The following is a 54,763-nucleotide window of genomic DNA, read 5'->3' on the forward strand; positions in this document are numbered from 1 at the left end:
TTTTCTGGATCTACAAACCACTGACGTCTAGCAGTCCGACCGCCAATTACTAGCATGGTTAATAAGCTATCTGAGTGAGACATCACCAGATTTATCTGCCCCTTACGAATTCCATTTTTTGGGCGATCCCAGATAATTGATTGCGCTATTTGCTTGCGAGATTGCAGCTCTTGCGATGGAAAGGTGCGGATTGCTAAAGCAATTTTCTTTGTGCTGAATTTCGGATGAGCATTTACGGTTAGTTTTAATCGATTTGCACTTAGGGAAGTTTCTGAAAACAGGATGTCAGCAGGGGGACCAATGCGAATATTGATTCTGGGCGATTGCCCGTTCACTCGCATATCCGAAAGCTGGAGCATTGACGCCAAGTCGGACAGCCCGTCAAACGGTGTTATTCCACAGCGTAAGGCGTGCTCGTTGGCCAGCGTCTCCTGTATTGTCGGTGGCAGCTGTTTTACGCCTGATATCTGAAGATGGATGTCTGAGTACCACGTTTCTCTGTGGGGCATATCGGAATGGTATTCCGCTGGGGTCGGTAGTGGAAGTTTTAGCTTAAGTCCGTTGGCGTTCAGCTCCCCATTTGCAGCCTTTAGAAGGAGGGAAAGTATTTTGGCCTTGCTTTGCGACGAAATTATTTCGCGACCTGCGACAATCGTTCCCGCCTTAACAGAAAAGTTTTTGATGTTTAGAGGCGGGAGAGGGGTTATATGAAGAATGCTGTCGATAAGTATCAGTTCTTTATCTTTTTGGACAGCAAGATAGCTCAGGCCCCAAGAGTATGAGTCGCATACCCATTGCTTGGCGTGTTCAAAAAAAAGTGCCTTAATTTCTTCGTAGTTCAACTACTTCCCCCAACTGTCCTTCATCCCCGTCACCCGATTGAACACCGCTTTCCCCGCAGCGTGATCCTTCAAGTCAGTGACAAAGTACCCATGCCGCTCAAACTGGAAGCGCTGGCCAGCCCCAACAGCAGCCAGTGAAGGTTCCACATACGCCGTCACCACCGACAGACTGTTCGGGTTCAGGTTCTCCAGAAAATCTTTTCCGTCCGCTTCGGGGTGCGCCTCGGTGAACAAGCGGTCATAGAGCCGCACTTCGGCTTGCACCGCGTCGTTGACGCCGACCCAGGTGATCACGCCCTTGACCTTGATGGCGTCGGAGCCCGGTGTGCCGCTTTTGGTGTCGGGGATCAGGGTGGCTAACACTTCCGTCACTTTGCCATTGGCGTCTTTGGTGGCGCCGGTGCATTCGATCACGTGGCCGTATTTCAGGCGCACCTTGTTGCCCGGGAACAGGCGGAAGAAACCTTTGGGCGGGGTTTCTTCGTAGTCGGTGCGTTCAATCCAGACTTCCTTGCCGATTTTGAATTCGCGCTTGCCCTGCTCGGGGTGGTGCGGGTGCACGGGGGCGCTGCAATCGTCGAGCTTGCCTGCGCCCATGACTTCGTCCCAATTCGTCAGCACCAGCTTGACCGGATCCAGCACGGCCATGGCGCGCGGGGCGACCGGGTCCAGGGTGTCGCGCAGTGCGCCTTCCAGCGTGCTGTAGTCGATCCAGCTGTCGCTTTTGGTCACGCCTATGCGCTCCGCAAACAAATGAATCGCTTCTGGCGTGTAGCCGCGCCGGCGCAGGCCGACGATGGTGGGCATGCGCGGGTCGTCCCAGCCGTTGACGCGCTTTTCGTTGACGAGCTGGGCCAGCTTGCGTTTGCTGGTCAGCACATAGGTCAAATTGAGGCGGGCAAATTCGTACTGGCGCGGGTGCGGGCTGGCGATCAGGCCGCCTTCGGCCAGTTTGTCGAGCAGCCAGTCGTAAAACGGGCGCTGGTCTTCAAACTCAAGTGTGCAGATGCTGTGCGTGATTTGTTCGAGCGCGTCTTCGATCGGGTGCGCATAGGTGTACATCGGGTAGATGCACCAGGTGTCGCCGGTGTTGTGGTGGTGCGCGCGGCGAATGCGGTAAATCGCCGGGTCGCGCATGTTGATGTTGGGCGAGGCCATGTCGATTTTGGCGCGTAACACGGCCGCGCCGTCGGCGAGTTTGCCGTCACGCATTTCACGGAAGCGCGCCAGGTTTTCGGCCGGTGTGCGGCTGCGAAACGGGCTGTTGGTGCCCGGTTTGACAAAGTCGCCGCGGTTGATGCGCATTTCGTCGGCGCTTTGTTCGTCGACGTAGGCGTTGCCGGACTCGATCAGGTACTCGGCGGCGCGGTACATGAAATCGAAGTAGTCGCTGGCCTGGTACAGGTTGACTTCCTGACCAAGAGGGCCGTTGTTGTGCCAGTCAAAGCCCAGCCATTGCACCGCGTCCTTGATCGCGTTCACGTACTCGGTGTCTTCCTTTTCGGGGTTGGTGTCGTCAAAACGCAGGTGGCAGACGCCGTTGTAGTCGCGCGCCAGGCCGAAGTTCAGGCAGATGCTTTTGGCGTGGCCGACGTGCAAATAACCGTTGGGCTCGGGCGGAAAACGCAGGCGCACTTTGGCCGGGTCGGGCTGGCCGGCGGCGTGGTGGGCGGCGTCGCCGGGGCTGCCGCCCCACTGGCGGGCGGCGTAAGTGCCTTCGGCCAGGTCTTTTTCGATGATCTGGCGCAAAAAATTGCTGGTTTTCGGGTGTTCTTTGTCTGCAGGGGGGGTCATGCGCTTGATTCTAGGGGGTGAATCAGCGAAATCGCTGGCAAGCGCCTTGGGGGTGACCGTGTGTAAAGACGGCCCTGGCGTTACTTTTGGCTACGCTCTTCACTGTGCATTGGTAGGCGATTTGCGCCCAGCCGCGTTTAATACCTGCATGGGCAGCGACCGCCCTAACCAGGAGAAAGAATATGTTCAAGTCAATCACCCGTTCTGTTTCGTCCAGCCGTACGCTGCTGATGGCCGGTGCCGCCGCCATGTTGTCGGTGGCTGCGATGGGTTTTTCCAGCGGTGCGCATGCCCGCGATGTGAGTTTTTCTGTCGGGGTGTCCACGCCGGGTGTGGTTGTCGGCGTGAGCAACGCTTACCCGGTCTACACCTCACCGACCTACGGTTATCACCAGCCCGCCTACGGCTACCACCCGCAGCCGGTGTATGTGCAGCCGCAACCGGTCTACCGCCCGCATCCGGTGTACGTGCAGGCACCGGTTTACCTTGCGCCGCCTCCGGTGTATTACCGCGGTGGACACCATTACCGCCACCACGGCCACGGCCACCATGGTCACCGCGGGCATGGCGGGCATGGTAACGGTCACGGCGGCCATGGAAATGGTCACCATCGTTAAAGACGGCTCCGGGCGCTGCCAAACGGCGCCATTCGTCAAAAAGCCCCCAGGCACTGTGCCTGGGGGCTTTTCTTTTAGCGGGCGGAGTTTCGCTCAAGAGGCCATGGGTCGCCAGAACACGTAGTCGGCCTCATAAGGCACGCTGACACGCATGCCGAGTTCGGCCGAACTGCAATTGCGTGTGGACGGCAAACCTCCCAGGGTTCTGATGCGCTGGATGTAACTGATGTTGTGGAGCGCGCCGGGCTGGGTGGCGGGTTCGACCCGGGCCCGCTGCAGCGGCAGGTTGGGCGCGCCATTGTTCACCTCAACAAACTCTTTGATGGACAGCTCGGAGCCGTCGCGGTGCAGCCAGTTGCGCGCGCTGCGTGCCAGCACGATGCTGTTGTTGGCGCTGTCCCGGAGCTCGATGCTGCGGTCTCTGGGCAACCAGGCGTACTCGAAAGGTGCGCGGTTGACAGCCTGGCATTCGTATTGCAATTCGCCGACACCGCGGGCTTCAAGCACCGCCTGGTGGCCGGCAGGCACGCGGATGTCTGCGGGCAGGGCGGGTTGCTGCGTCAGGTACTGGGTCAAATTGAGTGGCCGGGAATTACATCCCGCCAGCAGGGCAGCGGCCAGAAGCAGCGCCAGTACAGGCCGGCCTGGCAGGGCACTGCAGGCGTGTTGAGAGGCGTGTTGAGAGGCGGGGTAGGTTTTCAAGGGGCTTTCCGGTGATGACAGTTAGCTGCGGCCGGGGATCAGATCACCCGGTTGCATGCAATGTCGTAGGCATGGTTGGCCGAACGGTTGCAGTTTTTGATGGCTTTGCTCAGGCCTGGCGGTTTGGGCACCAGTGAATAACTGACGGCTCTGGTTTCGCCTGAATCGCGTGTCACGGTGTTGGGTGCTTCGGTCAGAACCCATTGAATGCGGCCGTTGGCAACAACCACAGGCTCATACAAGACCGTGTCGTGGCCGGTGGCCTGGTGGGTGGCGGGCTCGAAGGAGGTTGTGCTGGCGACACGGCGATAAATGTCCGTCGCGGGCGTGGGTCCGGAGAAAGCAGCCATCATGGCGGCGGTGCCGGAGATCACCAGCAAGGTCAAGCCAATGCCTATGGCCAATGCGCGAATTGTGTTGTGTGTGCTTCTCATCGCAGTCACCTCTTTCCAACTTTTGCTTTGTTGCCCTTGCTGTCTCTTGCCTGTTTTTTTGTCACTGTCGATGCACTAGCTTCATTACACCGCTGATGGCGGCCTGACGCTGTAGGCGCTCATCCCCATGTGATGCAGGTGGGCTTCGTCGCTGGCCGGGACCTGCGGGTTTGCCCTTGGGTCCTGCTTCTTAACCCTGGCGCCAGAAGATGTAGTCCGCCTGGTAGGGCAGGGTCAGTTTTTCGCCGGTATTGAGCGCCGCGCAGGGTTTGGTTTTTTCAACGCCGCCTTTGGTGTTGATGCGCTGGATAAAGCTGATGTTCTGCAAGGCGCCGGTGCCCATGGAGGGTTCTGCGCGCGCCAGTTGCAGCGGCAGCGTGAACTCGCCATTTGGCGCAACTGCAACCTGGGTCCCCACAACGCTGGAGCCGTCAATATGCTTCCAGGTGGCGGGCGGTCCGGAGTAGGCGACCACGTCCTTGCCGGTACGGTCCAGCAGGTTGGCCTGTGGGCTGACCAGCACCCAGCCGTAGGGGCCGGTGGCTGTGGGTTTGCATTCGTAATTGAGGATGCCGGTTGCACGGGTTTCCAGAACGACCTGGTGGCCGGCCGGCACCATCACGGCCTGGGGCAGGCGGTCCTGGCTGTACACCTTGGGCAGCGGCGGCGCGCTGGAACAGGCCGCCATCAGCAGCGCCGTCCCACCCGCCATGAACGTGGTGCAGAGCAGGCTTTTGCCAGCGGTGCGGAATTTTGTGTTGGTGCTTTTCATCTGGTTTCCCCGGTTTTGTTTTTGCTGACCTTCAGTAGAACCAGGGATGATGTAAGCATGTGTAGGACGTTGTACCGGCGCGTTGCAAGGCAAGTGCGCGTCGAGACCGCAGGTGGTGGCAGGTTTGCTGGGCGCGCAAAAAAGCCCACAGGCCGCATGCGTCCTGTGGGCTAAAACCAGCTCCGCCTAACTTCAGAGCTGGTCGCTCACCATCTGCATAGAAAGCGAGCTTCCCAGAGAAAATCAGATCAGCAGGGCTTACATGGCCTTGTAAAAGATGTAGTCAGCCTGGTATTTGACGATTTGTTTGGCGTTCAGGTTACCGGCAGTGCAAGGCATGGCCGGGGCAACGCCGCCGCGGGTGTCCACGCGCTGGATGAAGGTCACGCCCTGCATGGCGCCTGAACCCATGGCGGGGTTGGCCTTGACGAGTTGCAGCGGGATGCTGCCGGCCATGCTGGTGTTGGGCGCCACGGCAAGCTGAACGGCAGTCAGCTTGGAGCCGTCCATCGCTTCCCAGGTGGCCGGTGGGCCGTAGTACTTGCCGACTTGTTTGCCGCTGCGGTCATTGAGCTTGGCGTCGGGGCCGACAAACACCCATTCGAACTGGCCGGCCATGTCTTTCTTGGCGCTGCACTGGTAGGTGATTTCACCCACGCCCACGGTTTCCATGGCGACTTTGTTGCCGGCAGGAACCTGCACGGCGGCAGGCAGTGCGGCCTGCGAGTAGGTCGGCATCATGGGGGACATGCTGCCGCAGGCGGCGATCAGTGAAACGGCGGCGGTAGCGATGGCGGTACGGATCATCATTGGATACTCCTGGTGAAGTGAGAAGTGAGCTGGCGCATGCCAGTTTGTTGTCAGCTCCTCTGCACGACCGTTTTGACGTGGCCATGCATGGTGCCCTGAAAGGCTTACGCAAACGAATCGGCGCTGGATTCAGACCGGAACAAAAAAAGTGAAAAGTCCCGCAGGCGAACAGGGGCGGCTGCGGCCGGGGTGACGGGCTACTGACCGAAGCGTGGGCCGTCTTTGAGGAAGTCGAACTCCAGCGCCGTGTTGGTGCGGCCGAGTGCATTGTTGCGGTAGGGGAAACGGCCCAGGCGGGCGATGATGTCGCGGTGTTGCTCGGCAAAACGCAGGCTGCTGGTCAGGGTGACGCGCAGGTCTTCGGGCACCTCGCCGGCCAGCTCGCGAAAACGCCGCACGCCTTCTTCCTGCAGCGGCAGATCTTCCGCGTGCATCAGCGGCATGTAAAAAAACATGCGGCCAACCCAGGGCAGTTGTGTGTGTATGCCCAGCGCCAGGGCGTCGGTCACCAGTTGCTGGGCGCGCGCGTCGCCGGCAAAGGCCTGGGCCTTGCCGCGGTGGATGTTGCGCGGAAACTGGTCGAGCAGGATCACCAGCGCCAGCCGGTTCAGCGGGTCGGCTTCCCACTCCTGCAGGCCGCCGGCCAGCGCCACTGCCACCTGCGCACCAAAACGGTCAGCGATCTGCCGGTCCAGCTCAGGCGAGCCACCGAACCACTGCTTGCCCATGTCGCGGCTGGGCCAGCCGGAGGCGTGGTTATCTCCGAGCCAGAAATCGAGAACAGATGCAGGAGCGGCGGAATCAGGCATGGCGGCAGTCCGGATGAGGGCGGCTACATCGCCCGGAACTGCTGACTGTACAGCCGGCTGACCGCCAGCTTCTCGGGCCGGCCGTGCAGGCTCAGCGAGAGCTTGCCGGCTTCGTCGCGTTGCACGCTGGCAATGGCCTGGGCCTGCACCACGGTACCGCGGTGGATCTGCCAGAACAGTTGCGGGTCCAGCTGGGGCAGCAGCTCCTTGAGCGGCAGGCGTATCAGGTATTCGTGGCTGGCGGTCAGCACGCGAATGTACTTGTCGGCGGCCTCGAAATAAAGCACCTCGTCAATCGGCACCATGCTGATGCTGCTGCCCACGCTGACCTGGATCAGCTTGAGCGGCCTGCCCTGCGTTTTGTCGAAGGGGCCGGCGGCCAGCAGATGCCGCAACTGGTTCAGCGCCTGGTCCATGGCCGGGTCCCATGCAGCGCTGCCAGTTGCTCCTGAATTCATAGCTGCTTGCGCACGTGCAGCAAGGGCTAGCTGCACTTTTGCCACTGTTTTTTGCAGGCGAACCGGCTGCACGGGTTTGAGCAGGTAGTCGACCGCCTGGGCTTCAAACGCCTGCACCGCGTACTGGTCGTAGGCGGTGACAAACACCAGCGCGGGAAAGGCGACGTTTGCTGGCCATTCGTCGGCCAGCTCGGCGGCGGCCTCCAGCCCGCCCAGACCGGGCATGCGGATGTCAAAGAACAATACCTCGGGCCGCAGCGCCAGCGCCTGCGTCACAGCGGAAGCGCCGTCACCGACGCTGGCCAGGATGCGCAGGCCGGGCCAGGCGCGTGCCAGCTCGGCCTGCAGCGCTGCTGCCAGCAGCGGTTCGTCTTCGGCAATCAGGGCCGTGGCTGGAATCTGGCTCATAGATTCAAGGCAAATCGGGCGGTAGCCCTTGTTCCACCTGCGCTGGCAGCTACCAATTCAATAGCACTTGCGGCGCCGTAAATGCTGGCCAGCCGCTCGCGCACCTGGGCCACACCGAAGCCGGTGCCGCCTGGCGCACTGGCCAGACCGACGCCGTTGTCGATGACGTCCAGCACCAGCCAGTCGCCTTCGCGGTGCGCGCTGACGGCGATGTGTCCGCCTGCAATTTTGGGCTCCAGCCCATGCTTGATGCAGTTTTCCACCAGCGGCTGCAGCAGCAGCGTGGGCACCGGGCAGGCGGCCAGATCATCGGGCAGGGTCAGCGCATACGACAGGCGCGGACCCATGCGCACCGCCATCAGCGCCAGGTAGTCACGCACCCGGTCAAACTCGGCCTGCAGTGTGTGGGTGGGCGCCAGCGACGCGCCCAGCGTGGCGCGCAGGTAGGCAATCATGTGGTCCAGCATCACCTGGGCACGCTGCGGGTCGCTGCCGATCAGCGCGCGCAGGTTGGCCAGGGTGTTGAACAACATGTGCGGTTCAAGCTGGGTTTCCAGCAGCTTGAGCCGCGCTTCGCTCGCATGCTGGCGCGCCTCGGTCATCTTGCGCTGCAGGTAGGCGCTTTTGTTGACCGCGTAGAAGTAAAAGCTGCCGACAATGCCGGCGATCGCGGTGATCAGGATGGAGCTGCGCAACTGGGCCGGGTCCTGCTGACCGGCGTTCGGCGGGTACCAGCCGTAGTACTGGCATAACGCGTCGGCGATGCGGGTGCCGGCCATGTAACCCAGCACAATGGCGCCCAGCACCAGTGCCAGGGCGGCCCAGCCTTTGGGCCAGCCGGTCTCCGCGCTCGAAGGAAAGAACTCGCGCCCCAGGTCGATCACGGCCCAGGTGATGGTGGCGATCAGCAGCGAGTACACCAGCGGCGGGCCAAAGGGCTTGTCCGGCATGAAGGCGTACTGGAGCATGGCAATGCCCAGCGCAAAGGCCATGACCTGCAGCATGTGGCGCAGCTTGGCGATCCAGTCGATCTGCGTCACCGGCTTCTCGGTGGCGTCGGGGCTGCGGGGCGGCGTCATGCGGTTGATTCTAGGGCGGCAGTCAGGGCAGCAGGTGTCTGCGCATGAAGGCGGTGATCTTGCGGTCCACCTCTGGCAACTGGCTGCGGTCGAAACCGGGCGGGTCCAGTAGCAGGTCCTGGGCCAGCGGCGACAGCACATCGGCCGGTGGCGGCGGTGACAGCAGCGCGCCGTGGCCGCCCGTGGGCAGATCGGCCACCCGTTCACAGGTTTTGCAGGCCTGCAGCACGCGGTCGCTGTGAAAACGGGGGATCAGCCATTTGTCCTGTCCGGCGGTGACCAGGCCCAGCGGCACCGCCGGCGCGGCCAGTGAATCCATGTCGAAGTCGGCGGCCAGCGGCACACCGGCCACCACCGCGCGGATGCGTGGGTCGGCATGGACGTGCCAGGTGGCATCGCTGAATTTCTGGCGAATGACGGCCAGCGCCACGGTCTTCTTCAGGCTGTCGAACATGCCGCCGGTCAGCCGCGTCGTGAGCCCGACACAGGTGTGAAAGTCTTACGCGATGTTTGCATCGCAGTGCCGGGCCAGCCTGGCCGGCGACCAGCGCCCGCCGGCCAGGCTCAAGGCCGTGTGGCCGCCGGCCGACATGCCGTACATGCCGACCTTGTCCAGCGCCAGCAGCGGCGCAAAACGCGGGTCGCGCGCCACCGCGTCGATGGCGCGCGACACCTCGGCCGGCCGCTGTTTCCAGCTGTCGGGGCCAGGGCTGGACGGGTCGGTGTAGTTGTCACCACGGTGCCGTGGCAGCGCGACCAAAAAGCCGTCATCGACCAGGCTGCGGGCCAGCTGGGTAGAGGTCCAGGGCGAGCCGCCCGAGCCGTGCGAGATAAGCACCAGCCGGCCGTTGCCGCGCATTGGCGCGCCCTGCATGTCCAGTTGCAGGGCAAACGGCCCCTTCTGGACGCGCTGGCCGTCGCTGGCGGTGGGGTAATAGACGGTGACTGGCCCGTCGTCGGGCAGCCCGGCCAGTTCGGTAAACCCCATGCCCGCGTGGGCCAGGCCGGACAGGGCCAGGCACAGGCTGGCGACGGTGTTTCGCAACAGGTCAATACACATGGCAATTTCCTTGTGGGTTGATGCTCAGGCGGCGACAAACTGGCCATGCAGGCCCAGCGGCAGGCCGTAGGGCAACGTGACGTTGGCGACGGGGCCGGCGTTGACCGCTGCGGCGTCAAACACCGACAGCGCGGTGCGCTCGCTGGGCCAATGGTAGGCCGTGCCGAGCACCCAACCCTTGCCGTCAGGCGCAGTGGGGGTGCGCGGAACATACACATGTTCTTCCGCGATCCAGCCGTCGCCGTAGCGATGCCGTTGTTGCTGCCCGCCGTGCAGCGTGAGTACGCTGTCAAAGCCGTCCACGCGCGCGTTCATCTCGCGACTGCGTGCGAGCAGCGTGGTGAATTGGGTGCGCAGCCCGTTGCGGGCCGGGTGAATGCGCGGGAACTCCACCTGGTCCAGGCCCAGGGCCTGCATCTGCGCCTGGCCGGTCGCCGGGGTCAGCGTGATCTGCGTCCATTGTGTGGCGCGGGTTTTTGCATTGCTGTGGCTGTGGTTCACGTCCATCTTCTGCATGGCGCCCAGAATGTCAGGCTGGGCCACAAAACGCACTTGCACCGTGCCGCCCTGCTCCCAGGCATTGGCCAGGTGAAACACGCCGGTGGCCGGCAGCTCAAAGCGCTGCACCTTGAAGTCGGCCTTGTCCACCAGCAGCACCACCAGCGGTGACTGGCCTTCCCAGCGGTAGTGCGACAGGGGGTTGCCGGTCCCCGGTGTGCCGGAATACTTCAGGGGCATCAGCAAAAATACGAGATGCCTTTCGGTGATGGCAAAGTCGTGCACCATGTCGGCCTGCGGTGCAGGGATCACCTGTTGACGGCGCAACTGGCCATGGGGGCTGATCTCATACAGCAGCAGGCTGCCGGTGCCGGGCATGTAGCCAAAGCTCCACACCGTACCGTCGGGCGCCACGCGCGGGTGGGCCGAAAACGGCGCGCCCTGGGTGTCGGGTGACCAGACCTTGAAGCCTTTGGCTTGCAGGCTGTCGGGATCGACTGCCAGCGCCGAACCGGCGTCCCACAAGGCAAACAACGCGCGGCTGGCCGGCAGCGACAGCAGGTTGATGTTGGCCGGGTTGACGGTGTCCGGCCCGCTCAGCGGCGGCGAGTGGGGCAGGGTCTGCGCAAAGCCCGAGTACAGCAGACGGCCTGCTGCCTCTTCCGCCTGCAGCTTGGGCGTGGCCAGAAGCGCACCGCGATGCGACACCCGCCCACCCTCGAAACGAAAAGCCTGCAGCATGCCGTCGCCGTCGAACCAGTGGTTCATGCTCACGCCGCCCAGTTCGCGTCGCGCCGGACCGACGCGGTACAGCGTGCCCTGCAGGGTAGCGGGCCAGCGGCCTTCGATGCGCAGCGGTCCGCTGTCGAGTGCGGCCTTCAAAGGCCCGTTGTGCGGGGTGTAGCTGCTGCGCCAGGCGTCGGGTGGCTGGGCCGCCTGGCCAAACCCGGTGGCGCCGGCAGCTGCGGCACCCAGTGCGGCCAGGGCCGCGCGGCGGTTCAAAGCAAAGGTCATGAGGGGCTCCGTTTTATTTCAGGTCGAAGTTCTGCTGCAGCGTGCCGTCTTCCACGCGAAAACTTGCGTCTGCAAACGGCGGTGGGCCGGCCATGCCGCGTGCATTGCGGCTGAAACCATACGGCTCGGTCGGCAGGCCGAAGAGGTTGCTGTCGAGTTTGTTGTTGCTGTTTTCGTCGAGGTAGGCGGTGAGCGCGTAGTCGCCCGCAGGCAGGTCGGCGAACTGCAGCGTGGCCTTGCCCTGCCCCGGCTGGCCCGTGGCTGTGCGCAGAGGCGTGCCGCGCGGGAAGCCCTCTGCCTTGTCAAACAGCGCGGCGCGCACGGTGCCTTGCCGTTCTGGGGGAAGCTTGACCTCAACAGTCAGGTCGCCCGCATGGACGGCTGCTGCTGCCAGCATGGCCGCCAGGAAAAGGAAGAGGGGGGACAGGATTCGGGTGTGCATGAAAACCTCGCTGCGGGTTGGTGGAAGGGGTAGATGGATGGGAAAAACTCACCAGGGGTCGCGCTGCAGCGTGAGGCGTTCGCGCTCTTGCTGCACCAGGCGCTCATGCAGGCCGGCGCCGCCAGTGAGCAGAAACACCACGGCGCCGTGCACCGCCAGGCCGATGCCCCAGCCGAGCAGCGGAAACACCGCCCAGTGGCGTCCGCTGGAAACCGACAGGGCGACGAGCAGCAGATTGACTAGCAGGTAAACCGTGGCGTGGAGGTACCAGCCCAGTTTGGCGCCAGCGCGTTTGCGCGCGAGTTGTTCCAGCCGGGTATCGGGCAGGGCAGTGGATGTCTTCATTGTGTTCATGACGAGTCCTTTCAGGTGGTGAGCAATGGGGAAGAAGAAGGGGTGTTAGCGGGCCGCACGGTCAGGCGCCAGAGGCGGGCGGCGCGTCCGGCGAAGGCGCCGCTGAACACGCCATACAGCGCGCCCACCGCCAGGGTGTACGGGGCGTCATGGGCCAGGCCTGGCTGCATGGTGAGGTCCACGCCAACGATGTATTTGGTCAGAAAGATGCCGAGAATCAGCGCCATCGGCAGCCAGCTACCGGGGAGATGAAAGCTGCGACTGGCCGCGTCATGGCGCGTGCCAGCGGGCGCTGAACTCATCGCGACCAGGCCGCCGACCAGCAGCGCACCCATAGCCCAGACCAGCATGACGTAGCCGAACAGCGGTGACTTGCCGAAGGCCGATGCCGTGCCCGACAGCGACAGGCCGGTCATGGCGAAAGGCATGATGGCCATGCGCTGCCGGCTCACCTGGCGGTCGCGTGTCTGGCTCAGACCCAGCGCGAGCAGGCCAGCGAACAGGCCACCGACCCACAACGGGGTCTTGCTGAGGACGGTGCCGAGGGCCTCGGGATGCTGGGTGAGAAGCTGGATAAGCATGGGATCTCCTGATGAAGGCTGGTTTGTCTGTGGGACGGACTGTGCCCAGGCGGCTCGCCCGGTGCGAGGGGCTTGCGACGAAATGCCGGCTGCGCGGCGTGAAATGCAGGCCGACGGCGTGAGCGGTGGACCGTCAGGCGCAGCCGGGCGACGTGAGCGCGCGGCGATAATCACGTCTTATCTTTCTGGAGCGTGCGTGGACATCACATTGCTGATCAAGGCGGCCGTTATGGGCATCGTCGAGGGCTTGACGGAATTCCTGCCCATTTCTTCCACCGGCCACCTGATCCTGGCTGGCGCGCTGCTCGGTTTTGACGACGCCAAGGCCAAGGTGTTTGACATCGCGATCCAGACCGGCGCCATCTTTGCGGTGATCCTGGTGTACTGGCAGAAGATCCGCGACACGCTGGTGGCCCTGCCCACCGAAAAACAGGCGCAGCAGTTTGCGCTCAATGTGTTTGTAGCCTTTGTGCCGGCGGTGCTGCTGGGCCTGCTGTTCGGCAAGGCCATCAAGGCCAACCTGTTCACGCCGGTGGTGGTGGCCAGCACCTTCATCATCGGTGGCTTCGTCATTTTGTGGGCCGAGCGGCGCCAGCAGAACAACCCTGCTGTGGCGCGCATTCAGGAGGTCGAAGCCATGACGCTGATGGATGCGCTCAAGGTCGGCCTGGTGCAGTGCCTGGCCATGATTCCCGGCACCAGCCGCAGCGGCGCCACCATCATTGGCGGCATGTTGCTGGGCCTGTCGCGCAAGGCGGCGACGGATTTTTCGTTTTACCTGGCGATCCCGACGCTGATAGGCGCAGGCGTTTACAGCCTCTACAAGGACCGCGCGCTGCTGACACTGGCTGACGTGCCGATGTTCGGTGTCGGTCTGCTGTTTTCATTCATCAGCGCCTGGCTCTGCATACGCTGGCTGCTGCGCTACATCGCGACGCACAGTTTTGTGCCCTTTGCCTGGTACCGCATCGTGTTTGGTGTTGTGGTGCTGGTGACGGCGCAGATGGGGTGGGTTCGCTGGGCCGGTTGACCTCTCTCCTGGGTTGTCATCCCGGACCTGATCCGGGATCCATGGCCGATACACACCACCGTTCGGGCTGAGCTTGTCGAAGCCGTCTTCCCTTCCTGCGTTGGAAGTGTGCCAACTGGCCGGGGCAACCTCGGGTGCTCACCGAAAACGGGGTCGAGCTCGAACTCGGCTAGCGCCTCAGACAATCGCTCGCCCTGATCCGTTTTCTGCTGCGCTCCTCGGCCCAGCCCGACGGGTGGAGGAGTAAAGCCAATACGGGGACGGAATCCGGAGTGCATGAAGCGCGCAGCGCTTCATGCACGGGAATCCCAACAGACCGTCATGTGTGCACGCGAGCGCAGCGCACGCGGCCACATGAGGCTCCCTTTTCTCGCCCAGCGGGGCGAGGGAAGGGCGGGGGGTTGGGAGTGGGGAGTTGAAACTACTGCCTTGTCGCGAGCCGCTAGGCAGCGTGATGCTCGAAAACCTCCCGCCAACGCTGCAGCTCAATGCGCATGGATTGCGGGTCAAGCCCGCAATGACAAATGGGCGGGCTCAGCCCATCATGTTGCGCAGCGAAGCCTCGATGGCTGCCGCGGTGGCCACCGGCTTTTCCATCGGAAACAGGTGGCTGCCGTCGAGCATCATGATCCGGCCTTTGGTGACTTTTTCGGTCATGGCCATGCCGACCTGTTTCATCTCGGCGGACTGGCGCCCGCCGATGAAAGCCACCGGGCATTTGAGTGGGTGCCGCTTGAGGATGCCTTCCAGGTTGTGCGGCAAGGTGTTGTAGATCGCGGTTTCCACATCGCGGTCAAAACTGAGCATGCGCTGGTTGTCGCCTTCACCTTGCGCGTCATGCGTGCCGTATTCGATGTAGTCAAGCAGCACCTGTTCGTCCCACTGCGCAAAGGCCTTCTTGCTGCGGAAGTGCGCGAGTACCTCGGCCTGGCCCAGCCACTGGTGTTTGCGTTTGCGGCTGATGGCGCCCGGTGAGATCGAGCCCACCAGTTGCGCGCGTTTGGCCACGCTCAGTGCGGCAGCACGCCAGCCGCCCAGAATCGGCGAGTCGATCAGCAACACGCCGCGCACCGGCTGGCCGCCGAGCTCCGGGTTGCGCGCCGCACACATCAGGCTCAGAAAGCCGCCCAGCGAATGGCCGACCAGAAACACCGGCTGGCCGGTTTTCTCCACCGCTTCGGCGCTGAAGTCAGCCAGTTGCTGCACCAGGTGCGGCCAGTTGCTGGTGACCGGGTAGAGCGGGTCATGGCCGAATTTTTCGATCGCCCGCACCTGAAAACCACGCGCCTTCAGGCTCTGGAACACCACGCCGTAGGTGCTGGCGGGGAAGCTGTTGCCGTGGGAGAAGACGATCAGGGGCTTGGCGGAGGAAGGCACGGCGTTTTTTTCTGAAGGTAAGTTCGCGTGTCATCCCGGACTTGATCCGGGATCCATGGATTGCGGATCAGGTCCGCAATGACAGACAGGGCGCATCACGCTGCCCCGTCCTGTGTCAGATCAGCTTTTCTTCAGGCGACGTGATCTTCTTGAGCGGCTGGTTGCGGGTCAGCGGTGTCAGCAGCGGCACCTGGGTTTCCCCACCGGTCCACATCGGGTCCTCGATGCTGTCAAACACTTCGCGCAGTTTTTTCCCCCAGTTGTTGTGCAGCATGCGGAAATAGGGGTTCTCGTGGTCAATACACACGACCTTGTCGGTTTGCAGCGTGTTGGCTTCGTAGACCACCATGTCCAGCGGCAGACCGACCGACAGGTTGGACTTGAGCGTCGAATCCATGGACACCAGCGCGCACTTGGCGGCTTCGTCAAGCGGGGTGTCGGGCGTGATCACGCGGTCCAGCACCGGCTTGCCGTATTTGGACTCGCCGACCTGGAAGTAGGGCGTCTCAGGCGTGGCTTCAATGAAGTTGCCGGCCGAATAGACCTGGAACAAACGCATGCCCTCACCGCGGATCTGGCCGCCGAAGATCAGCGACACATTGAACTCGACACCGGCGTGTTTGAGATCGTCGGCGTCGCGCTCGTGCACGCGGCGGATCGCGGCGCCCAGCACACGCGCCGCGTCGAACATGCTTTTGGCGTTCCAGATCGTTACCGGCGGGCCGCCGTCCGGGTCCTTGAGCTGCTCGACCTGCAGGATTTCACGTACCGACTGCGAGATCGATAAATTGCCGGCCGACAGCAGCACCATGAAGCGGTCTTCCGGCTTTTCATAAATGATCATCTTGCGGAAGGTGCTGATCTGGTCCAGCCCGGCGTTGGTCCGGGAGTCCGAGAGAAACACCAGGCCGGCGTTCAGTTTGATGGCGACGCAATAAGTCATGAAGGGCAATCGTGAGGAGGTGAGGCTGCTCAGCCGGTAGCGAGTTTCTTGAGTTGATACAGGGCGTCCAGCGCTTCGCGCGGACTCAGGAGGTCAGGGTTGATGGCGGCCAGCGCCTTGTCGACGCGGCTGGCTTCGGGGGCAGTCTGCTCGGGCGGCGCGGCAAACAGGTCGACCTGGGCGCGCGTCGCATCCTGCTGGGTTTCCAGCGCGGCCAGCGCATGACGGGCATGGTTGACCACGCCGGCCGGCACACCAGCGAGCTTGGCCACGGCGATGCCGTAACTCTTGCTGGCCGGTCCCGGCTCGATATGGTGCAGGAACACAATGTCGGCGCCGGACTCGACCGCGCTGACATGGACGTTGACGGCGGCGTGGTGGCGGGCCGGGAACTCGGTCAGTTCGAAATAGTGTGTGGCAAACAGGGTGAAAGCCTGGGTCTTGTTGTGCAGGTGGGCCGCGATGCCGCCGGCCAGTGCCAGGCCGTCGAAGGTTGACGTTCCCCGCCCGATCTCGTCCATCAGCACCAGCGAATGCGGCGTGGCAGCATGCAGGATTTGCGCGGCCTCCAGCATCTCAAGCATGAAGGTGGACTGGGCGTTGGCCACATCGTCGGCCGCGCCGATGCGCGTCAGGATGGCGTCAATGGGACCGAGGCGGCAACTGTCGGCAGGCACGTAGGAGCCCATGCCGGCCAGCAGCACGATCAGCGCCACCTGTCGCATATAGGTTGATTTGCCGCCCATGTTGGGACCGGTGATGATCTGCATGCGGCTTTTGCCACCGAGGTCGCAGTCATTCGCGATAAAGGCGCCCCCGCCGGTTTCACCCAGGCGCGCTTCCACCACCGGATGCCGGCCGCCGCGGATGTTGATGCAGGGCTCTTTCACGAACACCGGTGCGGCCCAGTTCAAGGTCAGTGAACGCTCGGCCAATGCACACAACGCGTCCAGGCTGGCCAGCGCGCGCGCCAGGCGGCTGAGCGCCGGCACAAAATTCTGCAGCTCGTCGAGCAATTGCTCGTACAGCCATTTTTCGCGGGCCAGCGCGCGTTCCTGCGCCGACAGCGCCTTGTCTTCAAAGGCCTTGAGTTCGGGCGTGATGTAACGCTCGGCGTTTTTCAGGGTCTGGCGGCGCCGGTAGTCGTCGGGCACCTTGCTGGCCTGTCCTTGCGTGACCTCGATGTAAAAGCCATGCACCTTGTTGAACTGCACCCGCAGGTTGCTGATGCCGGTGCGGGCGCGCTCCCTGCCTTCGAGGTCGAGCAAAAAGCCGTCGCAGTTGGTCTGGATGCCGCGCAACTCATCAAGGTCGGCGTCGCAGCCGTGGTTGATCACGCCGCCGTCACGGATCAACGCGGCGGGCTCCTCCAGCACATATTTGCCCAGCAGGGCGGCACAGTCCGGCGGTGCCTGCAAATCCCCAAAAATAGTGGTCAAAAGTGCCCCTGGCCCATGCTGATCGGGCCTAAGGCGCTCTGTTTTTTGTAGCGTCTGGCGCAGCGCCACGAGTTCGCGCGGGCGCACCTGGCGCAGCGCGATGCGGGCGGTGATGCGTTCGACGTCGCTGCAACCCTTGAGCCCGGTACGCAGGCTGTGCTGCAGGCCACCGCGCAATGCGGTGATCGCGTCCAGCCGCGCCTGCGCCTCGCTGCGCTCGCGGCGCGGGCTCAGCAACCAGCTTTTGAGCGCGCGGCTGCCCATGCCGGTGCTGCAGGTGTCGAGCAGCGAAAACAGGGTGGGTGCGTCTTCTCCGCGCAGGTTTTGTGTCAGTTCGAGGTTGCGACGCGTGGTTGGCGGCAATTCGATCAGCTCGCCCGAACGCACCACCTGCAGGCTGTGCACATGCGGCAGGCTCCGGCCCTGCGTGTGTTCGGCATAACCGAGCAGGGCCGAGGCGGCGGCGTGGGCGTCCGGCAGCGCATCGGCGTTCCACGAGGCCAGCGAGGCGACCTGCAGTTGCGCCAGCAGCCGACGTGCGCCGAGTGCCGCATCAAACTGCCAGGCCGGACGCGCGCTGATGGCGCAGCGCTGGGTCTTCAGACGCTGCTCAAAAGCCGGCGTGACTTCGACGTTGTAGAGCAGCTCGCTGGGCCCGATGCGCGCGATCCAGGCTTCGAGCTCGTCGCCGGCGCAGTGCGCCAGATGGATCAGGCCCTGGGTCACGCTGAGCCAGGCCAGTCCGCAACTGTTGCGCAAGCCCTGATGCACAGCCAGCAAGATCGATTCGGTCTTGTCGCTCAGTAACTCGGTGTCGGTCAGGGTGCCGGGCGTGACGACCCGCACCACTTTGCGCTCGACCGGCCCTTTGGCGGTGGCCACATCGCCGACCTGCTCGCAGATCGCGACTGATTCACCGAGCTTGATCAGTTTGGCGAGGTAGCCTTCGAGCGAGTGAAAGGGCACGCCAGCCATCACCACCGGCTCGCCGGCCGACTGGCCGCGCCGGGTCAGCGTGATGTCGAGCAGGCGAGCGGCTTTTTCGGCATCGGCATAAAACAGCTCATAGAAATCGCCCATGCGGTACAGCAGCAGGGTGTCCGGGTAGTCGGCCTTCAACCCCAGGTACTGGACCATCATGGGCGTGTGTTTTCCGCCCGCAGCGGCGGCGGTGTCGGCAATCTCCGCAGGGGTATCGGAAGGGGAAAGGTTCACGGAAGGTTCAGGCGTGGGCTCAGGCGGGGTCGGAAGGGCCGGCAAGGCGGCGCGGCGGTACCACGTCCGGAGAAAATAATAGCACTTGCGACCCGCTGGATGGCTCGCTGAGGCTCCACAACGGGGGTTTTCAGGCGGGACGGCAGGGTGTAAAGCGACATTTCACTACAAATAGTGTCATGAGGGGCGCTTAAACTCGTCGGAGGCTACCGCTCACAGGCGCGTTAGCTGGCGTTTTTAACCAAGGACCTGTCCATGACCCAGCCCCACTCGCCGACTTCCTCTTTCAGCGCAGCGCATGCCGAATGTGACGTGCTGGTGATAGGCGGCGGGCCGGCCGGTGCCACGGCGGGTGCCCTGCTGGCACAGCGTGGCCACACGGTGGTGGTGCTGGAAAAAGAACATCACCCGCGTTTTCACATCGGCGAGTCGTTGCTGCCGGCCAACTTGCCGCTGCTTGAAAAGTTGGGTGTTGCGGACGCCGTCAGGGCCATCGGCATGGAAAAGTGGGGCGCCGAATTTGTCTCGCCCTGGCATGCCGCCAAAAGTCAGACCTTTGAATTTGCCGATGCCTGGGACAAGACCATGCCGTTTTCCTACCAGGTGCGGCGTTCCGAGTTTGATGAAATTCTGATTCGCAATGCGGCGCGGCTCGGCGCCGAGGTGATCGAAGGTTGCCGCGTCAAGGGCGTTGACTTTGCGCCTGACGGCAGCGGCGCCACGGTGCAGGCACAACATGACGATGGCAGCGCGGCAAGCTGGCGCGCGCGGTTTGTGGTTGATGCCTCGGGACGCGATACCGTGCTCGGCAAGCAGTTCGACATGAAACGCCGCAACCCCAAACACAACAGCTCGGCGCTGTATGGTCACTTCACCAGCGCGACGCGGCATCCGGGCCAGGCCGAGGGCAACATCACGATCTTCTGGTTCGACCACGGCTGGTTCTGGTTTATCCCTCTGGCCGACGGTTTCACCAGCATTGGTGCGGTGATCTGGCCGCATTACCTCAAAAGCCGTTCCAAGCCGGTTCGGGAGTTTTTCCTCGACACCATCGCCCTGTGCCCGGCGCTCGCCGAACGGCTGGCCGGTGCGACGCTGGCCTCCGACGTGGAAGCCACCGGCAATTTTTCCTATGCCTGCGAGCGCACACACGGTCCGGGCTACGTGATGATCGGCGACGCCTTCACCTTCATCGACCCGGTGTTTTCATCTGGCGTGATGCTGGCAATGCAGGGCGGCTTTGTCGCCGCCGAGACCGTGAACACCTGTCTGCGCGAACCCGCGAAAACCGCTGCGGCGCTGGCCCACTTCGACCGCCAGGTGCGCAAGGGCCCGAAGGAGTTTTCGTGGTTTATCTACCGCGTGACCAATCCGACCATGCGTGACCTGTTCATGGCACCCAACAATATCTGGCGCGTCAAGGAAGCCCTGCTGTCCATGCTGGCCGGTGACATTTTCGGCAAGACACCGATCTGGCGCTCACTGGCCGCGCTCAAGGGCATTTTCTACGTCGCCTCGGCGCTGAACCTCAAGCGCTCCTGGCACGCAATGCGTTTGCGCAAGGCCAACATCCGTGTTGTGGATGCCGTCGACGGCGCAGACCCGGCAGCGCATGGCGCGCCATTGACACGCTGACCCATGGACTACAAACCGCACGTTCTGCTCGACGAACCGCTGAAGATACACGTCGGGCACACCCGCTTGCACGAGAGCCTTCGCAAGCACCTGGGTTACCTGGTGCTGGGGGTGATCTGCCTGAGCGTGACCCTGCTGGCCTTCCCGATGCGTGCGCTGTTGCCCCGCGCGCTGAGCAAACGCCTGGGCCGCCGGCTGGTGACTCACACCACCCGTGCCTACCTGCACTTCCTGGCGCGCATGGGCGCCTGCCGCTTCGACCTGTCAGCGCTCGATGAACTCCGGGACGCCCCGGCCATGGTGATTGCGCCCAACCACCCCTGCCTGCTCGACGCGGTGATGATTCTCTCGCGCCTGCCCGACGCGGTCTGCATCATGAAGGCCGAGCTGGTCAACAATGTTTTCTTCGGCGCGGGCGCCAGGCTGGCTGGATACATCCGCAACACACCGCTTCGCACCATGGTGCAGCTCGGCGTTGACGATCTGGCCAACGGCAACCACCTGTTGCTGTTTCCAGAGGGTACGCGCACCACGCGCTTCCCAGTGGGTGCGATGCAGGGCACCACTGGTCTCATTGCAAAAAAGGCTGGTGTGCCGGTGCAGACAGTGTTCATCGAAACCGACTCCGGCTTTCTTGGCAAAGGCTGGTCGCTGCTGTGGACGCCGAGGATGCCGATCACCTACCGTGTGCGGCTCGGCAAGCGTTTCGAGCCGCCGCGCGACACCGCACAATTCGTCTGCGAACTTGAGCACTACTTCCAGTCCGAACTCGCGCATGCGCAGTTACCGGATTTTCCCGTCAAGGCGCCGCCGACCTGAGCTACAGTTCCCGGACTCCCACAGCTCTCTCGTTGATGCCGATGACTGCCTCCTCAACCAGCACCGCGTCCCACAGCGCCTCGCCCTCCCATCTCGTCCTGATTCCCAGTTACAACCCCGGCCCCAAGGTCTATGAGACTGTGCGCTCGGCGCGCGTGCAGTGGACGCCGGTGTGGGTGGTGGTCGATGGCAGCACCGATGACAGTGCCGCCGGCCTTCAGGCCATGGCCGCGCAGGACCCCGGCCTGCGTGTGATCGTGCTGCCGCAGAACATCGGCAAGGGTGCAGCGGTGTTGCACGGCATTGACCGGGCAGCGGCTCAGGGCTTCACCCATGTGCTGACGATGGACTCGGACGGCCAGCACCCGGCGCACCTGATTCCCGCGTTCATGGCGGCCTCAAGCGCCCAGCCCGCGGTGATGGTGCTGGGGGTGCCGGTGTTTGCCGCCGATGCGCCGCGTCTGCGCGTCAATGGCCGCAAGGTATCCAACGGTTGGGCCAACCTGGAAACCTTGTGGGCCGGTATCGGCGACTCGCTGTTCGGTTTTCGCGTGTACCCGATTGCGCCCTTGCGCCGCGTGATGCATGGCCAGCGCTGGATGCGCCGCTTCGACTTTGACCCCGAGGCGGTGGTTCGCATGTGCTGGCTGGGCGTGAAGCCCGTCAACGTTCCCGCCACGGTCAAGTACTTCCGGCCTGACGAGGGCGGCGTGTCGCACTTCAACTACCTGCGCGACAACTTGCTGCTGACCTGGATGCACTCGCGCCTTTTCCTGGGTTTTGCCGTGCGCCTGCCGCTCTTGCTCTGGCGCCGTCTAAAGGGCGACTAGTCCCCGATACGCAACGCGAGCCAGCGAACGGTACCCATTCAAGCAGGGGCCGCGGGTCCGGCTTCGCCGGCCCGCAGGCGCAGCGGCCCCCTCGGGGGGCAGGGCGCTACACGCAGTGAGCAACCGTGGGGGCTATATCATGCCGCCGTTGATGGAAATAATCTGGCCACTGATATAGGCGGCTTTTTCCGACGCCAGAAAACCCACCAGGTCGGCAACCTCTTCGGCCTTGCCGGCGCGTTTCATCGGCACCATGGTGTTGATGAGCTCGGGGCTGAAACTGTCTTTGGTCATGGCGGTGTTGATGATGCCGGGCGCCACCGCGTTGACGGTGATGCCACGGCTGGCGACTTCGAGCGCCAGTGATTTGGTGGCGGCATGCAAGGCGCCCTTGGCCGCTGAATAGTTGACTTGCCCGCGGTTGCCGGCCACGGCGGCGACCGAGGTGATGGTGATGATGCGGCCCCAGCGCGTGCGGATCATGGGCAGGGTCAGCGGCTGGGTCACATGGAAAAAACCATTGAGCGATACATCGAGCACGCGCTGCCACTGGGCCAGTTGCATGCCGGGAAACACGGCATCGTCGTGGATGCCGGCGTTGTTGACCAACACCTGGATGGGGCCGTCTTCCAGCAATGCAGCGAGCGCCGTGGCCGTGGCCTGGGCATCGGTCACGTCAAAGGCCACCGCCTGGGCTTGCCCACCGCCCGCCACGATGTCTGCTGCCACGGCCTGCGCTGTCGCCAGATTGCCATTGGCGTGAACAATCACGCTGTAACCGTCAGACGCAAGCCGCCGGCAGATGGCTGAACCGATGCCACCGCTGCCACCTGTGACCAATGCGCGTTTGGAAGGGGTACTCATGGGTTTCTCCTGGGGACCAATGCGTTCAAGCGGGAGCCGCGGGCGGCAAGGAAAGCGCGGCGGCATCAAGCACCACCACGGCACGCCCGCTGAGCAGCGCCGTGTCGCCGGCCTTGACCGCAAAGCTGTACAGCACCGTGTTGTTGTCGCCAGTGATACGTTCGGCGCTGATCAGCAGCGGCGCAGCAACGGTGTCCAGTCGGTCCACATGCAGGCTCACGCTGCGGACGCTGGCGAGGTAGCCGGCGCGGGGTACGGCGTCGGCATCAAAACCATCCCCCCTGATTTCGGCCACCAGCGCGCCGTGCACAGCCATCGCTTGCGCTGCGTATTCGACACCGCAGGCGGCGCCGAGCCGGCCCTGCGCGCGCAGCGGATTGTCGGCCGCCTGGTGGCTGCTGGCCTGGCACATGATGTGATCGCCGTCCCACGCAGTGACGCTGTCCAGCAGGCACATGGTGCCCTGGTGCGGGATGCGCCGGGCGATCTCGTCGTGGGTCAGTGTGCGGGGCGGATTCATGGCGGTGCAACGTCCACGGCCAGCTGCAGGTCGTCCAGATAATTCAGCGCAACAGTCGCCGACTGCTGGCGCGCGATCAGTTCAAGCAGAGGCAGGGCTCGCGCAGCCGGAATGGTCTGGCGCAGAAATTCCAGTGCCGCATCACCCATGGTGGTCGCCGCCATGGAGGTCAGGCCATCAACGCCTGACAGCGTGATGCGGGCCAGGCTGCGCTCGCTGCGCTGCGGGCTCAACACCAGCGCCACACCCAGCGTGTCGGGTATCGGTCGCTTGCTGTGCAGGGGTTCGGGGTAGTGGGTGTCGTAGGCCACCAGCAGCACCGGTGTGTTGTCGACGACAGCCTGGGTGATGGCTTCCAGCAGGCCGGCGGAAAAACTGCCATCGTGGGCGCAGAGTACCGACGAGGTTGGCGTGGCGCCGGTGGAAATACTCCAGTAGCCCGATGCGGCGTTGTGCACCGAGTTGTGAAAACGCGTCGGTGAAATCAAGCGGTCGCTCGAAGCCAGCGCCGAGCAGATGTCGTGGCAGTTCACGCCGTCACCCCCGGAAGACGTGAAAACCGAGGGCAGGCTTGACGCCTGCAGACCGGCGGCGTTGACGGCCTCCTGGCCGACCGCCAGCGACACCTTGATGACGGCGCCGGCGCGGCGGCGCTCTGCAGCGGGCAGCGACAGGGGGGCTGGCAGCACAGTGGGGATGGAGTCGTAAGGCGCGTGGCCCGCGAGCTTGTCGCTGCCGTCAATCCAGCTGGTCAGGCCCGGACCGACCAGGCCAATGCCTTCCACAAAAACAGTGAGGCTCAAAGTGGGGGGAGCTGTCATATCCCGTTCCTTATGTCGTGCGGCCGAGAACCAGGCTGCAATTGGTGCCGCCAAAACCGAAGGAGTTGCTCAGCACATGCTGTGGCGCCTCGTCGCGGTTGTGCAGCAGGTAGTCCACCGGCAAGGCCGGATCCACGGTTTGCGTCTGCACACCGCCGGGCATGAAGCCCTGCTGCAGGGCCAGTGCGCTGATCACCGCCTCCAGGCCACCGGCAGCACCCAGGGTGTGGCCGGTCTCGCCCTTGGTTGAACTGCAGGGCAGGGCATGGTCGCCAAACACCGCCGCGACCGCCTTGCCTTCGACGGTGTCGTTCGACGGCGTGGCCGTGCCATGCAGATTGATGTAGTCGATCTGACCGGGCTGCAGTCCCGCGCTGGCCAGCGCCTGCTCCATGGCGCTGATGGCGCCCCGGCCTTCGGGATGCGGCGTCGACATGTGGTGGGCGTCGCTTGACTCGCCGATGCCGCGCAGCACGATGGCACCTGCGTCCAGACTGTCAGGCAGTTTTTCAAGGAGTACAAAAGCCGCGCCTTCGCCGATGGAGATACCCCTGCGTCCCGCGTCAAAGGGCTGGCAGGGCTGGCGCGAGAGCAGGTCCAGCGAGTTGAAGCCGTACAAGGTGGTCAGGCACAGCGAATCCACGCCGCCGACGATGGCCGCGTCAATCAGGCCGGCCGCCATCATGCGGCGCGCCGAGGCAAACACCTTGGCACTCGAAGAGCAGGCGGACGACACCGTCATGGCCGGGCCTTCGAGGCCGAAGTAGCCGCGCACGAAGGCCGTGACTGAAAACGGGTTGTGGCTACCCGCGTAAACAAAAGAAGCCGGCAGGGCGCCGCTGACCGGATCGAGCGCGCGGTAGGCGAGTTCAGTTTCCAGAATGCCGGAGGTGCTGGTTCCCAGAAAAACACCGATACGCCGCTTGCCGTAGCGGCTTGCCGCAGCCAGCACTGCTGTTTCAAAACCGTCCTGGCGCAGGCCGAGCTGGGCCAGGCGGTTGTTGCGGCAGTCAAAGGCGCGCAGGTCGGGGCGCAGCAGCTGCCCGTCAACCTCACTGACCTCGCCTATCCATGTGGCAAGGTCGGTCGAATCGAAGTCGCAGGGTTTGAGACCGCTGCGCTCTGCCCGCAGCGAGGCCAGTGTGGCGTCCAACCCAGCGCCTATGCAACTGGTGGCGGTGAAGTGCGACAGCAGCAATGCCTGCATGGCGCCAGTCGGGGAAGGAGGAGCAAGGGTCATCGGGGGCCTCGGGATGATCATGACACGGGGTGCAGGCGGGCCACCAGCAGGACGTTGGCAAACGGTGTGCCCTGGCTCATGGACTGCGCCTCCACCACAAAGCCGAGCTGACGCAGTGTGTCCTGCCAGGCCGTCAGCGGGCGGCAATGAAGGGTGCCGAGGCGGTGCCCACGCAAGGTGGTCACCACATGGTCCACCCAGTTGCTGATGGAAAAACGCAGGCCGCCGGCGGCATCACCGACACGCAGCAGCAACACGCCGCCCGGTGCCAGGCTGCGGCGCACACGTGCCAGCACCTCGTCCTGCGCGGCCAACGGAACATAGTGCAGCACATCGAGAATCACCACCGCGTCGGTCTGGCCGAAGTCTGCGCTGCACATGTTGGCCTGTACAAAACTGGCGCGACCGGCGCTGACCGCTGGCGCCAGTGCGCTGTCGGCGCGCGCCACGTCATGCGCCATCAATTCGATGCCGCGTATGTGCGCAGCTTGCGGTGCGCTTGGCCAGCTCTCGGGCCAGACACCCTTGGCGCTGGAGGCCTGTGCGGCAAGCAGCCAGGATGTCAGCAGCCCCTGACCGCAACCGATGTCGAGGATGCGCGCGCGATCAGCCAGCAGCCCGGTAGCCAACAGGTGCGCAAACACCGGATCCCCGCCGAGTTTGCCGCGCGCGAAAAACCAGGCATACAGTCCGGCCGCCCGGTAGGGTGCCGCCGCCCTGGCGATCAGGTGGTTGACGAATGCGCTGGGGGTCGCCGTCATGTCAGGGCTTCACGAAGGGTGACGGGCCGCAGGCCAGCTTGTGCGATGGCTTGCAGCAGCGGTGGCAGGACCTCCAGAATCACGGGCAGGCCGTTGGGCGTGAGGGCCGCATGGCGGTCGTGCAGCAGCAAAATGTCGCCCGCCCGCAGCGAGCTGCAGAGCTTGCGCAACACCGTGGCGGGATTGCCCACCCGCGTGTCATAGGCGCGCCGCGTCCAGCTCGCCAGACGCAGGCCGCTGCGCTGCAGCGCCGGGTCGAGGAAAGGGTTTCGCAAGCCGGCCGGCGCGCGAAAAAATTGCGGACGGTCTCCCGTGATGGCGGTCAGGGTGGTCTGGGCCGCTTCCAGCTCACGCCGGAAGCCACCGGGACCGAGCAACGAAAAATTATGGCGGTGCTGCTGGCTGTGGTTTTCAATGCGGTGGCCGCGCCGCACGATGTCGCGGCAAATCTCGGGATACAGCGCGGCTTGCCGGCCCACGCAGAAAAACGTGGCTTTTGCGCCATGGCGGTCCAGCAGGTCCAGCACGGCGGGCGTCACCACCGGGTCGGGGCCATCGTCGATGGTCAGTGCGATTTCTCCACGTGCGGCGGCGGCAGCGGGCAGCCGGGTCCAGTTGGCGCCCAGCCAATGGGTGCGCGGCAGCAGGCCGACCGTCGCCAGCAGCACATGGTTGAGCACCAGTGCCGCCAGCGCCCACGGCCACCAGGCCGGTACGGCCAGAACGGCCAGTGCAGCGGCCGCATGCACGCCCAGCGAAACCTTCACCAGGACAGGCATGTCCCAGCGAGCATGTGCGGTGTTCGACGTCAGCGGTGCGCTCATGGCGTGATGGCCCTGACCGGCGCCGTCCATGTCGCGGGCGGACGCGCCGCAAAAATGGCGGAGAACAGCAGCACCAGGACCGAGCCGGGGCCGACCGTCAATCCGATGGCCTGAAACACCGGCACGCTGGAGATCGCCAGTACGCCGAAACCAGCCACCGTGGTGAGGTTGGCAAACAGCAGCGAGGCCAGGGTGCGGGGCGTGATGCCGGATGCCTCGTTATCCGCTCTTGCTGCCTCGTCTTCGGGTCCGGACCGGCGCGGCCCGCTGTTGAAAAACAGCGCGTAGTTGGAGCCCACGGCCACCACCAGCAGCAGGCCGATCAGGTGAAGAATGGTCAAGCGGTGGCCGGCCAGTGCCAGGCCGCCCAGCACCACGATGATGGCGGCTGCAGGCGGAGCCAGTACGCGCAATGTTGACACCGCCGAACGCAGGCTCAGCAGCAGCAACAGCGCCACCGCGGCCAGGCCGGCCAGGGACAACACAATCGCCTCGCGCAGGTAACCGCTGTACAGGCGGTCGGCTTCGCCCTTGAGGTCGACGAACAGGGCACTGCCGGTAGCACGGTCGCCTGGCGCGTCGGCCAGGACCTGCCGCACGGCAGCGGCATCAATGATGCCGTTGGCAGGCGCGTGAAGTGGCAGCAGCGCAGTCCAACCGGCGGGCCGGTCGGGCGAGGCGCCGCGTTGCATCAGCATGCCATCGACGGCAACGGCCAGCGTGGTGCCGTTGAGATCTGCCCGCTGCAGGGGTCGGCTCTGGCGGGCGGCTTCGGCATCGATCAGGAAAGGTGCCAGCCGGTCGGCCTGAATGGGCAGGTCTTTTACAGCCTGGGCCAGGCTTTCCTTGAGCTGGGCTGCGGGGGGCAGGCTGGCCAGCCGTGCCTGCTGCGTCGCCATGCTGGGCAAAAATCGCGTCGGGGTATCGACACCGGTGATCACCTGCCGCGCGACCAGGCCCTGCAGTGCCTGCACGGTGCCCTCAGCGGCCTGCAGCACCTGTTCCTGGGTCGCTGCGCTGATGACCACCAGGTAACGCACATCAGGCGCACCGAGGTCGGCGCGCAGGGCGGTGTCCTGCATCTGGTCAGCCAGCGAAATCGGGCTCAGGCCCGACAGCTCATGGTTCCACAAGGTGTCGCGGTGCATCGCCAGCGGTACACAAGCCAGCAGCATGCCTGCCAGCGCAGCCCATTTCAGGCGCGGTGCAAAGCGCACCCAGACGCCCAGCCTTTCGCCCAGCGCGGACACATCACGCACGCGGAAACCCTCAGGCAGCAGCAGCGGCAGGACAAAACGTGTGACGGCTGCCGCCGTCAGCAGGCCGACGATGGAGTACAGGCCCAGTTGCGCCAGCCCCGGAAAACCTGAAAACAGCAAGGAGGCGAAACCGGCCACCGAAGTCAATACGCCCAGGCGGATGGTCGGCCAGAAGCGCCGCACCCAGTCGGTTTTGGATGTTGCCGTGCGCTCCGACTGCACAAACAGGTAAATCGAATAGTCCACCGCCTCGCCGATCAGGGTGGTGCCGAAGCCCAGCGTGATGCCGTGCACCTCGCCAAAGCCGAGGCTCACGGCTACGATGCCGGCCACGGTGCCTGAGATCACCGGCACCATGCCCAGGGCGAGCGTGGTCAGCGAGCGGTAGATCACGATCAGCAGGGTCAGCATCAGCACCAGGCTGATGACCGAGGTACGCGTCACTTCGCGTTTGATGGTGTCACGCGCCTGCACCGCGAAGACGCCGGGGCCGGTGGCCACCAGCCTGAGGTCCGCGCCCGCGGAGGCGCTATGGCGGGCCTGGGCGAAAGCCGAGCGTACAGCCCCAAGCGCGTCTTCCTGGGCATCGGTGTCCGAGCCGGGTGCCACGGTTTGCACCAGCAGCAAGGCGCGCTGGCCATCGCGCGAAGCCCAGACGCCGCCAGCCGTGTTGGGCCGGTTGGCGCCACTGCTGCCATCGTCCGAAAACTCTTCAAGCAGCAAGGGAATCTCGCCGGTTGGGTCACGCGGCAGCAAGGACTTGGTCAGCAAACCCGCCGGTGAGGCCAGCAGGTCCAGCGTGTCGCCCAGCGCAGCGCGCAGACCCTCGGCGCTGAAGCGCGCCGGCGTGACGGCGGGGCTGAGCAGGTAGCGGTGCTCGAACAGGAAAGCCTGGTCGCGCTGCAGGCCACCGGACTCGCCGTTGCTGACGGTGGTGAAGCGTTTGTCGCCGCGCAACTGGCCGGCCATGGCGCCGGATGCAGCGGCGCGGCTGGCGGGGTCGCCACCTTCCACAGCGACCAGGATCAGCCGTGACACCAGCCCGTCGCGCAGCTGGTCCACCAGCAGTTGCTGCTCTGGCGTGGGTGAGCGCGGCAAAAAGGCCGACATGTCGGCGGTGAAGGTGGTGCGCGCTACCAGCACGCCGCACAGCAGCAGGGCCGCCAGCCAGATCCAGACCGGCAGCCAGCGCGTCTGGACAAAACCTTTTGTCATGGGGCCAGCGGAGCGATGACCATGACCGAGCGGTCCTTGTCGGTCTGCTCGATCTCGATGGTTTTGACCTCGGCGCGGCTGCCGCCGATGCGGATACGCTGCACCACGTCCAGTATTTTGGTTTCAATGGGGCGCAGCGTGAGTGTCCAGCGCTCCTCGGTGCCTTCCAGGTCGAGGTTGTAAATGCGCCTGAGCGCGGCAAGGTCGCCGGCCAGTGTGCCGCGTATGCTTTCGGTGAAGGCCACCAACTCTGGGTAGTCCTGCAGGCGCAAGGTGGTGCGGCGTTTTCCGCGTTCCACCGTCAGCGTGCCGGTTTCAATCAGCATCGACTCGGGCCGGGGTTTGAGCGTGCGTTTTTCGAGCCGGTCCGGCGCTGTGTAGAGCAGCTCGCCTGACGACTCCACCGGTTTGTCGAGCAGCGCGATGTATTTTTTCTCGACAAAACTGGCGCGGCCCGACTTGTTCTGCGCCAGGCCCTGCATCAATTGCGCGACGTCCCAGGCCGCGATGGCCGGCGTGCCCAACAGGCCGAGCAGCAGGCCGACGGCGGCCAGCCCGGCGGAGAAACGGGAGAAAAGGGGGCGCGCTGCATCAAACATGGGGAGGTACCGGGGTTGCGTCGGGCGTGCGCCTGGCGGGTTGCCAGAAGTCAAAAAAATTGAACCAGTTGTAGGGTGCTGCGCGGCAATGGGTTTCCAGCAGCTCGGCATAACGTGCCATCGCGGCCTGCACGGCGGCGTCGCGCCCGCCTGCGGGGATGCTGGAGAAATCAGCCAGTGTTTCAAAATGAATGTCGTAGCGATTACCGCCACCATAAAGCCCGACCATGAACAGCACCGGTCGCCGCAAAATTGCCGCCATGCGAAAAGGGCCAACGGGAAATTCGGCGGATTCGCCCAGAAACGGGACGGGCTGCGTGCTGTCGTGGTTCAGGCAGCGGTCGGCCAGCATGCCGACAACACTGCCGCTTTCGATCAGCTCATGCACCTTGAGCATGGAGTCGGCATGGCCCAGCGCCACGATGTCCTGCTGCGCCGCCGGGTTGATGGCACTGAGCGCCGCGTTGATCTTGCGCGCATTTTCCTCGAACATCACCATCGCCACCCGCAGGCCTGGCCGGCGTCGCCCGATGGCGCGCAAGACCTCGAAGCTGCCGACGTGGGCGCCCATCAGGAACACGCCTTTTTGATCGGTAGTCAACTCGGAAATCAGGTGCTCCTGATGAATGTGGATGTCGAACAGTTCGAATTTGTCGTTGATCAGGTAGACCCGGTCGTGAATACACGAGGCAAAACCCAGGAAATGCCGGAAGACATGGCGCCATCCGACCTGTGGGACAAGCGCTATCCGGCGCAGGTAGTCGCGTGAGGCGTGGCGCGCAGCGGCGTTGGCCAGCAGAAAGTAGGCGGCGATGCCATAAAGCACCAAGCGACCTGCGGGGCGGCCCAGGCGCAGGGAGATCCAGGTCATGACCCGCAGCATCAGCATGTTGCTGCGTTCCGGTCGCTGCCGCCACGCGGCCGGCGGCGCGGATGTGTTGCCGGCGTCGCTCATGGGGGGTCAAAACCAAGAACACCTGTCGCCACCTGACGGCCGGCGCCGGTGATGTCAAAACGGACCTGGCCCTTGCCGGTATCACTCCACGACAGGGTCAGGAGCTCGTCTGGCGCTACCGGGCTGAGAAATTTGGCTGAGTTGACCTGGCAGGTGGCGGCGTCGCGATCAGTCTCCTGACGCGCCTGCCCGACCGCGTGGATAGCCGCATCGAGCAGCAGCACACCCGGCACGATGGGGCGGCCGGGAAAGTGGCCGGCAAATGCGGGGTGGTCGGCCGCAAAGCTCAGCGGGGTCTTACCCTGCATCCGGACCTCCCTTCGCGGCCAAGGGCGCTTGCTGCGCTTTGGCCAGGGTCAGCAGCGCTTCGCGCGGCAGTTTGCCGGTGCTGTTGCGTGGCAAGGCGTCGAGCAGCACCAGCGGGCGCGGCAAGAAAGTACGGTCGATGCGTTCTTTCAGTGCCGCCAGCAGATCGGCCGGGCTTTTGCCGGGCGCCACCACAAAGGCCATCAGGCGCACCACCGCTTCATGATCGCTGTCGTCTGGCATGAAAAACGCACCGTCCTGCACGCCTTCGATGCTCAGCAACTGGTGGTTCAGGTAGTCCAGGGAGTTTCGCTTGCCGGCGATGTTGATCAGGTCATCCAGCCGTCCGTGCAGAAAAAACCGGCGATTGTCGATGGATTCGAGCACATCGTTCATGGGCATGACTTGTTCGACATGGCCGCCGCAGGCCCACATGCGCTCATCGTGGGGCGTCAGCGTGACCAGTGGGAACAGCTCCCATTGGTCGGTTTGTGTGCTGCGCCGCGACGCGATTTGTCCGGTTTCGGTGGAGCCATAAATCTCGAACAGGGGTGCCGAAAAATGCGTTTCACAGGTCTGGGCCAGCGCGGGGGGCATGGGCGCGGTCGCCGACAGCACCAGATCCAGCGCGGGCAGACTGACCCCGGAGGACAGCAGCACCCGCAAATGCACGGGTGTCGTCACCAGCAGGCGCGGGCGCGGCGTGGCCTGCAGGGCGGTGACGATGTCTGCCGGGTAAAAAGGCTGGCCGGCGTGAAGCGCGGCGCCACTTTGCAGGGGCAGCAGCACGGTCGACTCAAAGCCGAACATGTGCTGCGGCGGCACCGTGCCCACGATGCTGTAAGGCCGTTCTTTTTTCAGGTCCGGGTTCAGGTCCACGCCCAGACGCAGCGCTTCGGCCCGGGCGCTGTGCACCAGCGAACCCCAGGTTTTGCGGTGCGGCTGTGGCAGGCCGGTCGAGCCCGAGGTGAACACATCAGCCACCGGCTGGTTGCCCGGTATCAGCGGTATGTCGCAGGCCTCGTCGATGTCGAGGTCGGCCGCGCCCTGGGCAAATGCGTCCTGGTAAACAAAGCCTGGCAGGTCAATGGCATGGGGTGCGTCGGCAAGGCAAAAAACATCGGGTGCCAGCGCCTGCAGTTGGTGGATCATTTCCGGTGTGTGGGTGGGCGGCAGCAGGCTGATTTTGCGCGTCAGCAGGGCGGCGCCCAGTCCGACGGTAAAGTGGTAGCGGTCGCTGCAGGCATTGAGCATGTGTCCGCTCGCGGGCAGGGCCGCAGCCAGTTGCCGCACGTCGGCCAGAAACTGGCGCACGCTGATGCTTTGTCCATAACGCCAGGCCACGATGTTGTCGCCATGTGCGTGGGAAAGCAGTGCAAAGTGGGTCACAGGCATGGGCAGCGATCAGGGCGGCGGTGCGGTGCGTGCGCCTGCCTGCCGGTAGGCGCGTATCGCCTCCAGCGGTCCGGCACGGTCAGAGGGCGCCAGAAAGTACAGGCGTGCACCGTACTCTGCCGCGAACATCAAAATCAGCAGTGGCAGGTTCAGCAAATTGGCCAGAACTGACCAGACCGCCACCGGAGCCAGCCAGAAGAGCAGCAGCGACAGCGTGGTCATGACGGCGAAATAAAGCGTCCACGCCCAGGTGACCTGGCGGGTGTAACGTGCAAGCGCCGGCGACAGGCTGCCGTGAACCACCGCCGCAAAACGCGACACCATGGGCACCTGGCCGGCGCGCAGGCTTCGGCCGAAAGCCAGCCCCAGCAAGGCCTGCATGCCCGCATGCTGCAGCAGAAAAACCCAGTTGAAATGCTGCACCAGCCAGTTGCTGGTCGCATACAAGGCGGCGCAGCTTGCCAGGCACAGCAGCAGCATCCATGGCCGCTGCGGTGAGCGCCAGGCCAGCAGCACCGCCAAGCCCAGCAAGGGCGCGATGGCGACTGCTGCGTCAAACAGGTCAGGGTGGGGGTCGGCGGCGGCCAGATGGGCCAGCACCGAATAAGCGATACAGAAGCCGGCAATGACTGCCCAGCGAGCGCCAAGCAGCAGTTTCGCCGTCAAGCCGGGTTTCACTTCGTTCTTTGCAGCGCGATGTGATTGCTCAGGCTGCGCAGCGACTGGAAGATGGCGGTGTTGTCCTCGTGGTCGGCGCGCAACTGCAGGCCATACCGCTTGGAGACCACCAGCGCGATTTCCAGGATGTCGATCGAATCGAGGCCGAGGCCGTCGCCATACAGGGGATCGTCAGGCTGAATGTCGGCGGCGGCTGTTTCGAGGTTGAGCGAGGTCACCACCAGTTCGGCGACTTCACGCATCAATGCCGAGTCGGCGGCCTGGGGAGCAGATGTGGTGGTTGAAGTGTCGGGCATCGTGGACATTGTTTGGAGATTTTCGGGTGTTGCGCCATGGCTGCCAGCCCGGTTTCAGTGATGTTTTGATAGTAACTGACATTGTTTCGAAGCCGGTCTGCCGCTGTAGGCGCACACCCCTGCAGTGCGTCAGCCGCCAGCGAAACAAGATGTAAATTGGCCCCGCCAATGCTGCGCCGTCCTGGATGCCGAAGTGGCGCTGCTTTCAGGCTTGTCGCCATCCCGCAGGATCAGTGTGAAACAAGGCCTCAGCCCATGCCAGATATGGATAAAACGCTATTTTTTTAATAGCGCTGGCTGCGGGGTGGACCCTGCCAATCCTCAGAACGGCGCGTCAGGCGGGTTCAGGGGTGGGGTGATTGCCGGACCGGCGCCGCCGGCCTTGATACGTTTGGACTTGAGTGTGGCTTTTGCGGGTGCCGCTGCAGCGGCCGCGTCGTCTTGTGCTGATGCACCATCGGCGGCGTCATCGAGCACCGCCTGCCGTACCGTCGCCTTGTCGCCGGCGCCTGCAAACTTGCTGTATTTGCCCAAGGTGGTTACCAACTGGCCGTAAATGCGCGGGTTGCCGGCCACACATTCACCGTGGTCCATGAAGTCGGCCTCGCCAGTGAAATTGCCGATCAGGCCGCCGGCCTCGGTCACCAGCAGTGAGCCGGCTGCCACATCCCAGGGCTTGAGGTTGGCTTCAAAAAAGCCGTCGCTGTAGCCGGCCGCCACATAGGCCAGGTCCAGCGCGGCGGCGCCCGGGCGCCGAACGCCTGCGCTCTGGCTCATGACCTCGCCGAGCATGTTGAGGTAGGTCTTGAGCTTGTCGCCGGGGCGGTAGGGAAAGCCGGTGGAGATCAGGCATTCCTGCAGGCGGGTGCGTTTGGCCACGCGGATGCGGCGGTCGTTCTGGTAGGCGCCGCGGCCCTTGGTGGCGCAGAAGATGTCGTTGCGGGTCGGGTCGTACACCACCGCCTGCTCGACCTTGCCCTTGACCGCCAGCGCGATGCTGACGCAGTACACGGGAAAGCCGTGGATGAAGTTGGTGGTGCCGTCCAGCGGGTCGATGATCCACACGAACTCGGAATCCTTCGCGCCATGTTCGCTGCCCGATTCCTCGGCCAGGATGCCGTGGCCGGGGTAGGCGGTCAGCAGGGTTTCGATGATGGCGGCTTCGGCGGCCTGGTCGATCTCGGTGACGAAGTCGTTGGTCTGTTTGACCGAGACCCGCACCGATTCCACGTCCAGTGCGGCGCGGTTGATGATGGCGCCGGCGGCGCGCGCAGCCTTGATGGCCACATTGAGCATGGGGTGGAGATTGCTGGACATATAAGACTAAGAAAGAGCACAAGGGGCTGCGGCCCGGTAACCGGGGGCAGGCGACAATAACGCCATTTTACCGGCTCAACACCCGCTTCCCGGTCTTTACCCATGAAAACGCGTTTCGTTTTGATCAACACCAGCCATGCCGGCAATGTCGGTGCCACTGCGCGCGCCATGAAAGTCATGGGGTTTGGCGACCTGGTGCTGGTGGCGCCGCGCTGGGCCAATGTGCTGAACCGGGAAGAAACCATCCAGCGCGCCAGCGGGGCGCTCGACGTGCTGAAAAACGCCCGCATTGTCGCCACGCTCGATGAAGCGCTGGACGGCATGACGCATTTGTGCGCCACGGCGATGACGCCGCGCGACTTCGGCCCACCCACACGCGCGCCGCGTGCGCACTTTGCCGCGTTGCTGGGCATACCAGAGTTGCTATCAAAAAAGGAGCTGCTTGCGCCCGGCGGTCATGGGCTGGAGGCCAATTTGGCTTCAAAACCCGAGGGTGTGGCGTTTTTGTTCGGCTCCGAGCGCTTCGGCATGCAAAACGAGGATGTTTACCGCTGCCATGTGGCGCTGAGTATCCCAACCGACCCGCAATTCGGCTCGCTGAATCTGGCGGCGGCGGTGCAGCTGATTGCCTACGACTGGCGCCAGGCGCTGGGCGGTTTTGCGGTACAAGCGGCCACGGGCGAGCCGCAGCTCGCAGACGCGGCCGCCGTGGCCGGCATGCTGGGCCATTGGGAGCAGGCGCTGGCCGACATCGGATTTCTGGACCCAGCCTCGCCGAAAAAACTGATGCCGCGCCTGAACCAGCTCTTCAACCGCGCCGGGCTCAGCCCCGAGGAAATTCACATCCTGCGCGGCATCGCCAAGGCCATGGCGCAAAAAGCCCGGCCGGTCGAGGTCGAACAGGGGCCGCCAGCAGACACGCCCGCCAAGCCATAAACTCGCACCATGTTTTCCCGACTCCGCTCCGACATCCAGTGCATCCTTGACCGTGACCCGGCCGCGCGCAGTGCCTGGGAGGTGCTGACCTGCTACCCCGGCCTGCACGCCATCTTGCTGCACCGGCTGGCCCATGCCTGCTGGACCAGTGGCCTCAAGTGGCTGGGGCGCTTCATCTCGCACATCGCGCGCTGGCTGACCGGTATCGAGATCCACCCCGGCGCCATCATCGGTGAGCGCGTGTTTTTCGACCATGCGATGGGCGTGGTGGTCGGTGAAACTGCCGAGATCGGCGACGGCTGCACGATTTACCAGGGCGTGACCCTGGGCGGCACCTCGCTCTACAAAGGCACCAAACGCCATCCGACCCTCGGTAAAAACGTGGTGGTTAGTGCTGGTGCCAAGGTGCTGGGCGGTTTTGAGGTCGGCGACGGAGCCAAGATCGGCAGCAATGCGGTGGTGATCAAGCCGGTGCCGGCTGGCGCCACGGCGGTCGGTATCCCGGCGCGCATCATCCCGTCCAAATCCGGCGAAAGCGCCGACGTGACCACGGCGCAGGGCGCGTTCTCGGCTTACGGCATCACTCTCGAGGACGACCCGGTGTCTCAGGCCATGAAAGGCCTGATCGACAACGCCTCCTCGCAGGAGCACCAGATCGCGTTGCTCTGGCAGGCGATCGAAAAACTGTCGGACAGCGGACGCGCGCGGCGCGACTGCGTGCCCGATGACGCAGCGCGGCAGGAGACCTTTGAGGCTGACAAGCTCAACCAGTTGATGGGGAAATAGCGGGCCGGTTCGCGCGCTCGGCGCCGAGCTTGCCGCTGCCGCGCGCCTCTAGTCTGAGGGCTTGCCGGGAACAAAAAAGTGGTCGAACAGCGCGGTCAGCGGCGCGAAGTCTTCGGTAAAACGCGGCCTGCTCACAAAGTAGGCCTCAGAGGCCACCGCGAAGAACTCTGCCGGAGAGGTGGCGCCGTAAGGGTCCAGCCAGGTCGGTTCGCCACCGAAGCGTTCGGCGATGGCGGCCTTCTCGCAAAAATCGTCGTAGGCCGTTTGCATGGTGTCCTGCCAGCGCATGCGTGCAGCGCGCGAAGGCAGCGGTGGACAGCCGTCGGCGAAGCCGTCGCGCATGTCGATCTTGTGGACGAACTCGTGAATCACCACGTTGTAACCCTGGCCGGCCGATTGCCCGGCGCCAGCCACGTCCTGCCAACTCAGCGCGACCGGCCCGCCGTCCATGGCTTCGCCGGCCAGCACCTCGCTGTAGCGGTGCACCACGCCGATGTCGTCGGTCTGTTCACGGCGCGCCAGCATCTGGCCCGGATGCACCACGATACCGACAAAGTCGTCATACCAGGCCAGGCCCAACTGCAGCACCGGCAAACAGGCCTGTGCGGCAATCGCCACGGCGATGGCGTCGGTGATGACCATGCCCTGTGCGCCGTGGAACTCCTTCCGGGTCAGAAAGCGGCTGCTCATCAAACGCAGGCGGCCTTGCCGCTCAGGGGAAATTTGCGCCAGAAACGGATAGTGCGCCAGCGTGGCCTGCCACACAGCGTCGGGAATGGGACGCTCGGGCGCCTCGCGTTTGAAAAGCCGCAACAGACCGTTCAGCATCGCGGCATCGCAGGTGGGGTCAGGGCAGCCTGATGCGCTGCAGGCCAAGCGGGCCAAGGCGCAGGGCTTCGGTGCGCCGCGGTTGTGCGACCGCGTCCCAATCACTGAGTACCACGCGCTCCAACCCTGGCCCGAGCGCATGGATGGCGGGTTGGTGGGTATGACCGTGAATCAATGTGGGCGCTTTCGCAGCCTGCAGCCACCGGCGTGCGGCGTCGGTATTCACGTCGATGTAAGGCTCGCCCGACTGCCAGCGTTTTTCGTGCTGCTCGCGGCTTTGCCGGCGCAGGCCGCGCGCGATCGCTTGCCGGTCGGACAGTGGCTGGGCCAGGAAGGTCTGTTGCCAGTCGACGCCGCGCACCTGCTCGCGAAAGCGCATGTAGTCCACATCGTCCAGACACAAGGCGTCGCCGTGGCTCAGCAACCAGCGATTGCCGGCAAACACCAGCACGGTGGGATCGGCCAGCAAGGTGCAGCAGGTTCGCGCCATCAGGTCGGGGCCGACCAGGAAGTCGCGGTTGCCATGCATGAAGAAAAGCGCCAGGCGTTCGCCGGTTTTTTGCAGCACGTGCACACATAACGCGTCAAAGTCTGAGGCCGCAGGGCCCGCTGCATCGTCGCCGACCCAGACGTCGAACAGGTCACCGAGGATGAAAACTGCGTCCGCCGGCGTGCCCAACATGTAGGCCTGCCAGGCCGCGAAGCTGGCGGGCTCGCCGGCTTGCAGATGGATGTCGGAAATGAAATCGACCGTGCGCCAGGCTGCCGGCGCAAGCAGCTCGGCGATCTGGGGCACGGCCGGGGCCATGGGCACCTGTTAAAGCGCTACCGCTTTTTCGATCACCACATCGGCCTGCGGCACGTCGCTGTGGCCACCCTTGCTGCCGGTCTTGACCGCTTCGATCTTGTCGACCACATCGGTGCCTGAAACGACCTTGCCAAATACGGCGTAGCCCCAGCCTGACGGCGTCGGCGAGGTGTGGTTCAGGAAGCCGTTGTCGGAGGCGTTGATGAAAAATTGCGCGGTGGCCGAATCGGGCACGCTGGTGCGCGCCATGGCGACGGTGTACTTGTCGTTTTTCAGGCCGTTGGCGGCCTCGTTGGCAATCGGCGCGTCCGACGGCTTTTGCTTCATGCCAGGCGTGAAACCGCCGCCCTGCACCATGAAACCGGGAATCACGCGATGAAAGATGGTGTTGTCGTAATGGCCCTTGGCGACATAACTGAGGAAGTTGGCGACCGATTTGGGTGCCTTGTCCTGGTCCAGTTCAAGGGTGATGACGCCGTGGCCGGTTATGTGGAGTTCGACTTGGGGGTTGCTCATGATGTTTATTTGAGGAGGGTTGCGGAATGGATGACGATGGCTGTTTTAGGTACATCGCCGGGGAAGGGGCCGCCAGCGCCGGTGGGCGTGGCCTTGATCTTGTTGACGACGTCCATGCCGCTGACGACCTTGCCGAACACGGTGTAGCCAAACAACTGGGGCGCGTTGACAAGCTGCGCGCGTGGCGTGTTTTCGTAGACGCGGCCCTGGTACTCGAACTTGGGCACCGGATCACCCGGCGGAATAAGGGTCGGGTTGAGAAAGTCGTTGTCCTTGACGTTGATGAAAAACTGCGACGAGGCGGAGTTGGGATCGTTGGTGCGCGCCATGGCCAGGGTGCCCACGATGTTTTTGTCGCCGCCCTTGGCCAGCGCTTCACGGCCTTCATGTGGCACCGGCGCGCGGGTTTTCTTCTCGGCGAAGCTGGCATCGTAGCCGCCGCCCTGAACCATGAAGTTGTTGATCACACGGTGAAACACCGTGCCATCGTAGTGTTTGTCCTGCACGTACTGCAGGAAATTCTCCACCGTTTTGGGTGCCTTGTCGGGGTAGACTTCGACCACAAAATCGCCGGCACTGGTGGCAAATTTCACACGGGGCGCGGAAGTTGCGGACTGGGCCCAGACATGGCCGGCGACCAGGCTCAAGCCCGCCAGCGCCAGACAGGCGCGCCGTGTGTGTGTGCTGAAAGTCATCCGATCACTCCTTCAAAAAATATCTTCCACTGACTGCCTTGGCGAACCCAGTATTGACGGCGGGTGGGGCCGGTGCGCGAGCCGCTGACGACCTCGCCAAAAGTGACCACCATGGTGTCGTTGCTGTCGGTCCAGCGCAGGTAGGACAAGTCCTTGATTTGCACCGAGCGGCCGGCCCGTTTGTCCAGATCGGCACGCAGCACGGTACTCCAGTCGGCCAGTGTTTTGCCATAACTGCTGAAGTCGCTGGTGTACAGGCTGGTCAGCGCGGCAAGGTCGCCGCCGGAGCGGGCCTTCTGCCAGTTTTGCAGCGCATCCTCGAACGCCTTGCTGTCGGCGCGGGCGCTGTGGGGGGCGACCCATTTGAGGCTTTGCGCGATTACTACCGGTGTGGTGCGTACTTCCACGGTGCGAATGATGCGTTCAAGGTCGGGGTTGGCCAGAACCACGCAGCCGTCGCTGGCCATCGGCGCACGTGCAAATTGAGTCGGTGGCGTGCCGTGCAGCCAGATGCCGCTGCCGGTTTTGCCGCGCTTGAGGTCCAGCGCATTGGGATAGTTGATCGGCAACGCACCGGAGCCGTAGAAGTCCTTGAGCGACTTCGGATCCAGGTTGCTGGTCACAAAATAAACACCGAGCGGCGTGCGCGAGTCGCCTTCGGCGGTTTTTTCGATGCCAGCCTTGCCCACCGAAATGTAGTAGTCGGCCAGCAGCTTGAGCCCGGTGGCGGTGTTTTCAAACAGGTAAAGGCGGGCCCGTGAGGCATCAACCGCGATCGCATGTTTGTTGCGCGCCGACAGCGCCAGAAATTGTGAGGGGATGGTGCCTGCTGCCGGCCGTTCGCGCAGGGCTTTCAGGCGCAGTAGCGACTCCTGGCGCAAGTCGCCCAGCATGCCCGCGCCGGCTTTGGCCGTGTCGTCCGGCACATCGCCCAAGGTCCGCAGAGGGCGCGCCTGCGCCGCCAGCAAATCACCATACACCAGCTGTGCGAGCTGGAAGTTGGGATGGTCATGGACCAGGCGCTCGGCCTTGGCGAGTGCTTCCCGCCCCCTGGCCTGGCCCGCGAGTTTGTAAATCTCGATCAGTCGCGCCTCAGCTTCTCCGTCACGGACTTCTGCTTGAGCCGATGGGCGTGGAGTACTTTTGCGTTTTTTTTCTGCCGCCGCGCGGGAGGACGCATTTTCCTTGGCCTTTTTTGAGGCTGTGTCGGCACCTGTCACGGTGCTGCACATGACCGAGAAGGTGACAAAAAGGAGAGCGGCGGCGGCCCGTTGCATGGAGGTGATCGGAAGAAGGGTCAGGGGTGCGTCTCAGGGCGCGAACCGGGTCCAGCGCCAGTCATGCGCATCAGCCGCCAGTTGATTCCCTGACGATGAGCCAGCGCTCACCGGCCTTGGCCATGTCCAATGTTTTGCGGCTGGACACATTCAGCGAGTCGGCGCTGTAGTCCTGCTTGAACTTGGCGGTGGCCTTGCTGCCCTTGACGGCCACGGACACATTGCTGAGCTTGACGCTGATACGCGTTTTGCCGACGATGCGGCTGCGCCGCTCTTCTTCCCAGGCCTTGCGCGTCTGGTTACCAGGCGTGTCGAAGTCCTTGCCGTAGGCGGCCAGGTAAGCGGCCATGTCTTTGGCGGCCCAGGCGCTGGCCCAGGCGCGCACAGCGGCTTCGACTTCTTTTTCCAGGGCGCTGACCGGCACCGCCACCGGTGGCGCGACCGGCGCTGTCGGAGGGGCCACCGGCGCCGGGGCGGGCGGCGCCGCAGGCACCACAACCGCCGGGCGTGCCGGTGCGGCCGGCGGCGGTGTGGTAACCGGTCCGGAGGCTGCATTGCTGGCCGCAGGTTTTTGTCCTTTGGGCTCGGCGCTGAAGAGGGTGCGGATCAACGCCAGCTTGGGCGGCACAGCGGCGTTGCCGCCATCGAGTTGCAGCGCTTTGCTGTAAGCCTGGCTGGCCAGCTTGGCGTAGACATCACCCAGGTTTTCGTGCGCGGTGGCGTAGCTCGGGTTGGTACGAATCGCCATCTCCAGGGCGGCCCTGGCCTTGTCGAACTGGTTCTGGCCGGCATAGAGAACGGCCAGATTGTTGTAGGGCTCGGGCAGCTCGGGATAGTCCTGCGTGATTTTGGTGAAGGTGGTGATGGCGTCGGCCGGCTTGCCGGCTTCGGTCTGGAGTACACCTTTGATAAAACGCATCTGCGGGTCGCGCGGCTTGCCTGCGAGATACTGATCGGCCTTGGCCATGGCTTCGGTCAGCTTGCCGGAACGGGCCAGGTCGTTCACATCGGAGTAATCGTCGGCATGCGCTGCGGACAGGGACAAGGCCGCCGCCAGTGCCAGCCAACGCAGGGAGGCCGACAGCGGTTTGCTCGAAAGTGAAGCTGACTTGGACATATTTCCTCTGGAACGCATTGGGGTGGCTGGCACGAAAACATGAGCCTGCGAGCCAGCGTTGCAGCATGCTGCACGGGCCCTGACCAGCTAGATATACTGGACGATTGTATCTGAGGGGTATAGTTTAATCTTGGCCTCGGTTTAAGCATTTTCACTGGTCCGGCGATTCAAGTCGGGCTGAAATTCCAGACATTCATGAGCTTGCGCATTTACAACACGCTGTCGCGTGCCGTGGAAGATTTTTTGCCTCTGGTACCCGGTCAGGTCCGCATGTACGTGTGTGGCATGACGATTTACGATCTGTGCCACATCGGTCATGCGCGCATGATGATGGCTTTCGACGTGGTGCAGCGCTGGCTCAAGGCCAGCGGCTTTGAGGTCACCTACGTGCGCAACATCACCGACATCGACGACAAGATCATCAAGCGCGCTGTGGAACGCGGCATCAGCATCCGGGCGCTGACCGACGAGATGATCGTGGCCATGAACCAGGACATCGGGGCGCTGGGCATCGAGGCTCCGTCACTGGAGCCGCGCGCCACCGACTACGTGCCGCAGATGTTGTCCATGATTGCCAGGCTGGAGCAAAAAGGGCTGGCCTACCGTTCGGGCAACGGCGACGTGAATTACGCGGTGCGAAAGTTTGAAGGTTACGGCAAGCTGTCGGGCAAGTCACTCGACGAGTTGCGTGCCGGCGAACGCGTCGCGGTGCTGGATGGCAAGCAAGACCCGCTGGACTTTGTGCTCTGGAAGGCGGCCAAACCCACCGAGCCGGACGATGCCAAATGGGCCAGTGACTACGGCAGTGGCCGGCCCGGCTGGCACATTGAATGTTCGGCCATGAGTTGCCAGACCCTGGGCGAGACCTTCGACATCCACGGCGGCGGCGCCGACCTGCAGTTTCCGCACCATGAAAACGAAATTGCGCAGAGCGAGGCGGCCAACGACAAGCCGCTGGCCAGGTTCTGGATGCACAACGGCTTTGTGCGTGTGGATAACGAAAAGATGTCCAAGAGCCTGGGCAACTTTTTCACCATCCGCGAGGTATTGGCCCGATACGATGCGGAGACCATCCGGTTTTTCATCGTGCGTGCGCACTACCGCAGCGCGCTCAACTACAGCGACGCGCACCTGGACGACGCGCGCAACTCCCTCAAGCGCCTGTACACCGCACTGAGTCTGGCCAAACCAGCTGATGTGGCGACCGACTGGTCACATCCGTTTGCCGCCCGCTTCAAGGCTGCGATGGACGAGGACTTTGGCACACCGGAGGCGGTGGCCGTCTTGTTTGAAATCGCCGGTGAAGTCAACAAGTCCGCGTCGCCCGAGCTGGCCGGCCTGCTGAAAAACCTGGGCGGTGTGCTGGGCCTGTTGCAGGGCGATCCGGCCGCATTTTTGCAGGCGGGGGCCGGTCTCGATGCCGCAGCTGTAGCGGTGCTGATCGCCCAACGTGCCCAGGCCAAAGTCGCCAAAAATTTCGCTGAAGCCGACCGCATTCGGCAGGACCTGCTGGCCCAGGGCATTGTGCTGAAAGACGCTGCTGGCGGAACCACCTGGGAAGTGTTGTCTTGACTCTATTTTTATGCGATTTCTGCCTCCAGCCCATAAGCAGCGGTCATAAGCAGCTATGAAAAAGATAGTAAAAAGCGGACCGTCAAGCTCTGAACTGGCGGAAGTCCCCGAGACCGCCTCGACCAGCGTGCCCGAGTACTGGGCCGACGCCTGCAAACACCTGGTGAAAAAGGACCGGGTCATGAAACGATTGATTCCGCAGTTTGGCGACGCCTGCCTGCAGTCGCGCGGCGACGCCTTCAGCACGCTGGCGCGGAGCATTGTCGGCCAGCAGATTTCGGTCAAGGCGGCGCAAACCGTCTGGCACCGCTTCGCCGCCCTGCCAAGGAAGATGACGCCCGGCAATGTCCTCAAACTCAAGGTGGACGACATGCGCGCTGCCGGCCTGAGCGCGCGCAAGGTCGAGTACCTGGTGGATCTGTCTATCCATTTCGATGCCGGCACGGTGCATGTGAAAGACTGGCAGGCGATGGACGACGAGGCCATCATTGCCGAACTGATCGCCATTCGCGGCATTGGCCGGTGGACCGCCGAGATGTTTTTGATCTTTTACCTGCGCCGGCCCAACGTGCTGCCGCTGGACGATGTCGGCCTGATCAACGGCATCAGCCAGAGTTATTTTTCCGGTGAAGCGGTCAGCCGCAGTGATGCGCGTGAAGTCGCGGCCGCCTGGGCGCCGTATTGCAGTGTTGCAACTTGGTATATTTGGCGCTCGCTGGACCCCTTGCCGGTTCTGGATGCCGAGCAAAGTTAAGTTAAAAGCCTGAGGAGCAGACCATGGCCAAAAAGACCTTTCTCGATTTCGAGCAGCCGATTGCGGAGCTCGAGGGAAAAATTGAAGAATTGCGTTATGTGCAGACCGAGTCTGCGGTTGACATCTCCGAAGAGATCGACCAGCTGGCCAAGAAAAGCCAGCAGCTCACCAAGGACATCTACAGCGACCTGACGCCCTGGCAGATCACCAAGATCGCGCGTCACCCCGAGCGGCCCTACACCCTGGATTACGTCAATGAGCTGTTCACCGATTTTGTCGAATTACACGGCGACCGGCATTTTTCGGACGACCTGAGTATCGTCGGTGGTCTGGCCCGATTCAACGGTACCGCCTGTATGGTGCTGGGCCACCAGAAAGGCAGAGACACCAAAGAGCGCGGCCTGCGCAACTTCGGCATGAGCAAGCCCGAGGGTTATCGCAAGGCCCTGCGCCTGATGAAAACGGCCGAGAAATTCAAACTGCCAGTGTTCACTTTTGTCGATACGCCGGGTGCTTACCCCGGTATTGACGCCGAGGAACGCGGTCAGTCCGAAGCCATCGGGCGCAACATCTTTGAAATGGCGCAACTCGAAGTGCCCATCATCACCACCATCATCGGCGAAGGCGGCTCTGGCGGCGCGCTGGCGATTTCGGTGGCCGACCAGGTCGTGATGCTGCAGTACTCGATTTACTCCGTCATCAGCCCCGAAGGCTGCGCCTCCATCCTCTGGAAAACCTCCGAAAAAGCCGAGGAAGCCGCCGAAGCCCTAGGCATCACCGCGCACCGCCTGAAGGCGCTGGGCGTGATTGACAAGATCGTCAATGAGCCCGTGGGCGGCGCGCACCGCGACCACAAGCAGATGGCGGCTTTCCTCAAGCGCGCGCTCAACGATGCCTTCCGCCAGGTCAGCGATTTGAAGGTGAAAGAGTTGCTGGACCGCCGTTACGAGCGCCTGCAAAGTTATGGCCGTTACACCGACACCAAGGCCGACGCCAAATAAGCGTCCGCCGGCCGACCCGGCAACTGGCGTCGGGCTGAATCTTCCCAATCCGGCGCTGGCCGCGCTGGAACAGTTTTCTCCTCTGCTCCCCCTGGGCGTCGCTTTCAGCGGCGGCGCCGATTCCACCGCCCTGTTGTACGCGACTGCTGCGCGCTGGCCGGGGCAGGTCACTGCCATCCATGTGCATCACGGCCTGCAAGCTGCGGCCGATGGTTTTGTGCGTATCTGCGAAGAAGCCTGCAAAGGCCTTGGCTTGCCGCTGCATGTGGTGCATGTAAGCGCCGGCCATGCTGCAGGTCAAAGCCCGGAAGATGCGGCGCGGCTGGCGCGTTATGCGGCGCTGGCAGAGGCCGCCACATCGATGGGCCTGCAGGCCGTGCTGCTCGGCCAGCATGCCGATGACCAGGTCGAAACACTGCTGCTGGCGCTCAGTCGCGGTGCCGGTTTGCCGGGACTGTCCGCGATGGCGGCGGGGTTCGAGCGCGGTGGCATGGTGTTCCATCGACCCTTGTTGCAGGTGCCTGCCGCCGACCTGCGCCAGTGGCTGGTGCAAAGCGGTGTTCCTTTTGTCGATGATCCGACCAACACCGACGAGCGCTTTACCCGCAACCGCATCCGTGCGCGGCTGATGCCGGCCCTGCAAGACAGCTTCCCGCAGTTTCGCGAGACCTTCGCGCGTAGCGCGCGGCATGCGGCCCAGGCGCAAGCCCTGCTGGTCGAGCTCGCCACTGAAGACCTGGCGCGTGTTGGCATGCCACCGGTGATCAAGGTCCTGCAGGGTTTGTCCCGCGCGCGGCAGGGCAATCTGCTGCGTCAGTGGCTGGTCGTGGCCCACCAGGCCGCGCCAAGCACGGCCCAGCTTGAGCAATTGCTCGGCCAGATTGAAGCCTGCACCACGCGCGGCCACCGGATCGAGCTCAAGGTCGCCGACGGGCAGGTGAGGCGAGAAGGGGATGTGCTGACTTACGCGGCATAACGCGGCCTAGGTGTTTGTCCTAGATATAATCAGAGGCTTTGCTGGCGACCCTGATCTTGCGTTTGACCCGGTGTGCCGCCCGCAGAATTTCGCTTAACCAACCCCTGACAAATTCCTGCAATGGCCCTGATCGTTCATAAATACGGCGGCACCTCGATGGGCTCGACCGAGCGCATTCGCAATGTCGCCAAACGCGTGGCCAAGTGGGCGCGCGCGGGCCACCAGATGGTGGTGGTGCCCAGTGCCATGAGCGGTGAGACCAACCGCCTGCTGGGCCTGGCCAAGGAACTCGCGCCTTCCCATGCCGCCGACGCCTACCACCGAGAACTCGACGCGCTGGCCGCCACTGGCGAGCAGGCCTCCAGTGCGCTGCTGGCGATTGCGCTGCAGGCCGAGGGCATGCCCGCCGTGAGCTACGCTGGCTGGCAGGTCACCATCAAGACCAACAGCGCCTATACCAAGGCGCGCATCGAGTCCATCGATGACCAACGTGTGCGCGCCGACCTGGATGCCGGCAAGGTCGTCATCATCACCGGCTTCCAGGGCGTGGACGAAGGTGGCAACGTCACCACGCTGGGCCGCGGCGGCTCGGACACCTCGGCCGTGGCGATTGCCGCTGCGCTGAAGGCGCATGAGTGCCTGATCTACACCGACGTCGACGGCGTCTACACCACCGACCCGCGCGTCGTGCCAGAGGCGCGCCGCCTGCAGACCGTGAGCTTTGAAGAGATGCTGGAGATGGCCTCCATGGGCTCCAAGGTGCTGCAGATCCGCTCGGTGGAATTTGCCGGCAAGTACAAGGTGCCGCTGCGCGTGTTGTCGAGTTTCACCGACTGGGACATCAACATCGACGAAGAGGCCAAGTCCGGCACCCTGATCAGTTTTGAGGAAGATGAACAAATGGAACAAGCCATCGTATCGGGCATCGCATTCAACCGCGACGAAGCCAAAATTTCCGTCCTCGGCGTGCCCGACAAGCCCGGCATCGCTTACCAGATCCTGGGCGCCGTGGCTGATGCCAACATCGAAGTCGATGTGATCATCCAGAACGTCAGCAAGGACGGCAAGACCGACTTCAGCTTCACCGTGCACCGCAACGACTACGCGCGTGCCGTCGAGCTCTTGCGCACCAGCGTGCTGGGCCCGCTGGGCGCTGAAGAGATCACCGGTGACGCCAAGATCTGCAAGGTCAGCATCGTTGGCATCGGCATGCGCAGCCATGTGGGTATCGCCAGCAAGATGTTCCGCGTGCTCAGCGAAGAGGGCATCAACATCCAGATGATCTCGACCAGCGAAATCAAGACCTCGGTGGTGATCGACGAAAAATACATGGAACTCGCCGTGCGCGCCCTGCACAAGGCCTTTGACCTGGACCAGCCTGCGGCCTGAGGGACTGCACGCTGGACAGCGGGGCAAGTCGTGAGATAATCACGGTTAGCCAGAAATCAGGAAACGTGACCGAGTGGCCGAAGGTGCTCCCCTGCTAAGGGAGTATGGGGTGTAGAGCCTCATCAAGGGTTCGAATCCCTTCGTTTCCGCCAGGACAGAAATCAAAAAAGCCGCCCTTGGGCGGCTTTTTTGTGGGTGCAAGTTTTTCTGCTCAGGCCTTGGCGCGTTGCAGCAGTGCCTCACCAATGAATTTGGCGCGGTCCCGCGAGAAGGTGAAAAAGATCCAGCCGAAGCCGAGGTGGCGCAGACCGAAGCTCACATGCCGCTCGGGTGTTTGTGTCTGGGCGACGGCAAAGTCTGCATCGTGTTGCACCAGCACCGGCATGTCGGCGGTCACTTCCTCCTGCACAGGGGGCTGCATCTGGTTGCGGGCCTGCGCCAGCTGGTGCATCAGTTCTTCCACCTGACGGGTGGTGAGCTGCTGGCCAAGGACGGTCAGCGTGCCGTCGGTATTTGGTGTCATGGGTGCCCTTTCAGTGGCGATGGATCGTGGTCAGCGCCGGGAGACCGGCGTCGGGCAAGGACGCAATTTTATCCTGCCCGTTCCATTCGTTCCCGACGCAACCAGTCGTAAAAAAGCGGGTGTGGCCGGCCTTCGCACGGTATGGTGACCGTTTTGTTCGCGGAGAAAACATGGCCTTGAAAATCATTCTCACCAGTGCAGCGGCATGGCTGCTTGTCGGCTGCACCACGCCCGCCCCACCTCCAGCCGGCACGGGCACCGCCCCAACCGGGCCGACGGCGGGCGTCTGCAACGCGCAGGGCGCGCAGTTTGCTGTCGGCAAAACGGCAGGCGCCAGCGTGGTCGAGGAGGCGCGCCAGCGGTCGGGCTCCTACATGGCGCGTGTGCTGCGGCCAGGCCAGATGGTCACGATGGAGTTCAATGCGCAGCGGCTCAACCTTGATGTGGACGCAGCAGGCGTCATTAAAAGGGTGCGTTGCGGGTAAATCCCGGCGGGTGCGCAGCCGTGGCTTGCGGGAACGGACGGTCGGGTGGTCGCGGGGCAGGATAATCTCCCGCTACTGCTTGTCTCCAAAAGAAGCCCCGGAACCCCATGCGACTGCGCCACATCGAAGTCTTCAACGCCGTCATGCTCACCGGCAGTGTGAGCGGTGCGGCACGGCTGATCAACGTGACGCAGCCGGCGGTCAGCCGCATCCTTCAGCATGCCGAACTGCAGCTTGGCTTTGCGCTTTTTCAGCGCAACAAGGGGCGGTTGACGGCCACATCCGAAGCGCTGACGCTGTACCCGCATATCGAACGCCTGTTCGGCATGCTGGATGAAGTGCAGCGCCTGGCCGTCAACCTCAGGACGGGGGAGAGCGCAAAAGAGTTGCGCCTGTTGACCGTGCTGGCGCTGAGTTATGAAATTCTTCCGCATGCCATCAAGCTTTTTCGGGTGAAGCACCCGGAGGTCGCGATCACCGTCAAGGCTTTGCACTCGCCCCAGATCGTGTCGACATTGGCTTTGCAGGAAGCAGACGTGGGTTTTTTGCTCAGCCCGGTGACGCATCCGGCGCTTTCCCAGCAGCATCTGGCCGACGGGCGTGTCGTGTGCATTTCCCCCAGAGGAATGCTGTCTGCACGCCTGCTCAAGCGGGGCACTGTCACGCTGGCCGATTTGAGCAAGGTTCCGGTGATTGGCCTGGACGTGCTGGACCCGGTGGGCCGCAGCCTCAGCAATGCCTGCCGCGAGGCAGGGGTCGGGCTGGACATTGCCATCACCGTGCAGACCTATCACTCGGCTCTGGCCCTGGCCCACCATGGGCTGGGCGTTGCGCTGGTTGATTCCTGCACGGCCGCTTCGGTGGACCTCAAGCGCGTGGATGTCCTGGAACTGGAACCCCGGATTCCCGTGCCCATCAAGGCCTTGCTGCCCGCCGCCAAACCTGCTTCCGTGGCCGTCAAGTCATTTGTGCATTGCTTCCAGCAGGCCTTGTCCCGAACCGGTGGCGCTGATCCGGCGAGCCTGCGCGCCTGAGGCGCCCGCACCGGGCGCTTGTCATGCCTGGCTTCAGCTTGCGGGCAGCATCGCCTGAATTCGCCGGGCGGAGCCAAATGCCAGCGTGAAACCCAGCGCCCCGTGGCCGGTGTTGAACAGCAGGTTCTCAGGCCCCGCGGCGTGCCTTCCAATGACCGGCAGGCCGGTGGGTGTAGCCGGTCGCATCCCTGCCCAGGGGGACAGCTCTTCCAGGGAACTGCAACCGGGAAAAATTGCCTGGGTGGACGCCTTGAGCGATGCGATTTGCGCGGGAGACACGCTGGTGCTGTAGCCGGAAAGCTCGGCCATGCCCGCGACGCGAAGGCGTGAACCGATGCGCGCGAAAACCACCTTCCGGGCACTGTCGGTCACGCTGACCGACGGTGCCGCACCTGTGGCCTGGTCGACCTGCACCGTGATGCTGTAGCCCTTGAGTGGATAGACCGGAAGGCGCACGCCCAGCGCGCGCGCCATCCGGGACGATTGCGCGCCCAGCGCAAGGACATAGTGGTCTGCTTCAACCGGGCCCTGTGAGCATGCCGCTGCCACGACCGTGTTGCCGCGCACCACCAGCTGGTCAACCGATGAATTGAGCAGAAAGCGGACACCGTCACGGCGCAGGACGGCCAGCAGCGCGTCGCAGGTTTTCTGGCAGTCGGCTGCGCATTCGCCAGGCGTGTAGATCGCACCCGCAATCTGCCGGTGGTGGTTTGCCAGCGCGGGTTCAATCTCGACACAGCGGTCCGCGCTCACCGGCTCCTGAACACTGCCCAGTTGCCGCTGCAGCATCCATTGCCTTTTGGCGCCAGTGAAGGCCTCTGCGCTGGAATAAAGCACCAGTTTGCCGGTGGCGGAAAAATCGCAATCGAGTTGTTCCTCCTTCATCATGTTGTCGAAGGCCTGCCTGCTCGATGCCGCCAGCGCCAGCAGCCACGCCGTGCTTTTTCGTGAACGCGGACCATTACACGCCGCAAGAAATTGCAGACCCCACAGCCACTGCTGCGGGTCCAGGCGCGGCCTCAGCTTCAGCGGGGAAGAAGGCGACAGCAAAAGTTTGGGCAGTTGCTGCCATATGCCCGGGTCGGCCAGCGGCTGGACATAGCTGTAGCTCAGTTGGGCGCCGTTACCGCCACTTGCGCCGCTGCCGGGGCTGGCGCGGTCCATCACGGTGACTTCGTGGCCTGCGCGGCGCAGGGTGTAGGCCGTGGCCAGCCCGATGATCCCGGCGCCCAGTACACACACGTGCATGAAAATACCTGGTGGTTGAAGAGCGCTCACTGTAGGCAATGCGCTTGCGGCTGAACAATGCTGAATTCGTCGCAGTCATGTCGGGTGGTTATGCGCACATGCGCCGGCACCTCCACCGGGTAAGTCATGAGTTTTCATCATGGGTTTCCCGTGAAAATGAATGACATGTGCCGCGAAGTGTTCATACACTGACGAGGTCAATTCCTGCCTTCCCCCACAACCTCCGCTCCCCCCGAAAGGACTGTATGAAGTATTCGACACTCATGATCGCCGCCATGCTGGCATCAGGCCTGGCAACAACAGCAGGCGCACAGACCCTGAAAAAGGTGGCCGATAGCAACAAGATCACGGTCGCGTACCGCGAGGCCTCCGTCCCCTTCAGTTACCTGATCGGCTCAACCAAGGCGGTGGGGTTTTCGGTGGAGTTGACCGAGGCCATCATTGATGACGTGCGCAAGAAGGTGAAAAAGCCGAATCTTGAAATCAGCTACATGCCCGTGACCTCGCAAAACCGAATCCCGTTGCTGGTCAACGGCACCTATGACCTGGAGTGCGGCTCCACGACCAACAACTCCGCACGTGGCAAGGATGTGGCGTTTGCCATCAATCATTTCTACACCGGAACGCGCCTGCTGGTTAAAAAGACTTCTGGCGTGAAGAATTACGCCGACCTTGCCAAGAAGACGGTTGCCAGCACCACCGGCACCACCAATGCCCAAGTCATGCGAAAGTACAACGCTGACAACAAACTCGACATGCAGATCATCCTGGGCAAAGACCATGACGACTCGCTGTTGCTGGTTGAAAACGATCGCGCCGTTGCTTTTGCGATGGACGATATCCTGCTGTTCGGCTTGATGGCTAATTCGAAAAATCCTGGCGCGCTGGAAGTTGTGGGTGATGCGCTGCAAGTTGAGCCTTATGCCTGCATGGTGCGCAAGGACGATCCGGAGTTCAAGAAGCTGGTGGACGGCACCATCACCCGCATGATGAAGTCGGGTGAATTCACCAAGCTCTATGACAAGTGGTTCATGTCGCCGATTCCTCCCAAGGGCGTGAACCTGGGCTTGCCGATGAGCGCCGAGCTCAAAGCCAATCAGAAAACACCGAGCGACAAGCCGGCAATGTAAGTTGCGGGGCGGCGGCGCTGCTGCCCGCCCATTTTTTGCGCACGGCCCGGCGCTTGCCGGGTCCCTGAATCTCTTGGGGGCGCGCTGGGATTCAGTGGCGCTTCTCGCAGGCCTGAGATCCACTGCGGGCCGGCACCGCCCCGGCCCACAACATTCAACCATGAGGTCGATCAATGAACAAAACCCGCGTGGTCGGTATCCTGGGTGGAATGGGGCCGGCTGCGGGCGCGGATTTTGCGCGTCTGTTTGTCCAGGCCTGCGTCGACCATATGCGGGAATCGAACATCCCGGTCTCGGACCAGGCCTTTCCTGAACACTGGCTGGCCCAGGTTCCCGTTCCCGACCGGAGCGCCGCCCTGGAGTCCACCGGCCCCGGTCCCCATCAGCCGCTGGAACCGATGCTGCAGGCTATGGGCAAGCTGGCTGCGCTCGGTGTCACGACAGTTGCTGTGGCGTGCAACACGGCGCATGCGTGGCACGGCGCGTTGCAGCAGCGGTTTCCGCAGATCGAGGTGCTGCATGTGGCGCGCGAGGTGGCCCGTGCCCTGGCTGCGCGTGGTGTGCACGAAGTGGGGCTGCTGGCGACCGAGGGCACCTATCGCGCTGGCTTTTATGACCAGGCGCTGGGTCAGGCAGGCCTGCTTTGCCACACCCCTTTGACAGCGGAGCGCGAGCGTTTGATGCAGGGCATCTACGATGGCGTCAAGGTGGGCAAGCTGGCGCTGGCGCACGACTGTTTTGCTGAGGTGGCGCGTGCACTGGCCCAACGGCACGGCGTGTCAACGCTCATCCTTGGGTGCACGGAAATTCCACTGGTCTTGCGCTCGGTGCCCGCGATGGAGCATCTGGAACTGGTCGATCCGGCTGACCTGCTGGCGCGTGCGCTGGCTCAGCGGGCGTATACACCTACCAGCTAAAGGACCCGATAGAGGCCGCATGCGCCCCCGATATTGTCAGACAAATCGGCAGCCTCCCCTTTAGTGAAAAGGGCGAATAGCTACAAAAACAATAGCAAACCACCGCATCACGGATCGACCGACGCGCTCCAGCGGTCGCCCCAGTTCTTGCTCCCGGCTTTGTCGATACTGCGGCGGTCGCGTTTGGTCGGACGGCCATGCTCGATGCTGGCGGCTGGCTCGTTGTTGAGCCGGCGCAGCTCGGCGGTGGCTTCGCGCAGGTGCAGGCTTTCTGGCGTTTCTTCATAAAGCTGCTGCGCGACCGGTGCTGCGCCGCGCTGCTGGCTCAGGCCCCGGATCACGACGGTGCGTGTCACTGGTCCCTGGCGCATGGCGACGGTGTCGCCGGCCTTGATGTCGCGCGCTGGTTTGGCTTCCAGGCTGTTGACCCGGACCCGACCCTTGGCGATTTCATCGGTCGCAAGCGTTCGCGTCTTGTAGAAGCGCGCGGCCCACAGCCACTTGTCAAGACGCATCGGTCACCTCCCGTGGGCCGGTCTGTTTGCAAAACGCGGTCTTGGCTGCGCCGGTCTGCGCGTTTTGCAAACCCCACAGCCACTTGTCAAGACGCATGTAGCGACCCCGGCAAAGCGCGATACAGACGATTAATTTGGGCTGGATTCATCAGCCGTCATTGTGAACCAGCGGCAAACGTACCGTGGCATCCAGCCCCGCAATACGCCCATGGTCTTCACGGTTTTCCAGGGTGATGCTGCCGCCCAGTGCCTGGGTGATCTCACGGCAGATCGCCAGGCCCAGGCCTGAGCCCTGGCGCACGTCGCCGGCAGAAAACGGTTCGTACAGCCGGGCTGCCAGTTCGGCGCTGATGCCGGGTCCTGCGTCGCTGACAGTCAGGGCCGCCCAGGAGCCGTCGCTGACCAGACGCACGCTCAGTGCGCCGCCGCGCGGGCTGTGTTTGATGGCGTTGTGCAGCAGGTTGCGCGCCAGTTCGCGCAGCATCCATTCATGGGCGTGTACGGTCGCTGGCTGGGTGATGATTTCAAAATCAATGTCCTTGTCGGCCAGCAGCGGTGACACATCAACCACCACCGCGCGCAGCAGCTCTGGCCAGTCCTGGGCCTGCGCATCGGTCTGCTGGCGCAACTGCTCCACCTTGGCCAGTGCCAGCATCTGGTTGGCCAGCATGGTGGCGCGATCAACCGTGCCTTCGATCTCCTGCAAGGCCTGCTGCGGCGCCACGTCGCCGCGCAGCGCCGACTGCACCTGGGTCTTGAGCACGGCCAGCGGCGTGCGCAACTGGTGCGAGGCGTCACGCACAAAACGCTTCTGGTGCTCGGTCAGGTTCTGCAGGCGCTGCATCACCTGGTTGGTGGCTTCGATCAGCGGCAGCAATTCGCGCGGCGCGTCGGGCGCGGCCATCGGCGTCAAGTCGCCCTCGGGTCGGGCCTTGAGCTCGCCGCTGAGCCGGCGCACCGGCCGGGTGGCGCGCTGCACCACCACGATCACGACCAGCACAATCACCGCGATCAGCAGCGCCTGCCGCCACAGGGTGTCGAGCAGCACCTTGCGTGCCAGTGTTTCGCGCAGCTCCAGCGTCTCGGCCACCTGCACCACCGCCATGCCGCGGCCCTGCGCGCTGGCCACCGGCTGCAGCAGCACCGCCACCCGCACCTCGTCGTTGCGGAAACGGTCGTCGTAAAAAGCCACCAGCGCCGCATAGGCGCCCTGATCGGGAATGCGGCCACGCCAGAATGGCAGC

Annotated in this window: 54 protein-coding genes, 1 tRNA gene and 2 pseudogenes (1 of these 57 cut by a window edge); 17 read left to right on the top strand and 40 right to left on the bottom strand. The window is 63.6% G+C overall.

The window, feature by feature from the left end:
- Both ACH2CW_RS04315 and ACH2CW_RS04320 read right to left on the bottom strand, forming a co-directional pair.
- Positions 1 to 842 (bottom strand): hypothetical protein (locus ACH2CW_RS04315; protein ID WP_395055612.1); only part of this gene is annotated, 842 nt, incomplete at its 3' end.
- Entirely contained in the window at positions 843 to 2,636 is a 1,794-nt protein-coding gene (locus ACH2CW_RS04320; protein WP_395055613.1) for a glutamine--tRNA ligase/YqeY domain fusion protein, read from the bottom strand.
- 182 nt (positions 2,637 to 2,818) lie between these two features.
- On the opposite strand from ACH2CW_RS04320, the gene ACH2CW_RS04325 reads away from it, so the two are divergent.
- Positions 2,819 to 3,253, top strand: a complete 435-nt coding sequence (locus tag ACH2CW_RS04325) for a hypothetical protein (RefSeq protein WP_395055614.1) — start codon at positions 2,819 to 2,821, stop codon at positions 3,251 to 3,253.
- A 93-nt stretch (positions 3,254 to 3,346) separates the two neighbouring features.
- On the opposite strand, the gene ACH2CW_RS04330 is transcribed toward ACH2CW_RS04325, so the two are convergent.
- The 12 genes and pseudogenes from ACH2CW_RS04330 to ACH2CW_RS04385 form a co-directional block, all read right to left on the bottom strand.
- Positions 3,347 to 3,955 carry a DUF3455 domain-containing protein gene (locus tag ACH2CW_RS04330; RefSeq protein WP_395055615.1) on the bottom strand — a complete coding sequence of 203 codons (609 nt, stop codon included), beginning with the start codon at positions 3,953 to 3,955 and terminating at the stop codon, positions 3,347 to 3,349.
- Positions 3,956 to 3,993: 38 nt separating this feature from the next.
- Positions 3,994 to 4,389 (bottom strand): hypothetical protein, encoded by a 396-nt coding sequence (locus ACH2CW_RS04335; RefSeq protein ID WP_395055616.1) that lies wholly within the window; start codon positions 4,387 to 4,389, stop codon positions 3,994 to 3,996.
- Positions 4,390 to 4,579: 190 nt separating this feature from the next.
- Positions 4,580 to 5,161 (bottom strand): DUF3455 domain-containing protein, encoded by a 582-nt coding sequence (locus tag ACH2CW_RS04340; RefSeq protein ID WP_395055617.1) that lies wholly within the window; start codon positions 5,159 to 5,161, stop codon positions 4,580 to 4,582.
- 258 nt (positions 5,162 to 5,419) lie between these two features.
- Positions 5,420 to 5,971 (bottom strand): DUF3455 domain-containing protein, encoded by a 552-nt coding sequence (locus tag ACH2CW_RS04345; RefSeq protein WP_395055618.1) that lies wholly within the window; start codon positions 5,969 to 5,971, stop codon positions 5,420 to 5,422.
- A 197-nt stretch (positions 5,972 to 6,168) separates the two neighbouring features.
- A complete protein-coding gene (locus tag ACH2CW_RS04350; protein ID WP_395055619.1) occupies positions 6,169 to 6,780 on the bottom strand; it encodes a DUF924 family protein in 612 nt (203 codons plus the stop codon).
- A 23-nt stretch (positions 6,781 to 6,803) separates the two neighbouring features.
- Entirely contained in the window at positions 6,804 to 7,646 is an 843-nt protein-coding gene (locus ACH2CW_RS04355; protein WP_395055620.1) for a LytR/AlgR family response regulator transcription factor, read from the bottom strand.
- Entirely contained in the window at positions 7,643 to 8,725 is a 1,083-nt protein-coding gene (locus tag ACH2CW_RS04360; RefSeq protein WP_395055621.1) for a sensor histidine kinase, read from the bottom strand. The genes ACH2CW_RS04355 and ACH2CW_RS04360 overlap by 4 nt, the downstream gene beginning before the upstream one ends.
- A gap of 22 nt (positions 8,726 to 8,747) precedes the next feature.
- Positions 8,748 to 9,785, bottom strand: a pseudogene (locus tag ACH2CW_RS04365) (alpha/beta hydrolase family protein).
- A gap of 24 nt (positions 9,786 to 9,809) precedes the next feature.
- Positions 9,810 to 11,297 (bottom strand): carotenoid oxygenase family protein, encoded by a 1,488-nt coding sequence (locus ACH2CW_RS04370; protein WP_395055622.1) that lies wholly within the window; start codon positions 11,295 to 11,297, stop codon positions 9,810 to 9,812.
- A 13-nt stretch (positions 11,298 to 11,310) separates the two neighbouring features.
- Positions 11,311 to 11,739: a DUF2141 domain-containing protein gene (locus ACH2CW_RS04375; protein ID WP_395055623.1), complete on the bottom strand. Its 429-nt coding sequence runs from the start codon at positions 11,737 to 11,739 to the stop codon at positions 11,311 to 11,313.
- A 48-nt stretch (positions 11,740 to 11,787) separates the two neighbouring features.
- Positions 11,788 to 12,093 (bottom strand): 2TM domain-containing protein, encoded by a 306-nt coding sequence (locus ACH2CW_RS04380; RefSeq protein ID WP_395055624.1) that lies wholly within the window; start codon positions 12,091 to 12,093, stop codon positions 11,788 to 11,790.
- A gap of 11 nt (positions 12,094 to 12,104) precedes the next feature.
- Positions 12,105 to 12,674: a DUF6622 family protein gene (locus ACH2CW_RS04385; RefSeq protein ID WP_395055625.1), complete on the bottom strand. Its 570-nt coding sequence runs from the start codon at positions 12,672 to 12,674 to the stop codon at positions 12,105 to 12,107.
- Positions 12,675 to 12,870: 196 nt separating this feature from the next.
- Here ACH2CW_RS04385 and ACH2CW_RS04390 point away from each other — a divergent pair, with 196 nt between their 5' ends.
- On the top strand, positions 12,871 to 13,704 hold the full coding sequence (locus ACH2CW_RS04390) for an undecaprenyl-diphosphate phosphatase (protein WP_395055626.1): 834 nt from the start codon (positions 12,871 to 12,873) through the stop codon (positions 13,702 to 13,704).
- A gap of 534 nt (positions 13,705 to 14,238) precedes the next feature.
- Here the strand turns inward: ACH2CW_RS04390 and ACH2CW_RS04395 are convergent.
- From ACH2CW_RS04395 to mutS, 3 genes are all read right to left on the bottom strand, one after another.
- Positions 14,239 to 15,081, bottom strand: a complete 843-nt coding sequence (locus tag ACH2CW_RS04395) for an alpha/beta hydrolase (protein WP_395055627.1) — start codon at positions 15,079 to 15,081, stop codon at positions 14,239 to 14,241.
- 115 nt (positions 15,082 to 15,196) lie between these two features.
- Positions 15,197 to 16,024: a peptidase gene (locus tag ACH2CW_RS04400; RefSeq protein WP_395055628.1), complete on the bottom strand. Its 828-nt coding sequence runs from the start codon at positions 16,022 to 16,024 to the stop codon at positions 15,197 to 15,199.
- A 29-nt stretch (positions 16,025 to 16,053) separates the two neighbouring features.
- Positions 16,054 to 18,603 carry a DNA mismatch repair protein MutS gene (gene mutS / locus ACH2CW_RS04405; RefSeq protein ID WP_395055681.1) on the bottom strand — a complete coding sequence of 850 codons (2,550 nt, stop codon included), beginning with the start codon at positions 18,601 to 18,603 and terminating at the stop codon, positions 16,054 to 16,056.
- A 330-nt stretch (positions 18,604 to 18,933) separates the two neighbouring features.
- On the opposite strand from mutS, the gene ACH2CW_RS04410 reads away from it, so the two are divergent.
- Genes ACH2CW_RS04410 through ACH2CW_RS04420 form a run of 3 tightly spaced genes read left to right on the top strand, consistent with a single transcriptional unit; the run spans position 18,934 to position 21,962 of the window.
- Positions 18,934 to 20,313, top strand: coding sequence for an NAD(P)/FAD-dependent oxidoreductase (locus ACH2CW_RS04410; RefSeq protein WP_395055629.1), 1,380 nt, complete (start codon positions 18,934 to 18,936; stop codon positions 20,311 to 20,313).
- Positions 20,314 to 20,316: 3 nt separating this feature from the next.
- On the top strand, positions 20,317 to 21,132 hold the full coding sequence (locus ACH2CW_RS04415; RefSeq protein ID WP_395055630.1) for a lysophospholipid acyltransferase family protein: 816 nt from the start codon (positions 20,317 to 20,319) through the stop codon (positions 21,130 to 21,132).
- Between the two features lie 41 nt (positions 21,133 to 21,173).
- The gene (locus ACH2CW_RS04420) at positions 21,174 to 21,962 is read left to right on the top strand and encodes a glycosyltransferase family 2 protein (protein WP_395055631.1); all 789 of its coding nucleotides are present in this window, start codon (positions 21,174 to 21,176) and stop codon (positions 21,960 to 21,962) included.
- Between the two features lie 132 nt (positions 21,963 to 22,094).
- On the opposite strand, the gene fabG is transcribed toward ACH2CW_RS04420, so the two are convergent.
- The 13 genes and pseudogenes from fabG to ACH2CW_RS04485 form a co-directional block, all read right to left on the bottom strand.
- Positions 22,095 to 22,826, bottom strand: a complete 732-nt coding sequence (gene fabG / locus ACH2CW_RS04425) for a 3-oxoacyl-ACP reductase FabG (RefSeq protein WP_395055632.1) — start codon at positions 22,824 to 22,826, stop codon at positions 22,095 to 22,097.
- Positions 22,827 to 22,851: 25 nt separating this feature from the next.
- Complete coding sequence (locus tag ACH2CW_RS04430) at positions 22,852 to 23,346, bottom strand: 3-hydroxylacyl-ACP dehydratase (RefSeq protein ID WP_395055633.1); 495 nt, start codon at positions 23,344 to 23,346, stop codon at positions 22,852 to 22,854.
- Complete coding sequence (locus ACH2CW_RS04435; protein ID WP_395055634.1) at positions 23,343 to 24,167, bottom strand: beta-ketoacyl synthase chain length factor; 825 nt, start codon at positions 24,165 to 24,167, stop codon at positions 23,343 to 23,345. The genes ACH2CW_RS04430 and ACH2CW_RS04435 overlap by 4 nt, the downstream gene beginning before the upstream one ends.
- 10 nt (positions 24,168 to 24,177) lie before the next feature.
- Complete coding sequence (locus ACH2CW_RS04440; protein WP_395055682.1) at positions 24,178 to 25,374, bottom strand: beta-ketoacyl-[acyl-carrier-protein] synthase family protein; 1,197 nt, start codon at positions 25,372 to 25,374, stop codon at positions 24,178 to 24,180.
- A gap of 50 nt (positions 25,375 to 25,424) precedes the next feature.
- Complete coding sequence (locus tag ACH2CW_RS04445) at positions 25,425 to 26,168, bottom strand: SAM-dependent methyltransferase (RefSeq protein ID WP_395055635.1); 744 nt, start codon at positions 26,166 to 26,168, stop codon at positions 25,425 to 25,427.
- Positions 26,165 to 26,992: a polysaccharide deacetylase family protein gene (locus ACH2CW_RS04450; RefSeq protein ID WP_395055636.1), complete on the bottom strand. Its 828-nt coding sequence runs from the start codon at positions 26,990 to 26,992 to the stop codon at positions 26,165 to 26,167. The genes ACH2CW_RS04445 and ACH2CW_RS04450 overlap by 4 nt, the downstream gene beginning before the upstream one ends.
- Complete coding sequence (locus ACH2CW_RS04455) at positions 26,989 to 29,466, bottom strand: MMPL family transporter (protein WP_395055637.1); 2,478 nt, start codon at positions 29,464 to 29,466, stop codon at positions 26,989 to 26,991. The genes ACH2CW_RS04450 and ACH2CW_RS04455 overlap by 4 nt, the downstream gene beginning before the upstream one ends.
- Positions 29,463 to 30,065, bottom strand: a complete 603-nt coding sequence (locus tag ACH2CW_RS04460; RefSeq protein ID WP_395055638.1) for a LolA-related protein — start codon at positions 30,063 to 30,065, stop codon at positions 29,463 to 29,465. The genes ACH2CW_RS04455 and ACH2CW_RS04460 overlap by 4 nt, the downstream gene beginning before the upstream one ends.
- A complete protein-coding gene (locus tag ACH2CW_RS04465; protein WP_395055639.1) occupies positions 30,058 to 31,020 on the bottom strand; it encodes an acyl-CoA synthetase in 963 nt (320 codons plus the stop codon). Before ACH2CW_RS04465 ends, ACH2CW_RS04460 begins: the two co-directional genes overlap by 8 nt.
- Positions 31,017 to 32,721, bottom strand: a pseudogene (locus ACH2CW_RS04470) (AMP-binding protein). Before ACH2CW_RS04470 ends, ACH2CW_RS04465 begins: the two are co-directional and overlap by 4 nt.
- Positions 32,722 to 32,730: 9 nt before the next feature.
- Positions 32,731 to 33,387, bottom strand: a complete 657-nt coding sequence (locus ACH2CW_RS04475) for a hypothetical protein (RefSeq protein ID WP_395055640.1) — start codon at positions 33,385 to 33,387, stop codon at positions 32,731 to 32,733.
- A gap of 8 nt (positions 33,388 to 33,395) precedes the next feature.
- Positions 33,396 to 33,695: a phosphopantetheine-binding protein gene (locus tag ACH2CW_RS04480; RefSeq protein ID WP_395055641.1), complete on the bottom strand. Its 300-nt coding sequence runs from the start codon at positions 33,693 to 33,695 to the stop codon at positions 33,396 to 33,398.
- 321 nt (positions 33,696 to 34,016) lie between these two features.
- The gene (locus tag ACH2CW_RS04485) at positions 34,017 to 35,012 is read right to left on the bottom strand and encodes an inositol monophosphatase family protein (protein WP_395055642.1); all 996 of its coding nucleotides are present in this window, start codon (positions 35,010 to 35,012) and stop codon (positions 34,017 to 34,019) included.
- 102 nt (positions 35,013 to 35,114) lie between these two features.
- Between ACH2CW_RS04485 and ACH2CW_RS04490 the strand changes: the two genes are divergently transcribed.
- Both ACH2CW_RS04490 and cysE read left to right on the top strand, forming a co-directional pair.
- On the top strand, positions 35,115 to 35,948 hold the full coding sequence (locus tag ACH2CW_RS04490; RefSeq protein WP_395055643.1) for an RNA methyltransferase: 834 nt from the start codon (positions 35,115 to 35,117) through the stop codon (positions 35,946 to 35,948).
- Between the two features lie 9 nt (positions 35,949 to 35,957).
- The gene (gene cysE, locus ACH2CW_RS04495; RefSeq protein ID WP_395055644.1) at positions 35,958 to 36,734 is read left to right on the top strand and encodes a serine O-acetyltransferase; all 777 of its coding nucleotides are present in this window, start codon (positions 35,958 to 35,960) and stop codon (positions 36,732 to 36,734) included.
- 48 nt (positions 36,735 to 36,782) lie between these two features.
- Here the strand turns inward: cysE and ACH2CW_RS04500 are convergent, their stop codons facing one another.
- The 6 genes from ACH2CW_RS04500 to ACH2CW_RS04525 form a co-directional block, all read right to left on the bottom strand.
- Entirely contained in the window at positions 36,783 to 37,562 is a 780-nt protein-coding gene (locus ACH2CW_RS04500) for a zinc-dependent peptidase (protein WP_395055645.1), read from the bottom strand.
- 19 nt (positions 37,563 to 37,581) lie between these two features.
- Positions 37,582 to 38,370 carry a UDP-2,3-diacylglucosamine diphosphatase gene (locus tag ACH2CW_RS04505; protein ID WP_395055646.1) on the bottom strand — a complete coding sequence of 263 codons (789 nt, stop codon included), beginning with the start codon at positions 38,368 to 38,370 and terminating at the stop codon, positions 37,582 to 37,584.
- A 9-nt stretch (positions 38,371 to 38,379) separates the two neighbouring features.
- On the bottom strand, positions 38,380 to 38,886 hold the full coding sequence (locus ACH2CW_RS04510) for a peptidylprolyl isomerase (protein ID WP_395055647.1): 507 nt from the start codon (positions 38,884 to 38,886) through the stop codon (positions 38,380 to 38,382).
- A 5-nt stretch (positions 38,887 to 38,891) separates the two neighbouring features.
- On the bottom strand, positions 38,892 to 39,581 hold the full coding sequence (locus ACH2CW_RS04515) for a peptidylprolyl isomerase (RefSeq protein ID WP_395055648.1): 690 nt from the start codon (positions 39,579 to 39,581) through the stop codon (positions 38,892 to 38,894).
- Positions 39,578 to 40,858 (bottom strand): murein L,D-transpeptidase family protein, encoded by a 1,281-nt coding sequence (locus tag ACH2CW_RS04520; protein WP_395055649.1) that lies wholly within the window; start codon positions 40,856 to 40,858, stop codon positions 39,578 to 39,580. The genes ACH2CW_RS04515 and ACH2CW_RS04520 overlap by 4 nt, the downstream gene beginning before the upstream one ends.
- Before the next feature lie 70 nt (positions 40,859 to 40,928).
- Positions 40,929 to 41,975, bottom strand: coding sequence for a tetratricopeptide repeat protein (locus tag ACH2CW_RS04525; protein WP_395055650.1), 1,047 nt, complete (start codon positions 41,973 to 41,975; stop codon positions 40,929 to 40,931).
- A 195-nt stretch (positions 41,976 to 42,170) separates the two neighbouring features.
- On the opposite strand from ACH2CW_RS04525, the gene cysS reads away from it, so the two are divergent.
- The 6 genes from cysS (at position 42,171) to ACH2CW_RS04555 (ending at position 47,819) form a co-directional block, all read left to right on the top strand.
- A complete protein-coding gene (gene cysS / locus ACH2CW_RS04530) occupies positions 42,171 to 43,547 on the top strand; it encodes a cysteine--tRNA ligase (RefSeq protein ID WP_395055651.1) in 1,377 nt (458 codons plus the stop codon).
- 55 nt (positions 43,548 to 43,602) lie between these two features.
- On the top strand, positions 43,603 to 44,301 hold the full coding sequence (locus ACH2CW_RS04535) for a DNA-3-methyladenine glycosylase family protein (RefSeq protein WP_395055652.1): 699 nt from the start codon (positions 43,603 to 43,605) through the stop codon (positions 44,299 to 44,301).
- Between the two features lie 23 nt (positions 44,302 to 44,324).
- A complete protein-coding gene (locus ACH2CW_RS04540) occupies positions 44,325 to 45,302 on the top strand; it encodes an acetyl-CoA carboxylase carboxyltransferase subunit alpha (RefSeq protein WP_096669818.1) in 978 nt (325 codons plus the stop codon).
- On the top strand, positions 45,265 to 46,278 hold the full coding sequence (tilS, locus tag ACH2CW_RS04545; protein WP_395055653.1) for a tRNA lysidine(34) synthetase TilS: 1,014 nt from the start codon (positions 45,265 to 45,267) through the stop codon (positions 46,276 to 46,278). The genes ACH2CW_RS04540 and tilS overlap by 38 nt, the downstream gene beginning before the upstream one ends.
- 120 nt (positions 46,279 to 46,398) lie before the next feature.
- Positions 46,399 to 47,667, top strand: a complete 1,269-nt coding sequence (locus tag ACH2CW_RS04550) for an aspartate kinase (protein WP_395055654.1) — start codon at positions 46,399 to 46,401, stop codon at positions 47,665 to 47,667.
- 59 nt (positions 47,668 to 47,726) lie between these two features.
- Positions 47,727 to 47,819: transfer RNA gene (locus ACH2CW_RS04555), tRNA-Ser, on the top strand.
- Between the two features lie 59 nt (positions 47,820 to 47,878).
- On the opposite strand, the gene ACH2CW_RS04560 is transcribed toward ACH2CW_RS04555, so the two are convergent.
- Positions 47,879 to 48,190, bottom strand: a complete 312-nt coding sequence (locus ACH2CW_RS04560) for a hypothetical protein (RefSeq protein ID WP_395055655.1) — start codon at positions 48,188 to 48,190, stop codon at positions 47,879 to 47,881.
- A 170-nt stretch (positions 48,191 to 48,360) separates the two neighbouring features.
- Here ACH2CW_RS04560 and ACH2CW_RS04565 point away from each other — a divergent pair, with 170 nt between their 5' ends.
- Both ACH2CW_RS04565 and ACH2CW_RS04570 read left to right on the top strand, forming a co-directional pair.
- Complete coding sequence (locus tag ACH2CW_RS04565) at positions 48,361 to 48,675, top strand: I78 family peptidase inhibitor (RefSeq protein WP_395055656.1); 315 nt, start codon at positions 48,361 to 48,363, stop codon at positions 48,673 to 48,675.
- Positions 48,676 to 48,782: 107 nt separating this feature from the next.
- Complete coding sequence (locus tag ACH2CW_RS04570) at positions 48,783 to 49,709, top strand: LysR family transcriptional regulator (RefSeq protein ID WP_395055657.1); 927 nt, start codon at positions 48,783 to 48,785, stop codon at positions 49,707 to 49,709.
- 33 nt (positions 49,710 to 49,742) lie between these two features.
- Here ACH2CW_RS04570 and ACH2CW_RS04575 read toward each other — a convergent pair whose 3' ends face one another.
- Positions 49,743 to 50,957, bottom strand: coding sequence for a D-amino acid dehydrogenase (locus tag ACH2CW_RS04575; RefSeq protein ID WP_395055658.1), 1,215 nt, complete (start codon positions 50,955 to 50,957; stop codon positions 49,743 to 49,745).
- Positions 50,958 to 51,202: 245 nt separating this feature from the next.
- Between ACH2CW_RS04575 and ACH2CW_RS04580 the strand changes: the two genes are divergently transcribed.
- A complete protein-coding gene (locus ACH2CW_RS04580; protein WP_395055659.1) occupies positions 51,203 to 52,087 on the top strand; it encodes a transporter substrate-binding domain-containing protein in 885 nt (294 codons plus the stop codon).
- A gap of 173 nt (positions 52,088 to 52,260) precedes the next feature.
- Positions 52,261 to 53,004 carry an aspartate/glutamate racemase family protein gene (locus tag ACH2CW_RS04585; RefSeq protein ID WP_395055660.1) on the top strand — a complete coding sequence of 248 codons (744 nt, stop codon included), beginning with the start codon at positions 52,261 to 52,263 and terminating at the stop codon, positions 53,002 to 53,004.
- A 107-nt stretch (positions 53,005 to 53,111) separates the two neighbouring features.
- Here ACH2CW_RS04585 and ACH2CW_RS04590 read toward each other — a convergent pair whose 3' ends face one another.
- Positions 53,112 to 53,519 (bottom strand): RNA-binding S4 domain-containing protein, encoded by a 408-nt coding sequence (locus ACH2CW_RS04590; RefSeq protein WP_395055661.1) that lies wholly within the window; start codon positions 53,517 to 53,519, stop codon positions 53,112 to 53,114.
- Between the two features lie 148 nt (positions 53,520 to 53,667).
- Positions 53,668 to 54,763 carry the 3' portion of a sensor histidine kinase gene (locus ACH2CW_RS04595; RefSeq protein WP_395055683.1) on the bottom strand. 302 nt of this gene lie beyond the right edge of the window, so 1,096 of the gene's 1,398 nt are visible here — the last part of the coding sequence; its start codon lies off the right edge, out of view — the gene reads right to left on this strand; it ends in the stop codon at positions 53,668 to 53,670.

The organism is Polaromonas sp. (assembly GCF_043778355.1).
Taxonomy (GTDB): domain Bacteria; phylum Pseudomonadota; class Gammaproteobacteria; order Burkholderiales; family Burkholderiaceae_C; genus Polaromonas.

Excerpts from the sequence above, each read along its gene's own strand:
- ACH2CW_RS04510 (WP_395055647.1), bottom strand. The coding sequence starts at position 38,886 with ATGAGCAACCCCCAAGTCGAACTCCACATAACCGGCCACGGCGTCATC.
- ACH2CW_RS04320 (WP_395055613.1), bottom strand. The coding sequence starts at position 2,636 with ATGACCCCCCCTGCAGACAAAGAACACCCGAAAACCAGCAATTTTTTG.
- ACH2CW_RS04525 (WP_395055650.1), bottom strand. The coding sequence starts at position 41,975 with ATGTCCAAGTCAGCTTCACTTTCGAGCAAACCGCTGTCGGCCTCCCTG.
- ACH2CW_RS04565 (WP_395055656.1), top strand. The coding sequence starts at position 48,361 with ATGGCCTTGAAAATCATTCTCACCAGTGCAGCGGCATGGCTGCTTGTC.
- ACH2CW_RS04540 (WP_096669818.1), top strand. The coding sequence starts at position 44,325 with ATGGCCAAAAAGACCTTTCTCGATTTCGAGCAGCCGATTGCGGAGCTC.
- ACH2CW_RS04410 (WP_395055629.1), top strand. The coding sequence starts at position 18,934 with ATGACCCAGCCCCACTCGCCGACTTCCTCTTTCAGCGCAGCGCATGCC.
- ACH2CW_RS04515 (WP_395055648.1), bottom strand. The coding sequence starts at position 39,581 with ATGACTTTCAGCACACACACACGGCGCGCCTGTCTGGCGCTGGCGGGC.
- ACH2CW_RS04325 (WP_395055614.1), top strand. The coding sequence starts at position 2,819 with ATGTTCAAGTCAATCACCCGTTCTGTTTCGTCCAGCCGTACGCTGCTG.
- cysS (WP_395055651.1), top strand. The coding sequence starts at position 42,171 with ATGAGCTTGCGCATTTACAACACGCTGTCGCGTGCCGTGGAAGATTTT.
- ACH2CW_RS04385 (WP_395055625.1), bottom strand. The coding sequence starts at position 12,674 with ATGCTTATCCAGCTTCTCACCCAGCATCCCGAGGCCCTCGGCACCGTC.
- ACH2CW_RS04455 (WP_395055637.1), bottom strand. The coding sequence starts at position 29,466 with ATGACAAAAGGTTTTGTCCAGACGCGCTGGCTGCCGGTCTGGATCTGG.
- ACH2CW_RS04430 (WP_395055633.1), bottom strand. The coding sequence starts at position 23,346 with ATGAATCCGCCCCGCACACTGACCCACGACGAGATCGCCCGGCGCATC.
- ACH2CW_RS04465 (WP_395055639.1), bottom strand. The coding sequence starts at position 31,020 with ATGAGCGACGCCGGCAACACATCCGCGCCGCCGGCCGCGTGGCGGCAG.
- ACH2CW_RS04580 (WP_395055659.1), top strand. The coding sequence starts at position 51,203 with ATGAAGTATTCGACACTCATGATCGCCGCCATGCTGGCATCAGGCCTG.
- ACH2CW_RS04400 (WP_395055628.1), bottom strand. The coding sequence starts at position 16,024 with ATGACTTATTGCGTCGCCATCAAACTGAACGCCGGCCTGGTGTTTCTC.
- ACH2CW_RS04350 (WP_395055619.1), bottom strand. The coding sequence starts at position 6,780 with ATGCCTGATTCCGCCGCTCCTGCATCTGTTCTCGATTTCTGGCTCGGA.
- ACH2CW_RS04535 (WP_395055652.1), top strand. The coding sequence starts at position 43,603 with ATGAAAAAGATAGTAAAAAGCGGACCGTCAAGCTCTGAACTGGCGGAA.
- ACH2CW_RS04435 (WP_395055634.1), bottom strand. The coding sequence starts at position 24,167 with ATGACAGCTCCCCCCACTTTGAGCCTCACTGTTTTTGTGGAAGGCATT.
- ACH2CW_RS04490 (WP_395055643.1), top strand. The coding sequence starts at position 35,115 with ATGAAAACGCGTTTCGTTTTGATCAACACCAGCCATGCCGGCAATGTC.
- ACH2CW_RS04415 (WP_395055630.1), top strand. The coding sequence starts at position 20,317 with ATGGACTACAAACCGCACGTTCTGCTCGACGAACCGCTGAAGATACAC.
- ACH2CW_RS04355 (WP_395055620.1), bottom strand. The coding sequence starts at position 7,646 with ATGAGCCAGATTCCAGCCACGGCCCTGATTGCCGAAGACGAACCGCTG.
- ACH2CW_RS04335 (WP_395055616.1), bottom strand. The coding sequence starts at position 4,389 with ATGAGAAGCACACACAACACAATTCGCGCATTGGCCATAGGCATTGGC.
- fabG (WP_395055632.1), bottom strand. The coding sequence starts at position 22,826 with ATGAGTACCCCTTCCAAACGCGCATTGGTCACAGGTGGCAGCGGTGGC.
- ACH2CW_RS04590 (WP_395055661.1), bottom strand. The coding sequence starts at position 53,519 with ATGCGTCTTGACAAGTGGCTGTGGGCCGCGCGCTTCTACAAGACGCGA.
- mutS (WP_395055681.1), bottom strand. The coding sequence starts at position 18,603 with ATGATGGTCCAGTACCTGGGGTTGAAGGCCGACTACCCGGACACCCTG.
- ACH2CW_RS04550 (WP_395055654.1), top strand. The coding sequence starts at position 46,399 with ATGGCCCTGATCGTTCATAAATACGGCGGCACCTCGATGGGCTCGACC.
- ACH2CW_RS04485 (WP_395055642.1), bottom strand. The coding sequence starts at position 35,012 with ATGTCCAGCAATCTCCACCCCATGCTCAATGTGGCCATCAAGGCTGCG.
- ACH2CW_RS04560 (WP_395055655.1), bottom strand. The coding sequence starts at position 48,190 with ATGACACCAAATACCGACGGCACGCTGACCGTCCTTGGCCAGCAGCTC.
- ACH2CW_RS04520 (WP_395055649.1), bottom strand. The coding sequence starts at position 40,858 with ATGCAACGGGCCGCCGCCGCTCTCCTTTTTGTCACCTTCTCGGTCATG.
- ACH2CW_RS04380 (WP_395055624.1), bottom strand. The coding sequence starts at position 12,093 with ATGAACACAATGAAGACATCCACTGCCCTGCCCGATACCCGGCTGGAA.
- ACH2CW_RS04375 (WP_395055623.1), bottom strand. The coding sequence starts at position 11,739 with ATGCACACCCGAATCCTGTCCCCCCTCTTCCTTTTCCTGGCGGCCATG.
- ACH2CW_RS04345 (WP_395055618.1), bottom strand. The coding sequence starts at position 5,971 with ATGATGATCCGTACCGCCATCGCTACCGCCGCCGTTTCACTGATCGCC.
- ACH2CW_RS04585 (WP_395055660.1), top strand. The coding sequence starts at position 52,261 with ATGAACAAAACCCGCGTGGTCGGTATCCTGGGTGGAATGGGGCCGGCT.
- ACH2CW_RS04370 (WP_395055622.1), bottom strand. The coding sequence starts at position 11,297 with ATGACCTTTGCTTTGAACCGCCGCGCGGCCCTGGCCGCACTGGGTGCC.
- ACH2CW_RS04460 (WP_395055638.1), bottom strand. The coding sequence starts at position 30,065 with ATGTTTGATGCAGCGCGCCCCCTTTTCTCCCGTTTCTCCGCCGGGCTG.
- ACH2CW_RS04480 (WP_395055641.1), bottom strand. The coding sequence starts at position 33,695 with ATGCCCGACACTTCAACCACCACATCTGCTCCCCAGGCCGCCGACTCG.
- ACH2CW_RS04575 (WP_395055658.1), bottom strand. The coding sequence starts at position 50,957 with ATGCACGTGTGTGTACTGGGCGCCGGGATCATCGGGCTGGCCACGGCC.
- ACH2CW_RS04450 (WP_395055636.1), bottom strand. The coding sequence starts at position 26,992 with ATGAGCGCACCGCTGACGTCGAACACCGCACATGCTCGCTGGGACATG.
- ACH2CW_RS04570 (WP_395055657.1), top strand. The coding sequence starts at position 48,783 with ATGCGACTGCGCCACATCGAAGTCTTCAACGCCGTCATGCTCACCGGC.
- ACH2CW_RS04440 (WP_395055682.1), bottom strand. The coding sequence starts at position 25,374 with ATGCAGGCATTGCTGCTGTCGCACTTCACCGCCACCAGTTGCATAGGC.
- ACH2CW_RS04420 (WP_395055631.1), top strand. The coding sequence starts at position 21,174 with ATGACTGCCTCCTCAACCAGCACCGCGTCCCACAGCGCCTCGCCCTCC.
- ACH2CW_RS04500 (WP_395055645.1), bottom strand. The coding sequence starts at position 37,562 with ATGCTGAACGGTCTGTTGCGGCTTTTCAAACGCGAGGCGCCCGAGCGT.
- ACH2CW_RS04505 (WP_395055646.1), bottom strand. The coding sequence starts at position 38,370 with ATGGCCCCGGCCGTGCCCCAGATCGCCGAGCTGCTTGCGCCGGCAGCC.
- ACH2CW_RS04360 (WP_395055621.1), bottom strand. The coding sequence starts at position 8,725 with ATGACGCCGCCCCGCAGCCCCGACGCCACCGAGAAGCCGGTGACGCAG.
- ACH2CW_RS04340 (WP_395055617.1), bottom strand. The coding sequence starts at position 5,161 with ATGAAAAGCACCAACACAAAATTCCGCACCGCTGGCAAAAGCCTGCTC.
- ACH2CW_RS04445 (WP_395055635.1), bottom strand. The coding sequence starts at position 26,168 with ATGACGGCGACCCCCAGCGCATTCGTCAACCACCTGATCGCCAGGGCG.
- cysE (WP_395055644.1), top strand. The coding sequence starts at position 35,958 with ATGTTTTCCCGACTCCGCTCCGACATCCAGTGCATCCTTGACCGTGAC.
- tilS (WP_395055653.1), top strand. The coding sequence starts at position 45,265 with ATGGCCGTTACACCGACACCAAGGCCGACGCCAAATAAGCGTCCGCCG.